Here is a 57,671-nt window from a genome sequence, read left to right as displayed (position 1 = left end):
AACTGGGAAGACATACGCATGTTTCGAACCGGCACTAGATTACATCGTATCTAAAATTCCACGCTGGCCGTTTGATAAATTTGAATCAGCTAACCGTAAACTAGGTACACAGATGAAGGCAACAGGGGAAGTAATGGCAATTGGCCGCACGTTCGAAGAGTCAATTTTAAAAGCCGTACGCTCACTTGAGTCAAACGTTCATCACTTAGAGCTGAAAGATGCGCATGAATTTGATGATGCCATTATTGAAAAACGTATTCGCAAGGCTGGCGATGAGCGATTATTCTACATCGCAGAAGCCATTCGCCGCGGCGTAACAATTCAGCAAATTCACGAGTGGAGCAAAATCGATCTTTTCTTCCTCGTAAAACTTGAAAAAGTGATTGCTTTTGAAAATGTGTTAAAAGAAGAGATTCATAACGTAGAAGTTTTACAGGAAGCAAAAGAAATGGGATTTGCAGACTGCACGATTGCTAAGCTATGGAAACAAACAGAGCGTGAAGTATATGACTTCCGCAAACAAAATGGCGTGATGCCAGTATACAAAACGGTAGATACATGTGCAGCAGAATTTGAATCTACAACACCATATTTCTACGGTACATTTGAAGATGAAAATGAATCGATTGTTACAGATCGTAAAAGCGTTGTAGTGTTAGGATCAGGTCCGATCCGCATCGGGCAAGGAATTGAGTTTGACTATGCAACGGTTCACTCGGTGTGGGCGATTAAAGAAGCTGGATACGAAGCGATTATTGTCAATAACAATCCAGAAACAGTATCAACTGACTTCAGTATTTCAGATAAATTATACTTCGAGCCGCTGACGATTGAAGATGTGATGCATATCATCGATTTAGAAAAACCAGAAGGTGTAGTTGTACAGTTCGGTGGTCAAACAGCAATCAACTTAGCGGATGAGCTAGAAGCAAGAGGGGTCAAGATCTTAGGTACGTCGCTTGAAAGCTTAGATGCAGCGGAAGACCGTAAAAAATTCGAAGCGACGCTAGCGCGTTTAGAAGTACCTCAGCCGCTTGGAAAGACGGTTACTTCAGTTGAAGAAGCAGTGGTTGTCGCAAAAGAAATTGGTTATCCGGTGCTTGTACGTCCTTCGTACGTACTGGGCGGACGCGCGATGGAAATTGTGTATAAAGAAGAAGAGCTGCTTCATTATATGAAACACGCGGTGAAAGTACACGCTGATCATCCTGTATTAATCGACCGCTACTTAACGGGAAAAGAAATTGAAGTCGATGCCATTTCAGACGGTGAAACAGTGGTTATTCCAGGGATCATGGAGCATGTAGAGCGCGCGGGTGTCCACTCAGGCGACTCCATCGCTGTATATCCACCGCAAACTCTGTCACAGGACGTAAAAGATACAATCATTGATTACACAACACGAATTGCAAAAGGCTTAAACATTATTGGACTGCTTAACATTCAGTTCGTCTTATCAAAAGGAGAAGTGTTTGTTCTTGAAGTAAATCCTCGTTCAAGCCGTACGGTGCCGTTCTTAAGTAAAATCACGCGTATTCCGATGGCGAATGTGGCAACAAAAGTCATTTTAGGAACAAGTTTAAAAGATCTTGGCTATGAATCAGGCATGCACCCTGAAGAAGAAGGCGTCTACGTAAAAGTGCCGGTCTTCTCATTTGCAAAGCTGCGCCGCGTAGATATTACGCTTGGACCTGAAATGAAATCTACTGGAGAAGTAATGGGGCAAGATTCAACGTACGAAAAAGCATTATATAAAGGACTAATTGCGTCAGGTATGTCCATTAAGCCGTACGGTTCAGTACTTATGACAGTAGCGGATAAAGATAAAGAAGAGGCAACAGCGTTAGCAAAGCGCTTTGCTAATATTGGCTACCAAGTGATTGCAACGGAAGGAACAGCTTCAACGTTTACAAAAGAAGACATTCGCGTAAAAATAGTAAATAAAATTCATCATGAAGATCACAATCTTTTAGATGTGATACGAAAAGGTGAAGCGCAGCTGGTCATCAACACGCTAACAAAAGGAAAACAGCCTGCGCGTGACGGATTTAAAATTCGCCGTGAAGCAGTTGAAAATGGCGTACCTTGCTTAACATCACTTGATACAGCAGAAGCAATTTTACGAGTGCTTGAAACGATCAGCTTCCATACAACGCCAATGAAAAAAGTTCGTCCAACCAAAGAGGTGACAACCGTATGATCAAACATGAAATGATGCAAGTCGTCAGTCAGCGACCGTTAACACACAATGTATATGAATTAACCCTTCAAGGCGAGCTTGTTCGTTTCATGAATGAGCCGGGGCAGTTTGTGCATATCCGCGTCAACAACGACTATTTGCCACTGCTTCGCAGACCAATCAGTATTGCAGAAATTGACCAAACGCACGAACAGTTTACGATGATTTACCGTGCAGAAGGGGCGGGAACATCGCTGCTCGCTGAAAAACAAGCCGGACAGTCGATTGACGTGTTAGGTCCCCTTGGCCACGGTTTTCCATTAGATGCGATAGAGTCGGGTCAAACGGCTTTATTAGTAGGGGGAGGCATTGGAGTGCCTCCGCTCTATGAGCTTTCAAAAAGACTTCGTGAAAAAGGCGTGCAGGTTATTCACGTCCTAGGTTTTCAATCAAAAGCAGACGTATTTTATGAACGAGAGTTTTTAGCTTTAGGAGAAACATATATTGCAACGGTAGACGGCTCTTACGGAACAAAAGGTTTTGTCACAACGGTGATTGACGAGCATCAATTTTCATATGACGTTATGTTTTCATGCGGTCCAACTCCGATGTTAAAAGCACTAGAAAATAATTATACAAACAAGCCGCTTTACATTTCTTTAGAAGAAAGAATGGGCTGTGGAATCGGCGCTTGCTTTGCATGTGTATGCAGGGAAAGTGAAGATTCTACGGCGTATAAAAAAATCTGCAGCGACGGTCCCGTCTTTCAAGCAGGGGAGGTGCTTCTATGAGTATGCTAAAAACGACATTGCCAGGGTTAGATTTGAAAAATCCAATTATGCCAGCATCCGGCTGCTTTGGATTTGGGCGTGAGTATGCTCAATTTTATTCACTTGATGCACTTGGAGCCATTATGATTAAAGCGACTACTGCTGAAACTCGTTTTGGCAATCCAACTCCTCGCGTAGCGGAAACATCTGCAGGAATGTTAAATGCGATTGGATTACAAAATCCTGGGCTAGAAAAAGTAATGAATGAAGAGCTCGTTTGGCTTCAGCAATATGATGTGCCGATTATCGCGAACGTAGCCGGCGCTTCAATTGAAGAATATGTGCACGTGGCAAAACAGATTTCAACCGTATCAAATGTGAAAGCACTTGAATTGAATATTTCATGTCCTAACGTAAAGGAAGGCGGAATTGCGTTTGGCGTAGATCCTGTCATCGCTGCTCGTTTAACAAAAGCAGTAAAAGATGTTTCAAATGTTCCAGTTTATGTTAAACTATCACCAAACGTATCCAATATTGTAGACATGGCAATGGCTGTTGAAGAAGCTGGAGCGGATGGCTTAACGATGATCAATACGCTTCTCGGGATGCGTCTGGATTTGAAAACAGCGCAGCCAGTTTTAGCGAACGGCACAGGCGGACTGTCAGGACCTTCAATTAAACCGGTAGCGATTCGAATGGTGTATGAAGTGAGCCAAAAAGTAAACATTCCAATTATCGGTATGGGCGGAGTGACGAATGCTGAAGATGCACTTGAATTCTTATATGCAGGTGCAAGTGCAGTAGCGGTTGGTACAGCAAACTTTGTTGATCCGTATGTATGCCCAACCATCATTGACGAACTGCCAAGGCTATTAGCATCATTAGGGTACGAGCATGTTTCAGAATGTATCGGAAGGAGCTGGAAAAAGCGTGAAGCAACCGTTAATCATTGCTCTTGATTTTTCATCAATTAACGATGTACAGCAGTTTTTAATGCCTTTTCAACAAGAGTCATTATTTGTGAAAGTAGGCATGGAACTGTTTTATAAAGAAGGGCTATCCATTATTTCTGCATTAAAAGAGCAAAACCACCAGATTTTCTTAGACTTAAAGCTTCATGATATTCCAAATACGGTAAAGCAAGGAATGAAGTCTTTGGCTTCTCTTGAAGTGGATTTGGTTAACGTTCACGCAGCCGGCGGAACGAATATGATGCAAGCAGCCGTTGAAGGACTTGACTTAGGAACCGCTGCTGGCAAAAAGCGTCCGGATTGTATTGCGGTTACTCAGCTAACGAGTACATCGGATGAAATGCTAAAAGAGCAGCAGCTCATTACCCACTCGATGCAAGAAGTGGTTACGCATTATGCAGCGCTTGCTAAAAAAAGCGGACTAGACGGCGTTGTATGTTCTACTCATGAAGTGCCTTCGATTCGAAAAGCAGCAGGAGAGGACTTTTTGACCGTAACGCCGGGTATTCGTATGGGCGCAGATTCAGTAGATGACCAAGTCCGCGTAGCAACGCCTCAGCTAGCGAGAGAATATGGCTCAAGTGCCATTGTGGTTGGACGTTCTATTACTAAAGCAAAAGACCCGCTTAAAGCATATTATGAGATGTTACAGCAGTGGAAAGGGGAGCGTATTACGCGATGACAAAACTACGAAAAGAAATTGCAAAACAATTAATTGATATTGAGGCAGTCAGCCTTCAACCGAACGATCCGTTTACGTGGGCCTCTGGAATTAAGTCGCCTATTTATTGTGACAACCGTCTAACGCTTAGCTACCCAAAAGTGCGAAAAGAAATTGCAAAAGGTCTGCAGCATTTAATTAAAACGTATTTTGCCAATGCAGAAGTGATTGCTGGTACAGCTACAGCTGGCATTCCTCATGCAGCATGGGTAAGTGAAGCGCTAGAGCTTCCAATGTGCTATGTGCGAAGCAAAGCAAAAGAACATGGTCAAGGAAACCAAATTGAAGGAAAAGTAACAAAAGGTCAAAAAGTAGTTGTGATTGAAGATTTGATTTCAACTGGCGGAAGTGTGTTTACCGCAGTCGACGCATTAAAAGCGCAGGGTTGTGAAGTACTGGGAGTTGTTTCTATCTTTACATATGAGCTGGAAAAAGCTCGTCAGCTGTTTAAAGAAAAAGAACTTCAAGTTTATTCTTTAACAGACTACTCTACGCTAGTAGAGGCGGCAAACGAAGCGGGATACATTGAAGAAGCAGCGATGGAAAAGCTATTTAAATGGCGTGAAAATCCTTCAGATCCTTCATGGATGAATTAAACTAAAAAAAACCCCTTTCTATATTTTATATAGAAAGGGGGTTTTTATTATGACTGACGCAGCTTCAGTACAAGTTCTTCGCTAGGCGTTACGTACACCGTTTGCTGATTATCGTACGTCACAAAACCAGGTTTAGCACCGCTTGGTTTTTTTACGTGGCGAATTTTTGTATAGTCCACTGGTACCGAACTTGAATTCTTGGCTTTACTAAAGTAAGCAGCAAGGTGAGCCGCTTCTAAAATTGTTTCTTCTGAAGGCTCTTGGCTGCGAATAACAACGTGAGAACCCGGTATATCTTTCGTATGAAACCAAACGTCATCACGAGCAGCAAGGCGATTTGTTAAATACTCATTTTGCTTATTGTTTTTTCCAACTAAAATCGTCGTGCCGTCGCTTGAAACATATTGTTCAAGTGAAGGAGTTGTGTTCTTTTGTTTTTTTGCTTGTTTTTGCTGACGGTTGCGCAAATATCCTTCTTCCACAAGCTCTTCGCGAATCTCTGCAATGTCTTTGTGAGAAGCGGTATCCATTTGCTGAATAAGCGATTCAAAATACTGTACTTCTTCGTTTGCTTTTTCAATTTGTTCGATTACAATCGAAACGGAATTTTTCGCTTTTTGATACTTTGTAAAATAGCTTTGAGCATTTTGAGACGGTGATTTTTGCGGATCTAATGAAATCGTAAGTGTACCGCTATTTTCATCATAATAATTAATAACATTCACTTTCGCATCTCCTTTTTTGACAAGGTGTAAATTTGCCGTAAGGAGTTCACCGGCTAGCTGATAATCAGATGCTTTTTCTGCATTTTGCAGCGTTTGCTCAAGTTTCTTTATTTTTTTCTCATTTTTCTTTTTCTCAGTGGAAATAAACTGTACTAAATCATGCGCTTGCTGCTTTACACGATCTCGTTCTGCTTTCCCGTAGTAATAGCGGTCAAGAAGCTCGCTGATGGTTGCATACGTTTTTTTCGTACCCTCTAAATGCGTTAATTCCAGTAAATAAAAATAGTCTTTTTGATTAACGGTTGTCAGAGTCGGTGTAAACTGACCTTCTTTGATCAGCGTCATGGTTTCGACAAATGATTTTGGAAGGGTAGAACGATTCGCTAAGCCAGAGCGAAACACCACTTCATTTGCAATTAAAGGAGAAAGCCCCGAGAAGGTCTGCACTAGCTGACTGGCTAACTTTCCGCTATTAAAATCGATTTTTTTAACCACCGTTTCTTCATCGGCTTCAAATGGATGAAGCTTATCTTGGCTAGGAGGCAGTACGTAAGGAGCTCCGGGTAGAAGCGTACGGTGCCTGTTCAAGGCCATTGGAACATGCTTAATACTGTCGATAATCGTTTGTTTTTCTTTATCTACCAGTACAACATTACTATGTCTTCCCATGATTTCAATAATAAGCTGCTTGTACGTCACGTCGCCGATTTCATTTCGTCCTTTTGTTTCAATGACTAAAATGCGGTCTAATCCAAGCTGATACACTTGTTCAATAATGCTTCCTTCTAAATGTTTGCGAAGAAGCATACAAAACATAGGAGGCTCAGATGGATTTTCATAGGGCTCATTTGTAAAATGAACGCGTGAATAGTTAGGGTGAGCTGAGATTAAAAGTTTGCGGTTTTCACCTTTAGCGCGTACTTGTAAAATCAACTCGTTTGGAAACGGCTGATATATTTTTGAAATTCGTCCTGAAACCAAGGTCTCAGATAATTCTTGTAAAATGCCATATGTAAAAATACCATCAAATGACATAGTGCTCACATCCTTAAGTAATTGAAAATTGTCCTATAGAAAAGTATAGCATTTTTTAGGACGAGTCTGAATAAGCATACGATATAAGATTGTAACAATCTAATAGGTGCATTTACAAATAAAAGGGTGTGAAAAGATGCAATGAAATGGTATGAATTAGGTGAAAAAGCAATAGTAGAAGTAACAAAAACAGACAGGCAGCATGGTCTTACACACAAAGAAGTAAAAGCACGTCAGCAGCAACAAGGGTTTAATGAATTGACTGAAGGAGAGAAAAAACCAGCCATTCTTGTGTTTCTAGAGCAGTTTAAAGATTTTATGGTACTGGTTTTACTAGCTGCCACGCTTATTTCAGGGCTTTTAGGAGAATACATCGATGCGATTGCTATTATTGCCATTGTGGTAATTAATGGATTTTTAGGGTTCTTCCAAGAAAGAAAAGCAGAGAAATCTCTTCATGCATTAAAAGAGCTTTCTGCTCCTCAAGTAGCAGCCATGCGTGAAGGGAAGTGGGTTAAGTTACCATCTAAAGAGCTGGTAGTAGGAGACATTGTAAAGTTTTCGAGCGGAGACCGTATCGGAGCTGACGTTCGGATTATGGAAGCCAAAAGTCTAGAAATTGAAGAATCAGCGCTTACGGGAGAGTCTTTGCCTGTTGCTAAGCAAATAAAAGCATTGTCAGGAGATGAAGTACCGCTTGGAGATCAGGACAATATGGCGTTCATGGGTACCCTTGTAACGCGAGGAAGCGGAACAGGTATCGTTGTAGGGATTGGAATGAAAACAGCAATGGGACAAATTGCTGATTTACTTCAAAATGCTGAAGCCATGATTACTCCTCTTCAACGGAAATTAGAGCAATTAGGCAAAATTTTAATCGTTGTAGCTCTTGCACTTACTGTATTAGTTGTCGGTATTGGTGTGCTGCAAGGCCATGATTTATACAGTATGTTCTTAGCGGGAGTGTCCTTAGCTGTTGCTGCCATACCCGAAGGTCTTCCTGCCATCGTAACCGTAGCGCTATCTCTTGGTGTACAGCGCATGATTAAGCAAAGATCCATTGTTCGCAAACTTCCTGCTGTTGAGACACTAGGGTGCGCGTCAGTCATTTGCTCAGACAAAACGGGCACATTAACGCAAAATAAAATGACGGTTACTCACCTCTGGTCGGGAGGGATGACGTGGAGAGTATCAGGGACAGGGTATGAACCTACTGGCATATTTTCACGAGAGGAAAGAGAAGTGGATACACGGAGTGAAAAACCGCTGCAGCAGCTTTTGGTGTTTGGTCTGCTTTGCAATCAAACGTCCATTTCGAGAAAAGATAAAGAATATGTTATCGACGGGGACCCTACTGAAGCGGCTTTGCTTGTTGCCGCGATGAAAGCAGGGCTGACAAAAGAAAACATTCAAAAACAGTTTACGATTATTGAAGAGTTTCCATTTGATTCAACGCGTAAAATGATGAGTGTAGTCATTGAAGACGCATCTCATAAGCGCTATGTTATAACAAAAGGTGCTCCGGATGTGCTGCTTATAAACAGCAAAAATGTTCTGTGGGAAAGCAGACAACAAACGCTGTCGGTAACGGTTCATAATGAAGTAAAAGGAGCGATTGATCAGTTAGCTAGCCAAGCGCTTCGAACCATTGCTATTGCTTATCGGCCGTTAGGAGACCATGAGAGTGTTCATACAGAGAAGGAAGCAGAAAAAGACCTGACTTTCCTCGGGCTTCAAGGAATGATTGATCCGCCAAGACCAGAGGTCAAGCAAGCGGTCAAAGAATGCCGAGACGCAGGCATCAAAACCGTTATGATTACAGGGGACCATGTTATTACAGCACAGGCGATTGCAAAACAGCTCGGAATTTTACCGAAAAACGGTCAAGTCTTGGAAGGAACGGATTTATCCAAAATGACGCAGGAAGAGCTAGAAGAAGTAGTAGATGATGTTTATGTATATGCGAGGGTATCACCTGAGCATAAGCTTAAAATTGTTAAAGCTCTTCAAGCAAAAGATCACATTGTAGCGATGACGGGCGACGGCGTAAATGACGCACCGGCTATTAAAGCAGCAGACATAGGCATTGCGATGGGCATCACCGGGACAGATGTAGCAAAAGAAGCGTCTTCGCTCGTTTTGCTTGATGATAATTTTGCCACTATTAAATCAGCGATCAAAGAAGGGCGAAATATCTATGAAAATATTCGGAAGTTTATCCGTTACTTGCTTGCATCAAATGTAGGAGAAATTTTAGTTATGCTCTTTGCGATGATTTTAGCACTTCCGCTTCCGCTAGTGCCGATTCAGATACTATGGGTAAACTTAGTAACAGACGGTTTGCCTGCGATGGCTCTTGGCTTAGACCAGCCAGAGGACAACGTGATGAAGCGCCATCCAAGGCATCCGCGCGAAGGTATCTTTGCAAGAGGATTAGGATGGAAAGTAGTCAGCCGTGGATTTTTAATTGGAGCTGCTACACTTGCTGCGTTCATGATTGTCTACGACAATGATCCAGATCGGCTGCAGTATGCTCAGACGATTGCATTTGCCACGCTTGTCATGGCACAGCTTATTCACGTATTTGACTGCCGAAGTGAAAAATCAATTTTTGATCGGAATCCATTTCAGAACTTATATCTTGTAGGAGCTGTTATTTCATCTATTATCCTTATGCTGGTGGCCATCTACTATCCGCCGCTGCAGCCTATTTTCCATACAATGGCCATTGCACCGCGGGAATGGCTCGTTATTTTAGGACTTGCAAGCCTTCCAACTTTTTTACTTGCTGGTTCACTTTTAACAAGAAAACCTTCATAAATTGTGCTATACTTTAATACAGGCTGTCCCAAATGAGAAAACTCATGAAGGCAGCCTTTACAGGTTGAATAAAGAAGAGAGATTTCTTTTTTTTGCTAACACTTTCTTTTATGATACTTTTTATGTAAGATGTACATAGTGGATGTGATGATAATGATAAAAAGTATGACTGGTTTTGGCCGCGGAAAAGCGGAAGTGGAAAATCGATCAGTAACAGTGGAAATGAAGTCTGTTAATCATCGTTTTTGTGAAATTGTTATCCGTATGCCAAGACAATTAATTGAAATTGAAGATAAAATAAAAAAAATCGTTCAAACATACATAAAACGTGGTAGAGTAGAAGTATTTGTTACTATTTCAGGTGAAGAAATGGCAAAAAAGAAACTGCAGACGGATTGGCAGCTGCTTGATGAATACATGAATGCATTGCAGCAAGTGAAAGAAAAGCACGGGCTATCACAATCTGTTCAAATTCGAGACATTTTACACATGCCTGAAGTGATGACAACTTATGAAGAAGAAGCTGATCAGACGAGTATTCATGGTGCAATCTTTGAAGCCGTTGAAGCTGCTGTTCATCAGTTAGTGGATATGCGGAAACGAGAGGGATCAGAGCTGTACCACGATTTAATGGGATACTTACAGGATATTCAAGACATTCGCGAAAAAATCACACAGCTTGCTCCTGAAGTTGCTGAACAATATCGCGAGCGTATTAAAAGAAAGCTGAGCGACTATTTAGAAGGTACTTTCGATGAGCAGCGAGTGCTGACTGAAGTAGCTATTTTTGCTGAAAAAGCAGATATTAGCGAAGAACTTACGCGAATTCAAAGTCATGTATCACAATTTATTCAAGCATTAAATACACCTGATTCAGTAGGACGCAAGCTGGATTTTCTTGTTCAAGAGCTGAATCGTGAAATGAATACAATCGGTGCGAAGGCAAACAATGGTACTATTGCTCAGTATGTTATTAGTATGAAAGCACAATTAGAACGCATAAAAGAGCAAGTTCAAAATATTGAATAGCCTTCGTGGAAGATAAAGATTATATTGGTATAGCAGGAGGCTTCTTATGAGCGGTAAATTAGTGAACGTTGGATTTGGGAATTTTATTTCTTCTAATCGTATAATCTCTGTCGTTCATCCTGAATCAGCTCCAATCAAACGCATTATTCAAGATGCAAAAGATCGAGGCTCTTTAATAGATGCAACGCAAGGACGCAAAACACGATCTGTTATTGTTATGGATAGCGATCATGTTATTTTAGCTCCTGTACAGCCAGAAACTGTGTCGCAGCGACTTATAAACAAAGAAGAATTATTAGAAGGGTAGGTCACTTGAACCGATGATTGAAAGAGGTTTATTAATTGTTCTTTCCGGACCATCAGGTGTTGGAAAAGGAACGGTACGAAAAGCATTGTTTGAGCAAGAAGACATTAAATTGCAGTATTCTATCTCTGCAACAACAAGAAAGCCCCGCGAAGGTGAAGTAGACGGCGTTGACTATTTCTTCAAACCACGCGAAGAGTTTGAGCGCATGATTGAAAACAAGAAATTATTAGAGTGGGCTGAATACGTAGGCAATTACTACGGTACCCCGGTTGATTATGTAGAACAAACGTTATCTGAAGGAAAAGACGTATTTCTAGAAATTGAAGTGCAAGGTGCTCTTCAAGTGAAAGAAGCATTTCCAGAAGGTTTGTTCATCTTCTTGGCACCGCCGAGTTTATCAGAGCTTAAAAGTCGTATCGTAAACCGCGGTACTGAAACAGAAGACTTAATCAATAACCGTATGCGCGTGGCAAAAGAAGAAATTGAACTTATGGACGCCTACGATTATGTTGTAGAAAATGACAAAGTAGAAAATGCTTGTGCTCGCATCCGTGCTATCGTAACGGCTGAACACTGCCGTCGTGATCGTATTTCTGCGCGCTATAAAAGAATGCTGGAGGTAGAATAAACATGCTTTATCCATCAATTGATTCTCTAATGGAAAAATTAGATTCTAAGTACACGCTTGTGACAGTAGCTGCAAAACGTGCTCGTCAATTACAGCTTCACAATGATACGCCGATTGAAAAGCCGGTTTCTTATAAGTTTGTAGGCTGTGCTTTAGAAGAAATTAATGCTGAACAATTAAGCTATAAGCAAGGTGTAGCAGAAGAAGACTCTAAACATCAGTAAGTGAAAAAATAACAACCTACTTTATAGGTTGTTATTTTTTTGATGCTTTTGTTTGTATTCAAGCAGGATAGTGAATGTCTCACTACAAAAATGGTATAATAATTGAATTGAAAAGCTTTAGATAGTTACCCGAGTAAACAAGCGGATGCTGGTTGAGCGGGATAAATAGATGGGGGCATAATGATGAAGGGAAAACGAATTTTATTATGTGTTAGCGGCGGAATCGCCGTATATAAAGCCGCAGCTTTAACAAGTAAATTAGTACAAGCAGGAGCGGAAGTTAAAGTAATGATGACTGCTTCAGCACGCGAGTTCGTAACGCCGCTTACGTTTCAAGCTCTGTCTCGAAACCCAGTTTATACAGATACGTTTGATGAAAAAGATCCATCTGTAATTGCACATATTGATTTAGCAGATTGGCCCGATTTAATTTTAGTGGCTCCTGCTACGGCTAATATGATAGGGAAAATAGCAAATGGTCTTGCAGATGATATGATTTCCACAACGCTGCTGGCCGCTACTGCACCTGTGTGGATTGCGCCTGCAATGAATGTTCATATGTACGATCATCCCGCTGTTAAAAAAAATATGAGCACTCTTTCATCATTTGGTTACTCTTTTGTAGAACCAGGAGAAGGGTATTTGGCATGCGGTTATGTAGGAAAAGGTCGCCTTGAAGAGCCAGAAACAATTGTTTTACTAATCGGCTCTTATTTTTCCAAAGTATCAGATACACAAAAAATCCTTGAAGGTATTAATGTATTGGTTACAGCAGGACCTACAGTAGAACGCATTGATCCCGTCCGATTTTTCACCAATCGCTCTACCGGGAAAATGGGCTATGCCCTTGCAGAACAAGCTGCTAAGTTAGGTGCATCGGTAACACTTGTAACGGGACCGACGAATTTAGAGTATCCAAAAGGGGTCCAGGTTGTTCAAATTGAAAGTGCGCAGCAGATGCTTGAAGCTGTTATGCAGCGCTATCATGAAGCAGATGTTGTCATTAAATCAGCCGCAGTGGCAGATTACCGGCCAAAGCATGTGTTTGATCAAAAGATGAAAAAGCAGCCTGGTGAAGCAGTATTAGAGCTAGAGAGAACAACAGATATTTTACGCACGCTTGGAGAGCGAAAAGAACACCAGCTTTTAGTCGGCTTTGCAGCAGAAACAGAACAAGTGGATGAATATGCACAAAAGAAACTTGCATCTAAAAACTTGGATATGATTGTAGCCAATAACGTGACGACAGAAGGAGCAGGTTTTGGGACGGACACAAATATTGTGACGCTCTATAAGCGAAGCGGAGAGTCTAAAGAACTTCCCATTCTTTCAAAACACGATGTAGCTACCGAGGTGTTAAAAGAAGTGAAGGAAATGTTAGAAGGGCTGAGAAAATGAGTGTAGCTAGTGTAATTGTGGACGTGGCTGCTAAACAAACAGATCGTGCTTTTGACTACGCTATTCCTGACAAATGGAAAGGGATTATTGTTCCGGGTATGCGAGTTGTCGTTCCGTTTGGTCCTAGAAAAGTTCAAGGGTTTGTGGTGGCCCTTAAAGAAGAGGCCGAAGTCAAGCGTGTTAAACCAATTGCTGACCTGCTTGATTTAACGCCGGTTCTGACTCCTGAACTGTTAGAGATTGGGCACTGGCTAACCGAAAAAACGCTTTGTTTTATGATATCAGCTTTTCAAGTCATGCTGCCTGCGGCGATGAAAGCAAAATATGATAAAGAACTGTCACTCCTTTCAAAAGAGGCATACGAACAGCTTCATGAGCAAGTCAAGCCGTTTTTTCAGTCAAGATCCTCGCTGAAGTGGAGTGAAGTAGAAAAAACAGCTGCTGCTCCTGCTTTTCACCGTGATATTCAAAAAGGTCTAATTGAAGTCGTCTATGTCGTGAAAAACAAAGGAAACAAAAAAACGGCAAAAGGCGTAAAACTGAATCAAGGCCTTGAAGACATTCAGCAGTTTATGAGCGAGTTAAATAAGCAGGCAGAAAAGCAAAAACAAGTGCTGTCTTTTATGCTCGATCGAAATGAAGAAGTAGCCATAAAAGAACTAGCGGAAGGTTTGCAGATTACCTCGGCTCCTATAAAAGCGCTGATTACCAAAGGACTCTTAGCGGAAACGGAAATTGAAATATACCGTGATCCTTATCAAGACCGATACTTTACACCATCAAAGCCTTTTCAATTGACGGATGAACAAGCTGAGGCAATCGCACCAATTCTGCATGACATCGAAGAAAATCTTCACGATGTGTTTTTAATGTACGGAGTAACCGGGAGCGGAAAAACGGAAGTGTATCTCCAATCAATTGATCAAGTGTTAAAAAAAGGGAAAGAAGCGATTATGCTTGTTCCGGAGATTTCACTTACTCCTCAGATGGTCAAGCGTTTTAAAGAGCGATTCGGCTCAAAAGTTGCTGTGCTTCATAGCGGCTTGTCTACTGGAGAAAAATACGATGAATGGCGAAAAATTCAGCGAAAAGAAGTATCCGTTGTGGTAGGGGCCCGCTCTGCTGTATTTGCTCCATTTGAAAACTTGGGCCTTCTTATTATCGATGAAGAACATGAGACGAGTTATAAACAAGAAGAAAACCCCCGCTATCATGCAAGAGATGTAGCCATTTACCGAGGGCAGCATCATCAGTGTCCCGTCATTTTAGGAAGTGCAACGCCAACGCTTGAGTCCTTTGCAAGAGCGCAAAAAGGTGTGTATAAGCTGCTGACGTTAAAGCAAAGAATGAATAAGTCATCAATGCCGTCGGTGGATATTGTTGATATGAGAGAAGAGCTTCGCGGCGGCAATCGCTCTATGTTTTCGACTATGCTGTTTGAAAAGATGAAAGACCGTTTGGAAAAAGGAGAGCAAATCGTTTTATTTTTAAATAAAAGAGGTCATTCTTCTTTTGTTATGTGCAGGGACTGCGGTTACGTTCCGACATGTGAGCACTGTGAAATTTCACTAACGTATCACCGCTATCAAAATAAATTAAAATGCCATTACTGCGGACACGAAGAGCATGTGCACACTGAGTGCCCAGAATGCCACAGCGAACATATCCGCTTTTTTGGATCTGGTACACAAAAAGTGGAAGAAGAATTAACAAAAGTGCTGCCTGAGGCTAGAGTCGTTCGAATGGATGTTGATACGACAAGCCGAAAAGGCGCGCATGAAAAGCTCCTGAACAAGTTTGCAAGTGGAGAAGCGCAAATTTTACTAGGGACGCAGATGATTGCGAAAGGACTAGACTTTCCAAACGTCACGCTTGTAGGAGTTTTAACAGCAGATACGATGCTGAATTTACCTGACTTTCGTGCATCTGAAAAAACGTTTCAGCTTTTAACTCAAGTAAGCGGGAGAGCAGGACGCCACAAGCTTCCAGGAGAAGTAGTGATTCAAACGTACACGCCTGAGCACTACAGTATTCAACTTGCGAGTCAGCATGATTACGATGCGTTTTATAAGCAGGAGATGGAAATTCGTAAAATGCATAAATATCCGCCTTTCTTTTACTTGGCGCTTGTAACGGTATCTCATGAAAATATTGCAAAAGTGGTGTCTGTTACAGACAAAATTTCGCAGTATCTGCGTCAGAAACTTTCGCCGCAAACAACGATCTTAGGGCCAGTCGCATCTCCGATTGCTAAGATAAAAGATAGATATCGCTATCAATGCATGTTAAAATACAAGCTGGAACCAAGCCTGATTCCGCTGTTGAAATATATATTAGAACGTTATCAAGCGGAAATGCAGAAAGAAAATTTAACGATTACCATTGATTTGAATCCATACTCGATGATGTAACTAGTCGTCTTGATGGCGTTAAAGAAGAAGCTTTTTGGATATAAATAGAAAGAATAAAGGAGGTGCCTATTTGGCTAAGCTTAAGCTTGTTTACCATCCTAATGAAGTACTTGAACAAGAGTGTGAAGTCGTTAAAAACTTTGATAATAAATTAGCGAAATTACTAAACGGCATGTATGATTTAATGCTTGAAGCAGACGGTGTGGGTCTAGCTGCTCCTCAAGTAGGAGTGCTGCAGCAAGTGGCAGTGGTAGACGTGGACGACCGACACGGTAAAATTGAGTTAATTAATCCGGTAATTATTGAGCAACGAGGCGAACAAATCGGTCCAGAAGGCTGCCTAAGTTTTCCGGGCCTTTTTGGTGACGTGGCTCGAGCTGATTATGTGAAAGTGCGTGCGCAAAACCGTAAAGGAAAACCTTATTTTATAGAAGCAAAAGGTTTTTTAGCACGAGCAATTCAACATGAAATTGATCATTTACACGGCGTATTGTTCACGGAAAAAGTAACAAAGTATTACGAAGAGGATGAACTAGAAGGGTAGGTTTTACACGATGAAAGTCGTATTTATGGGAACGCCGGATTTTTCAGTGCCGGTTTTACAAACATTACTTAAAGATGGATATGAAGTGGTCGCAGTGGTTACACAGCCGGACCGACCAAAAGGACGCAAGCGCGTATTAACACCTCCTCCTGTAAAAGTGGAGGCGTTAAAACATGAAATACCTGTACTGCAGCCAGAAAAGATTCGTTTAGAAGAAGAATATCAGCAAGTGTTAGCGTATGAGCCTGACCTAATTGTAACAGCGGCTTTTGGTCAAATTTTACCAACTCCTATTTTAGAAGCGCCTAAATACGGCTGTATTAACGTGCATGCTTCTCTGTTACCTGAACTGCGCGGAGGCGCGCCGATTCACTATTCAATTCTACAAGGTAAGCCGAAAACTGGTGTTACAATTATGTATATGGTAGAAAAATTAGATGCAGGTGATATCTTAACACAGGTAGAAGTTCCGATTGAAGAACGTGATCACGTGGGCACACTTCATGATAAACTCAGCGCGGCTGGTGCAAAATTGCTTTCAGAAACCATTCCTTCTCTTGTGAAAGGTGAAATTACGCCGGTTAAACAAAACGATGATGAAGCGACATTTGCTTCTAATATTAAGCGTGAACAAGAGAAAATTGATTGGGCCCGTACAGGAGAAGAAATTTATAACCATATCCGCGGACTTCATCCTTGGCCCGTTGCTTATACAACAGCAGACGGTCAAGTCATGAAAATTTGGTGGGGAGAGAAAGTATCCGCATCAGGCAAACCGGGTACCGTTTTATCACTTGAAGAGGACGGATTTGTAGTAGCAACTGGAAATGAAACAGCTATTAAAGTGACGGAACTTCAGCCGGCTGGAAAAAAACGTATGGATGCAGCGCAGTATTTACGAGGTACATCTGTTGAAGTCGGAACAGTATTAGGGGATGTCAATGAGTAAGTACAACGTTCGAGACATAGCTTTAGATATTTTACTAGCTATTGAAAAAAATCAAGCATTCAGCAATTTATTGTTAAATAACAGTATACAAAAACGTGGTATTCAAGGGAAAGATGCAGGGCTGTTAACGGAAATTGTGTATGGAACGATTCAAAGACGCGATACGTTAGATTACGGGTTAGCCCCTTTCTTGAAAAATCCCAAAAAACTTCAGCCTTGGGTGCGAGTGCTGCTTCGTTTATCTCTTTATCAGATGATGTATTTAGACCGGGTACCTGACCGGGCAATCCTTCATGAAGCAGTAGAAATTGCTAAAAAACGAGGTCACAAAGGAATTGCCTCGATGGTAAACGGCGTTTTACGAAATATTCAGCGCAGCGGCACGCCTTCTTTAGACGAAATACAAAATCCTGTGGAACGCTTGGCAATCGAAACGAGTCATCCAGTATGGCTTGTAAAACGCTGGGTGGAACAATATGGATTGGACAAAACACGCGGAATCTGTTTAGCTAATTTAATGGCCCCTAAACAAACAATCCGAGTAAACAGTGCACGCTTTACGCAAAATGAAGTAAAAGAAGCGCTTGAAAAAGAAGGTATTGTTGTAGAACCAGGCCATTTTGTAGAAGAAGCGCTAGAAGTTCAAAAAGGAAATGCAGCTCATACACAAGCATTTCGTGAAGGAATGTTTACCGTTCAAGATGAAAGCTCTATGTTAGTAGCTCATGCGCTAGGTACAGAGGCAGAAGAGCTGATTTTAGACAGCTGTGCTGCACCGGGAGGAAAATCAACTCATATTGCAGAGCAGCTTAAAAACAGTGGTAAAGTTATTTCCTTGGACATTCATGACCATAAAGTAAAGCTGATTGCCCAGCAGGCAGAGCGTCTGCATCTTACCAATATTGAGCCGACTGTTCAAGACAGCCGCAAAGCCGGCGAACAGTTTGATAAAGAAATGTTTGACCGCATTTTAGTAGATGCTCCGTGCTCAGGTTTTGGTGTGATGAGACGTAAACCTGATTTGAAATATACAAAAACTGAGCAGGATGTAAAGCAGCTGGCGCGTATTCAACAAGATATTTTAAATGCGGTTGCGCCTTTATTAAAAAAAGGTGGGACCCTTGTATATAGTACATGTACAATTGACCGGGATGAAAATGGGGATGTTGTAGCAGCATTTTTAGCAGATCATGCTGATTTTCAAAAAGACGAAACGCTTGCTGCACGCATGCCGCAAAAGCTTAAACAAAACGTAGAACATGGTGAAATTCAATTGCTGCCAGATGCACAAAGCGATGGATTTTATATTGCATGTTTACAGAAGAAGGTGTAAAACATGTTTACAGAAGAAGGTGTAAAAATGGAAGAAGTAGCTAAAAGAAAAGCAAAAGCAGAAGAAAAAACGCAAAAACCATCTATTTATTCATTAGAAATGCACGACCTAGAAAATTGGTTAGTGGAACATGGTGATAAGAAGTTCCGTGCTAAACAAATTTTTGACTGGTTATATGTTAAACGCGTAACGGACTTTGACGATATGTCAAACTTATCTAAAGGGTTACGTGAACAATTAAAAGACAAATTTGCACTAACGACATTAAAAACAGTCGTTCAGCAAACGTCTGGAGACGGCACGATGAAGTTTTTATTCGAACTTCATGACGGTTATACGATTGAAACAGTGCTTATGCGTCATGAATACGGAAATTCTGTCTGCGTAACGACTCAAGTTGGATGTCGCATCGGCTGTACGTTCTGTGCGTCTACTCTTGGAGGTTTAAAGCGTAACTTAGAAGCTGGAGAAATCGTAGCGCAAGTAGTAAAAGTACAAAAAGCGCTAGATGAACAAGGAGAACGCGTGAGCTCTGTCGTAATTATGGGTATTGGGGAGCCGTTTGATAACTATGATGAAATGATTCGCTTCTTAAAAACAATTAACAGTGATGATGGATTAAATATTGGTGCACGTCATATCACGGTATCGACAAGTGGAATCATTCCGAAAATCTATAAGTTTGCTGATGAAAAAATGCAAATCAATTTTGCGATTTCACTTCACGCTCCAAACAATGACATCCGCTCACGCTTAATGCCGATTAACCGTGCGTATAAACTTCCTGATTTGATGGAAGCCATTAAATATTATACGGATAAAACGGGAAGACGTATTAGCTTTGAGTATGGTCTATTCGGAGGAGTAAACGATCAAGTAGAGCATGCGGAGGAATTAGCGGATTTGATTAAAGACGTTAAATGTCACGTGAACTTGATTCCGGTAAACTATGTGCCTGAGCGTGATTATGTTCGTACACCGCGTGAACAGATTTTTGCATTTGAACGTACGCTTAAAAAGCGTGGCGTTAACGTGACTATTCGACGTGAGCAAGGTCATGATATCGATGCAGCTTGTGGCCAATTACGTGCGAAGGAGCGTAAAGAAGAGACGAGGTGATTGTATGGCAACTGTCTTCATGACAGACCGAGGGAGAGTTAGACAACACAATGAAGATAACGGAGGGGTATTTTTGAACCAACACAATCAGCTGCTTGCAATTGTGGCTGATGGTATGGGAGGTCATCGAGCTGGCGACATCGCCAGTGAGATGGCGGTTCAAAAATTGCAAATAGCGTGGGAAGAAGCGGACAAAGTAACGTCTCCTGATGAGGCGACCCAGTGGATTCGTACGCATGTTTCACAAATTAATCAAGATATTTATCAGTATGCTCAGGAGCATGAAGAGTGTAAAGGCATGGGTACGACAGTTGTACTTGCTTTATGCGCCGATACGTTTTGTGCGATTGGGAATATAGGAGACAGCAGGTGCTATATTTCCAATGAATATGGATTTCAACAAGTAACAGAAGATCATTCTCTTGTGAATGAATTGGTAAAAAATGGTCAAATCACAAAAGAAGATGCTGAGCATCATCCACGAAAAAATATCTTATTGCGAGCACTAGGTACCGAAGAAAATGTTAGTTTAGATGTAAAAACAATTGAAGTGGAAAAAGAAGATCGATTATTATTATGTTCAGATGGACTGACAAATAAGGTAACGGAACAAAAGCTGAACGAAACGTTATCAACAAGTTCATCACTTCACGAAAAGGGTACGAGCCTGATTCAATTAGCAAATGAGCTTGGTGGAGAAGACAATATTACACTTGCAATTGTGGACTTTACATCTGAAAGTGGGTGAGAGTGTTGCTAATAGGTAGACGGCTAAACGACCGTTATAAGGTATTGCAAGTAATTGGTGGAGGCGGAATGGCAAACGTCTATTTAGGTCGCGACATGATTTTGGATCGTGATGTGGCAATTAAAGTGCTTCGCTTAGACTTTGCAAGTGACGATGCGTTTATAAAGCGTTTCCATCGAGAAGCACAATCTGCTACGAGTATTGCTCATCCTAATATTGTCAGCATTTATGATGTTGGAGAAGAAGAAGATATTTACTATATCATCATGGAATATGTACCGGGTATGACATTAAAGCAATACATTCTGCAAGAATCACCATTATCTCTTGATAAAGCCATACATATTATGACGCAGATTACATCAGCTATTGCCCATGCTCATCAGTACGGAATTATTCACCGGGATATTAAGCCTCAAAATATTTTAATTGATCATGATGATACCATTAAAGTTACTGACTTCGGCATTGCCGTAGCACTAAGTTCTACAACCATTACGCATACTAATTCTGTTTTGGGCTCTGTTCATTATTTATCTCCTGAACAGGCAAGGGGAGGGCTTGCGAATAAGCGTTCTGATATTTATTCGCTTGGCATCGTCCTATTTGAATTGCTAACGGGTCGAGTCCCTTTTTCTGGGGAATCGGCTGTGTCAATTGCATTAAAACATTTACAGACAGAAACACCTTCTCCAAAAAGGTGGAATCCATCTATCCCTCAAAGCGTGGAGAATGTTGTATTAAAAGCAACAACTAAAGATCCATTTTACCGATACAGTTCCGTCGAAGAACTCGAAGCGGATTTACAGTCTGCTGTTCATCCAAATCGTTATAATGAACAAAGGTTTACGGTGCCTGATGATGAAGAAGTGACAAAAGCCATTCCAGTTATTAAGGAGGATTTTGTTGAATCTGAAGAAACGCATGTACCTGTGAGAAAACCACCTCACTTAGAGCGTGAAGAACAAGAGGAAGAAGAATTAAAGCCTAAGAAAAAAAAGAAGAAAAAGAAAAAAGGCAAAAGCAAGCTGATTGTAACGCTTGTTTTAATTTTTTTGCTGCTGGCAGCTGCTAGCGTAGCCGCCGTTACATTTATTCCGGCTTTATTACTGCCAAAAGACGTAAAGGTTCCTGATTTACATAATCAAGATTATGAATCAGCAGTAACCGATTTAGTTTCTTTAGGCTTTAAAGTGAAGAATCCTAAAGATATATCCGATAATGAAGTGGAAGAAGGCGACGTGGTTAAAACGATGCCAGAAGCGGGAGACGTTATCAAAGAAGGATCTAACGTCATTATTTATCGAAGTACAGGAAAGAAAAAAGAAGCATTTAACCGGTACATTGGAAGAAGCTTTACGGAAGTAAAGAGTCTGTTAGAAAAGCAGAATTATAAAGATATCCAATCCATCGAAGTTGAAAGCACAGAGCCAAAAGGCAATATTACAGATCAGACGCCTAAAGAAACCGAACAAGTCGTGCCCGAAGATACAACGGTTACGCTATGGGTAAGTAAAGGTCCGCCGAAGATTACATTAAAGGATTTCTCGGGCTGGACGGAAAAAAGCGTAAAAGATTATGCATCAGATGAAGATATTGAAGTGGATGTAAAAACAGCGTATTCCGACACTGTTGAAAAAGGTCTTGTGATGTCTCAAAAGCCTGCAGCGGAGCAGAGTATCGAGCAAGGTGATAAGCTCAGCATTACGGTCTCAATGGGCAAAGAGCCAAAAGCTCCTCAAACGGTGTCAGTGGATGTGACTATTCCGTATAAAGAAGAGGCTGACACCGAAGCAAGTACGGAAGAAGGCGACGCAACGGAAACAGGCGATGTCACCGAAACACAAGAGGAAAAGCCGAAGCCGCAAAAAGTACAAATTTATATCGAAGATGCAGATAACGATATGTCGGTTCCTGCTAAAGAACTAACGATTACTGAAACAACAAAAGAATCATTCGATGTTTTAGTTGATGAAAATGAAAAAGCGTCTTATAAAATTGTCCGAGACGGGGAAGTTATTGAAGAAAAAGACGTTGAATATCCAGAGTGATAGGAGTGAGGTTATGCCAGAAGGAAGAATTATTAAATCCCTTAGCGGATTTTATTATGTTCTTCATGACGGACAAGTAACGCAATGTCGAGGACGAGGTGTTTTTCGTAAAAAGAAGGTAACGCCTTTAGTCGGTGACAATGTAGTATTTCAGGCGGAAAATAAGCTTGAAGGATATATACTTGAAATTAAAGAACGTAAAAATGAATTAGTTCGTCCCCCTATTTCAAATGTTGATCAGGCGCTGCTTGTTTTTTCAGCGATTGAACCTGATTTTAGCACAATGCTTCTTGACCGATTTTTAGTGTTAGTGGAGTCTAATCATATTGAACCTATTATTTGTATTTCAAAAGTAGATCTTTTATCACAGCAGCAAAAGCAAGAAATCGAGCAATATGCCGAAGAATATCGTAAAATAGGATATGAGGTCATTTTAACGTCGACAGTCACAGAAAAAGGCATGGAACAAATTCAGCCGTTATTTGAAGATCGCGTAACGGTTATTGCCGGACAGTCAGGTGTAGGTAAATCTTCACTGTTAAATACACTTAAACCAGAGCTTGAGTTAAAGACAAATGATATTTCAATGTCACTTGGAAGAGGAAAGCATACAACACGTCACGTAGAACTGATTTCGTTTGGTGAAGGGTTAGTAGCCGATACGCCAGGCTTTAGCTCACTGGAATTTTTAACGTTAGAAGTAGAAGAGTTAACCGATTGTTTTCCTGAAATGTCGCGTTTGAGTGAACAGTGTAAATTTCGAGGTTGTTTGCATGTGAAAGAACCAAAATGTGCGGTGAAAGAAGCATACGAACAAAAAGAAATTCCGAGTTATCGCTACGAACATTACTTGCAATTTGTTGAGGAAATTAAGCAAAGAAAGCCGAGGTATTAAAAATGACAAAAATCGCACCTTCCATTTTATCTGCCAATTTTTCAAAGCTTGCTGAAGAAATTCGTGAAGTTGAAGCAGGTGGAGCAGACTACATCCATATAGACGTTATGGATGGCCACTTTGTTCCTAATATTACAATTGGACCGCTTATCGTTGAGGCTGTACGCCCTGTCACAACACTGCCATTAGATGTACATTTAATGATTGAAAACCCAGATCAATACGTTCCAATGTTTGCAAAGGCAGGTGCTGATATTTTAACGGTACATGCTGAAGCGTGTACTCATTTGCACCGCACCATTCAATTAATTAAAGAGCACGGCATGAAAGCAGGTGTTGCTTTAAATCCTGCAACGCCAATTGACGTGGTGAAGCATATCTTAGAAGATATCGATCTTATTTTATTAATGACGGTGAACCCAGGCTTTGGAGGACAAAACTTCATTCCAAGTGTACTGCCGAAAATTGAGCAAATCTCTCAGCTTATTGAAATTCGTCACCTTTCTATTGAAGTAGAGGTTGATGGAGGAATTAATGAAGAAACAGCAAGAAAATGTGTGGAAGCAGGAGCAAATGTTTTAGTGGCTGGCTCAGCTATTTACAATCAAGAAGATCGAGCTGGCGCAATCAGTCAAATTCGCACAACTGTCCAAGCGTAAGTAATAAAAGCTGCTGTGTACAACGGGTAGAACTTGTACACAGCAGCTTTTTCTTTTAGGATAAAGAAAACATATTGATTTCGTTCATTTTTTAATAGAAAAGGAGCATATACATAATGAAAATTCATATTCTAGCAGGGGGACCGGATGAACATATGCCACTCCTGCACCAATCAAATGATGTAAAGTGGGTAGGAGTAGACCGCGGCGTATTCCTTCTTCTTCAACAAGACATTTTGCCTGTAAAAGCATTCGGAGATTTTGATTCCATTACAGATGAGCAGCTTAAGCTAGTGAGAGAAGCATTACAAGATGTTGAATTGTATCCTGCGGAAAAAGATGCAACGGATTTGGAACTTGCTTTTGAGTGGGCAATAGAGCAAAAACCGGACAGTATTTGTATCTTTGGAGCAACAGGTGGAAGGCTTGACCACATGTTTGGAAGCATTCAGCTCCTGTACAAAGGGTTAAAAAAGAAAGCGAATGTACAAATGATTGACAATCAAAACGTCATTCAATTGTTTGAACCAGGCACTTATCACGTTGATCGTTTAAAGGAGTTTCACTATATTTCATTCGTTCCTTTTGCAGGCGGTGTAAAAGAGCTTACGCTAGAAGGTTTCAAATATCCGCTCAATAAGCATGAAGTAGAACTCGGCTCAACTTTATGTATTAGCAATGAACTTATTCAACAAAGAGGTACTTTTTCATTTACAAAAGGCATATTAATGATGGTAAGAAGCAATGATAAACGTTGCTTGTGATGAAGTATGGAAAATGAGAGCAGGACATAGGGCTTTCTTTAAAAGGAGATAAAGTGTGGAGACGGTTAGGAGGGACAGTATGAAATTCTATACAATCAAACTTCCAAAGTTTTTAGGTGGCATCGTAAAGGTCATGCTTAATTCGTTTAAAAAAGATTAACAGCGCCGGAATAATAAAAGAAGCACCATAAAATATGGTGCTTTTTCATTATAAAGATTAAACGCGTTGAACTTTACCAGACTTAAGGGCTCTAGCTGAAACGTACACACGTTTTGGTTTACCGTTCACTAAGATACGTACTTTTTGAACGTTAGCACCCCATTTACGCTTAGTAGCGTTCATTGCGTGAGAACGTGCGTTACCTGAACGAGCTTTTCTACCAGTTACTACACATTTGCGTGCCATGATTTTCCCTCCTAACACCAAAAAAACTACTCAATTCTGTTTTGAGAAATACTATATTAATTTATCACAGCCTTAAAGAGAATGCAATAGTTCTGGAGAAAAGCTTTCAAGAAATTTTCCTTGACATATAAAATGAATCTATGTTCAATAATATAGAGAGTAGAAATAGGTATAACTTGGCTATTACTTAATTTTAAGACAAGTTGATACCTGATACTGTCATCTTTAAAAGGGACAAGCTGGACGCCTCTTTTAAAACGAGATTGATTATAGTAGAATATTTATAACCTATGAAAGTAGAAAGGGGAACGAGTATGTCCATCGAAATGAAAACGAAGTATGGTCAAATTGATATCTCTACAGATGTAATTGCAACAATTGCTGGAGGAGCAGCTGTTGATTGTTACGGGATTGTCGGAATGGCTTCAAAGAATCAGCTTAAAGATGGTCTTACAGAAATTCTTCGCAAAGAAAACTTTACACGAGGTATTGTGGTAAGACAAGAAGAGGATGACGTACATATCGACATGTACATTATCGTAAGCTATGGAACAAAAATTTCTGAAATTGCTCATAATGTGCAAACAAAAGTAAAATACACACTGGAACAAACGGTTGGTCTAACGGTTGATTCAGTAAATATTTATGTGCAGGGTGTTCGTGTAACGAACGTTTAATTAAGGAGGAAGATTCGTGTCAATGACAACGTTGGACGGAAAGCGGTTTAGAGAAATGGTGCTTCAAGGAGCCCAGCATCTATCTAACAATGCAGATTATGTAGATGCGCTGAACGTTTTTCCTGTACCAGATGGTGATACTGGAACAAATATGAACTTATCGATTACGTCTGGTGCTAAAGAAGTAAAAAATAAACTATCTGATCATATCGGCCAAGTGAGTCAAGCTTTGTCTAAGGGCTTATTGATGGGGGCGCGCGGTAATTCAGGAGTTATTTTATCTCAATTATTCCGCGGTTTTGCGAAATCGGTTGAGCAAAAGTCAATGATTACAACAGTTGAGTTTGCTGAAGCTCTTGAGCTTGGTGTAGAAACTGCTTATAAAGCTGTTATGAAACCAATCGAAGGAACCATTTTAACAGTAGCTAAGGATACTGCTAAAAAAGCAGCGGCTGTTGCTAAAAAGCAATCTGATATGATTCTGTTCATGGAAGAAGTACTTAAGGAAGCTAATGCTTCGTTAAATCGCACGCCAGATCTTTTACCCGTGTTAAAAGAAGTAGGCGTAGTGGATAGCGGAGGTCAAGGGCTTGTTTTAATTTATGAAGGGTTTTTAGCTGAATTAAAAGGTGAAAAACTTCCGGGTGTACCCATGTCAGCTCCTTCGATGAATGAACTTGTAAATGCTGAGCATCATAAGCATGCGCAAAGCCATATGAATACAGAAGATATTGAATTTGGCTATTGTACAGAATTTATGGTAAGGCTGGAAGAGGATAAGCCCGCGGCTAAAACATTTTCTGAAGAAACGTTTCGCCAAGATTTAAGTAAATGGGGCGACTCATTGCTTGTCGTATCTGATGATGAAATTGTGAAAGTTCATATTCACGCCGAGCATCCTGGAGAAGTGTTAAACTACGGGCAGCAATATGGAAGTTTAATTAAAATGAAGATTGAAAACATGAGAGAACAGCATAGCAGCATCGTTTCAGATGAAGAAAAGCCTGCAGTAAAAAAGGCTGAGAAACAGCCCTTTGGCATTGTTACTGTATCAATGGGAAAAGGAATTGCTGAATTGTTCAAGAGCCTTGGGGCAACGGTTGTCATTGAAGGCGGACAAACAATGAATCCAAGTACAGAGGATATTGTCAAAGCGATTGAAGAAACCAATGCTGAACAGGTACTGATTTTACCTAATAACGGAAATATTGTGATGGCTGCTAACCAAGCTGCTGCTGTTGCCGGCAGTCACGTTTCGGTTGTCCCGTCTAAAACGGTTCCTCAAGGAATGACAGCGCTGCTATCATTTAATCCTCAGCAAAGCTTAAAAGAAAACGAGGAAGTAATGACAGAAGCTCTGCAGCACGTAAAAACAGGACAAGTAACGTATGCAGTTCGCGATACAAATATTGATGGTCTTGAATTAGCTAAAGGCGATTTTATGGGTATTGCCGAAAAGAAAATCGTCGTAAAAGATTCAGAGAAATTAGAAGCAGCGAAAAAGCTATTGACTTATATGATTGATGACGAAGCGGAAATCCTTACGATTCTTCAAGGAGAGGATGTCTCAGACGATGAAGCTGAAGCGCTAACATCGTTTGTAGAAGAAATGTTTGAAGAAGTTGAGGTAGAGCTTCATAAAGGAGATCAACCTTTATATTCTTACATTTTTGCAATTGAATAACAAAAAAAGAAGCACTCCTCTCAAGGGGCGCTTCTTTTTTGTGTTTTTTAAGTTAAATACGAACTATTTTATTTTTATATGTTGTAATCGTTCGTCATATTAGGTATATTAGTTGAAAAGAACCCGTTTGTATGGTAGTTTTGAAAACTGATTGAGTCAAATGTGAAAGAAAACAGCATGAGAGGAGAGGCAACAGTGGATATTTTAAAAGGAACAGGTTTATTATTATTAGTTTTATTTTTATTTTGGTTGTTTAGCAACAAGGCACCTTATGGCATGAAAGCAATGGGGGCTCTGGCAAGCGGAGCGGTAGCTGCGTTTCTCGTAGAAGCCTTTCAGTCATATGTAGGAGGAGATTTACTAGGTATTTCATTCTTAGGTGAAGTTGGAAAGGCTGCAGGAGGAATGGGAGGAGTTGCAGCAGCTGCACTAGTTGCTTTGGCGTTAGGAGTATCCCCAGTATATGCTCTTATGATGGGGGTGGTGTGTTCAGGGCTAGGCTTGCTCCCTGGATTTTTTGCGGGATACCTCATGGCATTTGTAGTGAAATTTATTGAGAAAAAGGCACCTGCTGGTCTAGACTTATTAGGCAACATCTTAATTGCAGCACCTTTAACAAGATTAATTGGTAATGCATTCTCACCTATTGTAGATGCGACTCTTTTAAATATTGGAGGAATTATTAAAGATACAACAAGTGCTAGCCCTATTTTGATGGGAATTATTTTAGGGGGAGTTATTACAGTAGTAGCAACGGCTCCGCTTAGCTCAATGGCTTTAACGGCTATGCTAGGGTTAACGGGATTGCCTATGGCGATTGGAGCTCTTGCTGTGTTTGGTTCTTCTTTCATGAACTATGTGCTGTTTGATCGATTAAAAATTGGGGATCGCCGTACAACCATTTCAGTTGCAGTTGAACCTTTAACACAAGCGAATATTATTTCAGCAAATCCGATTCCTATCTACATTACAAACTTTGTTGGAGGTGCACTAGCCGGTGTGGTTGTGGCTCTGTTCGGATTGGTAAATGATGCTGCAGGCACGGCAACGCCAATCGCAGGACTTGCAGTGATGTTTGGGTTTAATGACCCTGTGAAGGTCACAATTTGTGCAGTACTTTGTGCACTAGCGGGAGCATTAGCTGGGTTTATAGGTTCAGTTGTTTTTAAAAACTTTAAAATTAAAACAGTAGACGATGTAGCTTCCGAGCAAGAAGCAGCTTAAACAATTCATCTTTTCCTGTATAATATAGCAAAAAACGCGGTGTGCTTATCCTATTTTTATGGATAAATACACCGCTATTTTTTTGCGTGAATCTCTAATAAAAATGAGAATTTTTAAATTTTTTAAGAGCGTGAAACAAAGCTTCCAAAAAGTCAAAAGCTCAAGTAACATATAAGTAATAACAATGTCTAAATAGCAGGGGGAAAATCCTTATGAAATATAAATCTGTCTTTGATATTATTGGTCCGGTCATGATTGGACCATCTAGCTCACATACGGCTGGTGCAGCGCGTATTGGACGCGTTGCCCGAACACTTTTTGGCAAGCAGCCGACAAAAGTTGTGGTTTCATTATACGGTTCTTTTGCTCAAACGTATAAAGGGCACGGAACAGACGTAGCGTTGATTGGCGGTATTTTAGATTTTGATACATTCGATCAGCGTATTCCGGAGTCTTTGGACTTGGCTAAAAAAGAAGGAATCGACGTCACATTTGTTGAGGAAGCGGCAATCACCGATCATCCGAATACTGCTCGCATCAAAATGAGCGACGGATTAAAGGAAATTGAAGTTGTTGGAATTTCAATTGGCGGAGGAAAAATTCAAATTACGGAGCTGAACGGATTTGAATTAAATTTATCAGGCATGAATCCAGCTATTCTCGTTGTGCATAATGACCGGTTTGGTGCCATTGCGACCGTTACAAATATTTTGATGAAACATTCAATTAATATCGGACATATGGAAGTATCTCGCAAAGAGCGCGGCGAAGTAGCGCTTATGGCAATTGAAATGGATACGAATATTGAAGATGATGTAATTGAAGAGTTAAAAACATTGCCTCATATTATCCAAGTAACAAGAATGGTTGAGTAGGATAGAGCGAATAGGAACGGCTTGAGAGAATAACTGGAGCCGAGTGGTTATAGATGATTCTAAAGTGAAAATAAGACAGAATAATAGCGGAGGTTACTATGTTTCGAAACGTAGCAGAACTAGTAGAATTAGCAGAAAGTCAAAATGTAAAAATTGCAGAGATTATGATTCAACAGGAAATAGATATCACGGGAGTTACTCGTGAAGAAATCATGGAAAAAATGGATCGGAACTTAACGGTTATGGAAGAAGCGGTTGAACGCGGTTTAAAAGGGGTACAGTCTGTTACAGGTTTAACAGGCGGAGATGCAGTGCTGCTTCAAAACTATATTCAAAGTGGAAAATCTTTATCTGGAAATTTAATTTTAGATGCAGTCAGCAAAGCTGTAGCGACAAACGAAGTAAATGCGGCAATGGGGACAATCTGTGCAACGCCTACTGCTGGATCTGCGGGGGTAGTGCCAGGAACGCTGTTTGCAGTGCAAAATAAGCTAAACCCAACTCGTAAAGAAATGATTGAATTTTTATTTACATCAGGTGCTTTTGGGTTTGTTGTAGCCAATAATGCGTCTATTTCAGGAGCAGCAGGCGGATGTCAAGCAGAAGTTGGTTCAGCTTCAGGAATGGCAGCTGCAGCGATTGTTGAAATGGCAGGAGGTACACCGAGTCAGGCAGCTGAAGCAATGGCAATTACTCTCAAAAATATGCTAGGATTAGTATGTGACCCAGTAGCGGGGCTAGTAGAAGTTCCATGTGTGAAACGAAACGCAATGGGAGCGGCGAATGCAATGATTGCAGCAGATATGGCCTTAGCAGGCATTACGAGTCGTATTCCATGTGATGAAGTCATTGATGCTATGTATAAAATTGGTCAAACGATGCCGGTTGCATTACGAGAAACTGCACAAGGAGGCTTAGCGGCAACACCAACAGGTCGCGAGCTTGAAGCGAAGATCTTTGGTATTGCATTAAATAAAAGTGAATGAACTAACAACTATTTCAATTAAAACCATTAAAGGTATTGGAGATGAAACAGCACAAGCATTAGAGGATATGCATATTCACAGTGTGCATGACTTGTTAGAACATTTCCCATACCGCTATGAAGATTATGAGTTAAAAGATTTGGCTGAAGCAAAGCACGACGAAAAGGTCACCGTAGAAGGAAAGGTTCACAGCGTCCCCTCGCTTACGTATTACGGAAAAAAACGTTCGCGCCTTACGTTTCGGCTGCTAGTAAACCGCTATTTGATTACGGTTACTTGTTTTAATCGCCCTTACTATAAATCAAAGTTAGAAATCGATCAAACTGTTACGGTTACGGGGAAATGGGATCAGCATCGGCAAACGATTAACTTGCAGGAGCTTCAATTTTCTCCGTTTGTTAAAAATCAAACGATTGAGCCTGTTTACTCAGTTAAAGGCAGCTTAACGGTCAAAGGAATGCGGAAGTTCGTCTCTCTTGCGTTGAAGAATTATGGCAGCAGCATTCAGGATATGCTCCCGGCCTCTATTCGTTCTAGGTACAAACTAGTAACGCGTGAAGAAGCGGTTAGAAGTATTCACTTACCTCGTGATCATGAAGATTTAAAACAAGCAAGACGTCGATTTGTCTATGAAGAATTTCTACTTTTTCAATTAAAAATGCAGGCGCTGAGAAAGCGCGAAAGAGAAGAAACGCCTGGAATGAAGCAAGCTTTTGATTCAACTGAGCTGGTAAACTTCACGAACTTGCTGCCTTTTCCGTTAACAAGCGCTCAAAAACGTGTAGTAAACGAAATTACGCACGATATGAAATCGCCTTATCGCATGAATCGTTTGCTGCAAGGTGATGTAGGGTCAGGTAAAACAGTCGTAGCAGCGGTTGCTTTATACGCTACTGTTTTAGCGGGACATCAAGGTGCTTTAATGGTACCGACTGAAATTTTAGCTGAACAGCATGCTGAGTCATTAACTGCGATGCTTGAAAAGGTAGGCATCAGCGTAGGCCTGCTAACAGGATCTGTTAAAGGAAAAGCAAGAAGAGAGCTGCTTCAGCGAGTGAAAGACGGAGATGTTCATGTATTAGTAGGTACACATGCCATAATTCAAGATGAAGTTATATATAATAGTTTAGGGCTCGTCATTACGGATGAACAGCACCGCTTTGGAGTTGGACAGCGTCGGGTTTTACGTGAAAAAGGAGAGAGTCCGGATGTACTGTTTATGACGGCCACTCCTATTCCAAGAACCCTTGCTATTACGGTGTTTGGAGAAATGGATGTGTCCATTATTGATGAAATGCCAGCAGGGCGTAAGGCCATTGAAACGTACTGGGTAAAACATGACATGCTGGAACGTATTTTACATTTTGTTGAAAAAGAAATACACGACGGCAGACAAGCTTACGTTATTTGTCCATTGATTGAAGAATCGGACAAGCTGGATGTTCAAAATGCAATTGATGTGCATGCAACACTCACTCACTACTTTAATGGAAAAGCAAGCGTTGGTCTCATGCACGGAAGATTGTCACCTGATGAAAAAGAAGAAGTGATGAAACAGTTTAGCGTAAATGACGTGCAGATTTTAGTATCGACAACGGTTGTAGAAGTAGGAGTGAACGTACCGAATGCAACTGTGATGGTCATTTACGATGCAGAGCGCTTTGGGTTATCACAGCTTCATCAGCTAAGAGGGCGCGTAGGGCGAGGAGATGCACAGTCGTATTGTATTCTGCTCGCGGATCCGAAATCAGAAGTTGGAAAAGAACGAATGACCATTATGACGGAAACAAACGATGGATTTGTATTATCAGAAAGAGACTTAGAGCTTCGTGGGCCTGGTGATTTCTTTGGTAGAAAACAAAGCGGAATGCCTGAGTTTAAAGTAGCTGATATGGTGCACGATTACCGTGCGCTTGAAGTAGCTCGAGAAGATGCTGCTAAGCTTGTAAATTCCGACAGCTTTTGGACAGAAGATCAGTTTGCGCTGCTGAGAATACAATTAGAAGCAACGGGCGTATTAACTGGAGAAAAGTTTGATTAATAAAAGAGACCGGAACAAATTGTTTTAGTTGAAGGGAAATCCGAACGATCAATCGTTCGGATTTTTTTCCTTGTGATGATGAACGTAGATTTCATGTAGGTGATAGATATGTAGGTGCTTCTAACTGTCGAGTAAAGGGCAAGGCACTCCTGCGGGGAAAGTGGAATAGATGAGACCCGGCAGAAGCGTAAGGGACGAGGAGGATCACCGGCCGCCCGAGGAAAGCGAAATCTTGCACGAAAATTATAACAGCGGTGTAACAAGCAATCTATACAAGCTTCTTTATCCCATTTGTTCATCTTTAGATTGAAGTGATCTATTTATGTCTCAATCTCTTTTCGTCTATAAAGATAAAAAGCGGCTTAGAGTGAAAGAGTTAGTGGCTGGTGGCCATTAATACGACGTCAATGCACAGAATACAGCATGTGAAAAATGTTGCAATTAGAAGGTAATGATTATATACTGCTATTAGTACCTAGTATTAAAAGTTCGGATGGTGGACAATGAAGCGCAGTAAAAAAGAAAGACAGCAGCTATTAAAAACGACAATTGAAGAAAACCCATTTATTACGGATGAAGAACTAGCAGACCGTTTTTCAGTGAGCGTTCAAACAATTCGATTAGACCGCCTAGAGTTGTCGATTCCTGAACTGCGAGAACGTATTAAGCATGTAGCTTCAAAACAACTAGACGAGGAAGTGCGTTCGCTTCCGATTGAAGAAGTAATTGGAGAAGTTATCGACATTGAACTAGATCAATCAGCGATATCTATTTTTGATGTGAAAACAGAGCATGTGTTTCAGCGTAATCAAATTGCTCGTGGTCACCACCTTTTTGCGCAAGCTAATTCGTTAGCTGTCGCTGTTATTAACAATGAACTAGCGCTCACAGCAGATGCGTCGATCCGTTATCATCGCCCTGTTAAGCTTCATGAACGAGTGATAGCAAAAGCGAAAGTTCTGTCAACTAGTGAAGTGCGAACCACCGTTGAGGTAAACAGCTATGTAGGACAAGAGCAAGTGTTCTCTGGCACTTTTAAAATGTATCGTTCTACAAAGGATAAATAATAAAAAGGATGAGACGCAACATGAAACTAGCTATTGATGCAATGGGCGGAGATCATGCACCGAAAGCCATTATTGAAGGTGTAGAAAAAGCTACTGCTCAATTTAAAGAATTACATATTACGTTAATTGGAAACGAATCAGAAATAAAAAAGTATTTAACGAATTCAGATCGTATTTCGATTATTCATACAGAAGAAACCATTGATGCAACTGATGAGCCAGTGCGAGCTGTGCGCCGTAAAAAACAAGCATCTATGGTATTAATGGCAAATGAAGTAGCCGAAGGTCGTGCTGATGCTTGTATTTCAGCAGGGAATACAGGTGCGTTAATGACAGCGGGACTTTTTATTGTAGGTCGCATCAAAGGCATTGAACGTCCAGCACTTGCTCCGACGCTTCCGACACTAGATGGAAAAGGCTTTTTAATGCTAGACGTTGGTGCAAACGTTGATGCCAAGCCTGAACATTTGCTCCAGTACGCTGTGATGGGGTCTGTGTATGCCGAAAAAGTACGCGGCATTCAAGCTCCTAGAGTGGGGCTGTTGAACATTGGAACTGAGGATAAAAAAGGAAATGATTTAACAAAACAAGCTTTTCAGCTACTAAAAAACGCTGATCTCAATTTTGTAGGCAACGTGGAATCCCGTGATTTGCTAAACGGCGTAGCGGATGTGGTTGTAACAGATGGTTTTACAGGGAATATGACTCTTAAGAGCATTGAGGGAACGGCGCTTTCTTTGTTTTCAATGATTAAACAAGAATTAATGAGCACGTTAAAAAGCAAGTTAGCCGCAGCGGTGCTAAAGCCTCAGCTGCAGGGTTTAAAAGCGAAAATGGATTACAGTGAATATGGAGGAGCAGGGCTGTTTGGATTGCATGCGCCTGTTATCAAAGCGCACGGTTCGTCGGATGCGAATGCAGTATTTAGTGCGATTAAGCAAGCTGTGAATATGGTGGAAAACAATGTGTCCTCCACTATTCAAAAAGCAATCGAACAAACTGCGAATGAAGAAAAGGAGAGATAAGAAATGGGGAAAATTGCTTTTATCTTTCCAGGCCAAGGGTCACAAACTGTTGGTATGGGAAAAGATTTATATGATGGAACAGAGGAAGCGAAAAAGCTGATTCATACAGCGGACGAAGCTTTAGGATTCAGTCTTTCAAACATTATTTTTGAAGGCCCTCAAGAAGAATTGACTTTAACTTATTACGCTCAACCTGCTCTTTTAACAACGAGTACAATGCTTCTTGAAGCATTTAAAACGAGCGGAATTACACCCGATTTTGTTGCGGGTCACAGTCTAGGAGAATACAGTGCGCTTGTGGCTGCTGAGGCTTTATCGTTTAAAGATGCTGTTGTTGCTGTCCACAAAAGAGGTCGCTATATGGATGAAGCTGTGCCAGCAGGTCAAGGTACAATGGCAGCAGTGCTTGGCATGTCAGCGGAAGATTTAGAAGCTGTTACCGCTCAAATTACAAGCGAAGGCGACGCTGTTCAGCTTGCAAATATTAACTGTCCGGGTCAAATTGTTATTTCAGGTACGGTAAATGGCGTAGAAAAAGCTGGAGCTCTTGCCAAAGAAAAAGGTGCAAAACGCGTGATTCCTCTAGTGGTAAGCGGTCCGTTCCACTCTAGTTTAATGAAGCCAGCTGCCGAAAAATTACGTGATACGCTAGAAACAGTGGGCTTTAGCGATGCGAAAGTTCCAGTCATAGCAAATGTAACAGCAAAGCCGGTTACTGACAGTCAAGATATTCAAAACAAGCTAGTGGAACAACTGTATTCTCCAGTGAGATGGGAAGAAACAGTTGAGACGCTTCTTGCAGAAGGTGTAGATACATTTGTTGAAATTGGACCAGGAAAAGTATTATCAGGTCTTGTGAAAAAAGTAAATCGCCGTGCGGCTGTTTATGCTGTTAATGATCTTACATCATTAAAATCAACGATTGACGCACTAAAAGGGGGAGAATAACATGTTACAAGGGAAAGTTGCGGTTGTAACAGGCGCTTCTCGCGGAATTGGTCGTGCCGTTGCAGTTGAGCTGGGAAAGCTTGGTGCTAAAGTAGTTGTAAACTATTCTGGCAGCGAAGCGAAAGCTCTTGAAGTTGTGGACGAAATTAAAGGATTAGGAACGGATGCAATTGCTGTACAAGCAAATGTAGCAGAAAGTGATTCTGTACAAGCAATGATAAAAGAAGCGATTTCTACATTTGGTTCAGTAGATATTTTAGTGAACAATGCGGGCATCACACGTGATAATCTTCTTATGCGTATGAAAGAAGACGAATGGGATGATGTTATTAATACAAACTTAAAAGGCGTATTTTTGTGTACAAAAGCCGTTACTCGTCAAATGATGAAGCAGCGCGCAGGACGCATCATTAATATTTCATCAATTGTCGGCGTCAGCGGTAATGCTGGACAAGCAAATTATGTAGCAGCAAAATCAGGCGTGATTGGTTTAACAAAAACAACTGCCAAAGAATTAGCAAGCCGCAATATTACAGTGAATGCAGTTGCTCCTGGTTTCATTGCAACAGACATGACGGATAAATTGAATGAAGAAGTGCAGGCGGAAATGTTAAAGCAAATTCCTCTTGCAAGCTTCGGCCAGCCAGAGGATGTTGCGAACGCAGTTGCGTTTTTAGCATCAGATGCAAGCCGTTATATTACGGGTCAAACGATTCACGTTGACGGCGGAATGGTGATGTAAAAAATGCACTTTACGAAAAGTGTATTTTGGTGATAAAGTACAAAGGGACGTTTACTAGGCGACCGATAAACTTTATTATTCAACCATAGTATTTTAGATGGAAATCATCTATAATGACTTGAGGGGAGGTGAAGAACAATGGCAGAGGTACTAGAACGCGTAACAACAATCATTGTTGATCGTCTTGGTGTAGACAAAAGTGAAGTGAAACTAGAATCTAGTTTCAAAGAAGACTTAGGTGCTGACTCTCTAGACGTAGTTGAATTTGTAATGGAGCTTGAAGAGGAATTCGATATCGAAATTTCTGACGAAGAAGCTGAAAAAATTTCAACTGTAGGAGATGCAGTTAATTACATACAGAGCCAAATTTAATCTGTAGTATATGTATGAAAAGCCCCGTTAAACAGCGGGGCTTTCTCTTCTTTTTAAGAATTTCAAAAAAAGACCTCTTTTTTTTGAAAAGGTAGTGTATCTTTTAGGATACCTCGTTTTATAATGAGAGATGTTAGGAAAAAACTACGAAACAATTGAAGCAGGTAAGCGGAGGTATTTTATGCCTAAACAATATTCAAATCGAGATCGAAAGATGAACGTGAAATTCAAGCAAAATTTTGCAGAGTTTCAAAAGGAAATTGGTATTCAGTTTACAAATGAAGCGCTTCTTTTTCAAGCATTTACACATTCATCCTATGTGAATGAGCATCGCAGAAGACCGTATGAGGACAACGAGCGTCTTGAGTTTTTAGGAGATGCCGTATTAGAGCTAACCGTATCACAATTTTTATTTAAAAAGTATCCAACGATGAGTGAAGGTGAGTTAACGAAGCTTCGCGCAGCAGTTGTGTGTGAACCGTCGCTTGTTACTTTTGCAAATGAAATGGATTTTGGTAAACTAGTGTTACTTGGAAAAGGTGAAGAGATGACAGGCGGCCGATCTAGACCGGCTTTACTGGCCGATGTGTTTGAAGCATTTATCGGAGCTCTTTATTTAGACCAAGGGCTTGATACGGTAGTGACGATTCTAAAAAAAGTTGTCTTTCCAAAAATTAATGAAGGTGCTTTTTCTCATGTGATGGATTTCAAAAGCCAGCTTCAAGAAGTGATTCAGCGTGATGGAGTTGGACAATTAGAATACAAAGTTTTGCAAGAAAAAGGTCCAGCGCATAATCGCGAATTCTTATCTCGCGTATCGTTAAATGGTGAAGAGCTCGGCATTGGTGTAGGCCGTTCGAAAAAAGAAGCAGAGCAAAAAGCAGCTCAAGTAGCTATTACGAAAATTAGAGCAAGTCAAACGAAATAAAATGATCCCCCTCTTAACGCATTCGTTATAAAGGGGGATTTGCTATGAAAAGATTACATGTGTGAGGGGGGATTTCTATGTTCCTCAAACGATTAGATATTGCAGGGTTCAAATCGTTTGCAGAAAAAGTATCGATAGATTTTGTGCCAGGTGTAACGGCGGTAGTAGGACCGAATGGAAGCGGAAAAAGCAACATTACGGATGCTATACGCTGGGTGCTTGGAGAACAGTCAGCCAAATCGCTTCGCGGAGGGAAAATGGAGGACATTATTTTTGCAGGAAGCGAATCACGCCGTGCGGTAAACGTGGCTGACGTAACGCTGACTTTGGAAAATGATGACCAGTTTCTTCCGCTTGATTATCATGAAGTTAGTATTACAAGGCGCGTGTACCGCTCAGGAGACAGTGAATTTTTTATTAACAACCAGCCGTGCCGTTTAAAAGATATTGTCGATTTATTTATGGACTCAGGACTTGGAAGAGAAGCTTTTTCTATTATCAGTCAAGGAAAAGTAGAAGAAGTGCTGAGCAGTAAATCTGACGAGCGCCGTAAAATTTTTGAAGAAGCAGCAGGGGTATTAAAATATAAAACGCGTAAACGAAAAGCGGAGCTTCGACTTCTCGAAACGCAAGAAAATTTAAATCGAGTGGTAGATATTCTGCATGAAATTGAAGGTCAGTTAGAGCCTTTACAGATTCAATCGTCGATTGCAAAAGATTATTTGCAGAAAAAAGAAGAATTAGAGCACATTGATGTGGCTGTTACGGTATTTGAAGTTGAAGATCTTCATCAGAAATGGGAAAAGTTAAAAGCTGAAATGGCTCAGCACGAGCAGCTTGAAGAGTCTCTCGCGACGAATATTCGCACGCGTGAAGGAGAAATCCAGACTCTTCGTTTGCATATTCAGCAAATCGATGAACAGCTAGACTCTTTACATAAAAAACTACTATATGTAAGTGAAGAAGTGGAAAAGCTAGAAGGCAAAAAAGAAGTATTAAAAGAGCGCAAGAAAAATGCTTTTCAAAATAAAGAGCAGCTGGAACGTTTAGTAAAAGAGTATACTCATAAGCATCAAGAATTAAGTAAAGCAAAAGATAATGAAGGAAAAGATCTTGAGCAGTCTCAAAAAGAAGTGCAAGAGATACGTATGAAGCTTACTGAGCAGGAGCAGTTGTTCAGGCAGTACAGTGAGAATTTAGAAGAAAAACTTGAACAGATGAAAAGCGAGTATTTTGAATTAGCGAACGCTCAAACATCCGCTCGAAATGAAATATCATTTTTAGAGCAGCAAAAAATGCAAACGTTTGAAAAAGAGCAGCGCTTAACAAAATCCAACGAGCAATACGTCGAACAGCGCCGTGAATTAACGCAGCGAAAAGAAGCGGCGATCAAAAGGCTCGCTCAGTTTCGTCAAGAGCTTCAGCAGGCTGTACAAGTGTATAAACAGCAAGGAGAGAAGCTTGAGTCCTTAAGACAAGCCTACCGTAAACAAGAGTCTACGCTTTATCAAGCTTATCAGTACGTTCAGCAGACAAAATCGCGTAAAGAAATGCTTGAAGAAATGCAAGAAGACTATGAAGGTTATTTTCACGGTGTAAAAGAAGTGCTAAAAGCGCGTGATGAGAAGCTTGCAGGTATTAAAGGTGCCATTGCGGAGCTAATCAATGTCCCAAAAGAGTATGAAACAGCGCTTGAAATTGCGCTTGGAGGAGCAGCTCAGCATATTGTCGTTCAAGACGAACAAAGTGCACGTCAGGCAATTGGTTTTTTGAAACAACACGGTTACGGAAGAGCTACGTTTTTGCCACTGACGTCTGTCAAAGACCGTTATATTCCGGCTCAAACTATCTCTATGCTAGAGAGTCACGACTCTTATGTGGGAATTGCTTCATCTCTTGTTAAATATGAAGCTACCTACGACCGAGTTATTAAAAATTTGCTTGGAACCGTTATTGTTGTCAATGATTTAAAAGGTGCAAATGAACTTGCCCGTCTTGTGCAGCATCGCTATCGTTTTGTGACCGTTAAAGGAGATGTCGTCAACCCCGGTGGTTCGATGACAGGCGGTTCAATGAAGCAAAAGTCCAACTCTTTGTTAGGCCGCCAGCGTGAAGTGGAAGCCATTACGGCAAAAATAGAAGAGATGGAACAAAAGACGCTTGTGCTCGAGCAAGATGTAAAAGACAAAAAGTCACAGATCGAAGAGCTTCAACAGGAAATTAATAAACAGCAGGCATTTGTGGAACGCTTGAAAGACAAAGAGCAGGAATCTGACCGAGAAGTAAAGCAGATTGACATCGAAGAAAAAGCAGTGAATGACCGCTTAACGATGTACGATCATGATATTGCTAGCTTTAGACAAGACCAAACGAGCTTGTCCGCTCGAATTGATGAGCTGCATACGAGTTTGCAGGGAAATCAGCAGCAGGCAAATGTATTAGAGAAAAACATTGAAGAGTTAGCTGCACGCAAGCATACGCAGCAAACGTCTAAAGAAACGGTTCAACATGAGCTTACAGAAGTAAAAGTGCTTCTTGCCAAAAAAGAACAGTTCCTCACAAATCAGCAAGAAAAATATGAAAGAGTGTGCTTTGAGCTTGATCAAACCATTCAGCGTTTGTCCGAAGCTACAGATGATCTTTCTCTTTTAACGAGTGAAATCACGAGCAACGACTCGGGTGAACTTCAGCTCGAAGAAGCGGCGCATGAGCGAATAAAAGAAAAGACAGAAACGTTACAATTAATGGATGACTGCAGATCAGAGCGGTTGAAAGCCCAGAATAAACTTGAAGACGAAGAGAGAATTGTAAAAGAGCTGCAGCGCCAGTACAAACAAATTACGGATGCTTTAAAAGATGAAGAAGTCAAAATCAATCGAATTGACGTAGAGCTAGACAGCCGTCTGCAGCAGCTGACAGAAGAGTACGAAATTAGCTTTGAAGCAGCAAAAGAAAAGTATCCTTTAACATTGGATATTCAAGAAGCGAGAAAAAAAATCAAGCTCATTAAGCTGGCAATTGATGAATTAGGAACCGTAAACATAGGTTCCATTGAACAATATGAACGCGTTTCAGAGCGCTATGAATTTTTAAATACACAGCGAGCGGACCTCGACGAAGCGAAAAATACCCTGTATCAAGTGATTGAAGAAATGGACGAGGAAATGAAGAAACGTTTTTCTGATACGTTCTCTCGTATCCGCAATGAATTTGGTACAGTGTTCTCTTCACTATTCGGAGGAGGGAAAGCGGATTTGAAATTAACAGATCCGAAAGATTTATTAAATACAGGGGTGGAAATTGTTGCCCAGCCTCCTGGGAAAAAACTTCAGAATCTAGGGTTGCTGTCAGGCGGCGAGCGTTCGTTAACAGCTATTGCCCTCCTGTTTTCTATTTTGAAAGTACGTCCAGTGCCATTTTGTGTGCTAGATGAGGTGGAAGCGGCGCTTGATGAAGCAAACGTTCATCGCTTCGCTACGTATTTACGCAAATTTAGTAATCAAACACAGTTCATTGTTATTACTCACCGAAAAGGTACAATGGAAGAAGCTGATGTACTGTACGGTGTGACGATGCAGGAATCTGGCGTATCGAAATTAGTCTCTGTTCGTTTAGAAGAATCAAAGCAATATGTTTAACTCATAGAATGAAAGGGTGGTACGAATGAGCTTTTTTAAGAAACTAAAAGAAAAAATTACAATGCAAACCGATTCTGTTACACAAAAATTTAAAGATGGACTATCAAAAACGCGCAATTCTTTTTCAGAACGCGTGAATGATCTAGTGTCTCGCTATCGTCAAGTAGACGAAGAGTTTTTTGAGGAATTAGAAGAAATTTTAATTAGTGCTGATGTCGGTGTTGCTACCGTGTTGGATTTAATTGATGACTTAAAATCGGAAGTGAAACGCCGTAATATTAAGGATCCTCAAGATGTACAGGCAGTCATCTCTGAGAAATTAATTGATATTTATGAATCTGGTGAAGAGCAGATTGGTGAACTGAATATGCAGCAAAATGATTTAACGGTGATTTTGTTTGTAGGGGTAAACGGCGTTGGGAAAACAACAACAATTGGGAAAATTGCGCATAAATTCAAGCAAGAAGGCAAAAAAGTCGTAATGGCGGCAGGAGATACGTTCCGTGCCGGTGCGATTGAGCAGTTAGAAGTATGGGGAGAACGCGTTGGTGTTGATGTTATTAAGCAATCTGCAGGCTCTGATCCTGCCGCTGTCATGTATGACGCCGTTCAGTCAGCCAAGGCTCGAAAAGCAGATGTTTTATTATGTGATACAGCAGGGCGCCTTCAAAACAAAGTGAATTTAATGAAAGAATTAGAGAAAGTAAAGCGTGTTATTGAGCGAGAAATTCCTGGTGCTCCTCATGAAGTACTCCTGGTGCTTGATGCGACGACGGGTCAAAACGCTTTAAGTCAGGCTAAAACATTCTCAGAAGCAACGAACGTGACTGGAATTGTGTTAACAAAACTAGATGGTACGGCTAAAGGCGGAATTGTTCTTGCCATTCGAAACGAACTGAAGCTTCCTGTTAAATTCGTTGGACTTGGAGAAAAAGTAGACGACCTTCAGCCGTTTGACACAGAGCAATATATCTATGGATTATTTGCCAATGCTGTAGAAGAAGAAACAGAAAAAGAGGCATAAGCTCAAAAGAGGCTGGGATAAAAGTATCTAAGTTGAAGGAAGATCCGAACGATGAGTCGTTCGGATTTTTTCATTGGTAGGGTGGACGCAGGTTTCATATTTATTCGTCTTTAAACTGAAGTAATTTAGTTATGTTTCCATCTCTTTTAAGTGGAAAAATGTGAGGTGTTAAGGAAAAAACTTGACATTCAAACCTAGCCTAGTTAAACTAATAACATGTAAAGGCTTTTCACTTAACAAGGGGGCGGTCAGATGGTTGAAAAGAGCGTGCATATGCTCGAGAAAACAACAAGAATGAATTACTTATTTGACTTCTATCAGGCGCTGTTGACGCCCAAACAAAGAAGTTATATGTCACTTTATTACTTGGATGATTATTCCCTCGGTGAAATAGCGGAAGAATTTGATGTGAGTCGTCAAGCAGTTTATGATAATATAAAACGTACAGAGCAAATGCTTGAACAATATGAGGAAAAGCTATTGTTATTTCAACGGTTTCAAGAGCGTCAATCAATTGTTCAACAACTGAAAGACGAACTTGCAGCCGATTTAAACAAGAACAGTAAGCTTTCTTCTCTTCTTGATTCGCTCGAGAAATTAGATTAGGGGGCGGCGCATATGGCATTTGAAGGATTAGCCGACCGTTTGCAAAGCACACTGCAAAAGTTAAAAGGAAAAGGAAAAGTTAACGAAGCTGATGTTAAAGAAATGATGCGTGAAGTTAGACTTGCCCTTTTAGAAGCCGATGTAAACTTTAAAGTAGTAAAAGACTTTGTTAAGCGCGTAAGCGAACGTGCTGTAGGTCAAGACGTTCTTAAGAGCTTAACGCCTGGACAGCAAGTTATTAAGGTTGTACAAGAAGAATTAACTGCACTTATGGGCGGAGAGCAAAGCAAGATTGCAGTAGCTCCAAAAGCTCCAACTGTAATTATGATGGTTGGGCTTCAAGGTGCAGGTAAAACAACAACAACTGGTAAACTTGCTAATTTATTACGTAAAAAATATAACCGTAATCCATTGCTTGTAGCAGCAGATATTTATCGTCCGGCAGCTATTAAACAGCTTGAAACACTAGGGAAACAGCTTAGCATGTCTGTTTTTTCATTAGGTGATCAAGTAAGTCCTGTGGAGATTGCGAAACAAGCTATTGCTCATGCGAAAGAAGAGCATCACGATTATGTATTAATTGATACAGCGGGACGTTTGCATGTTGATGAAAATCTAATGGAGGAGTTAGAACAGATCAAAGAGCTTTCTAACCCAGACGAAATTTTCCTTGTTGTCGATGCGATGACGGGTCAAGATGCAGTAAACGTTGCGGATAGCTTTAATAAGCAATTAGGATTAACTGGAGTTGTATTAACGAAACTAGACGGCGATACGCGCGGTGGTGCAGCGCTTTCTATTCGTGCAGTAACTGATACACCAATTAAGTTTGTCGGTCTTGGAGAAAAGATGGATGCTATTGAAGCATTCCACCCAGAGCGTATGGCTTCCCGTATCTTAGGTATGGGTGATGTGCTGACGCTTATCGAAAAGGCTCAGGCAAATGTAGATGCTGAAAAAGCAAAAGAGCTTGAAGCTAAGCTGCGCACGCAGTCATTTACATTTGATGACTTTTTAGATCAACTTGCTCAGGTGCGTCAAATGGGACCGCTTGATGAGTTAATTGGTATGCTTCCGGGCGCCAATAAAGTAAAGGGGCTCAAAAACCTGCAGGTTGATGAAAAGCAAATTAATCATGTAGAAGCAATTATTCGTTCGATGACGAAAGCGGAAAAAACAAACCCTGAAATCATTAATGCAAGTCGAAGAAAGCGTATTGCAAAAGGAAGCGGACGTTCTGTACAAGAAGTCAACCGTTTGCTTAAACAATTTGAAGACATGAAAAAAATGATGAAACAAATGACAAATATGTCAAAAGGCAAGAAAAAGGGTATGAAACTTCCATTCTTTTCATGATAAAATGCTTGATTTGGACTGAAAAACCAAAGAAAATAAAATATTTTTCTAGTGTTAAGAAAAAAACCTTTACAAACATTTTACCTATTTGATATTATATTATCTTGTTGAAACATATTCGGAGGTGCTTTATAAAATGGCAGTAAAAATTCGTTTAAAACGTATGGGAGCTAAAAAATCTCCTTTCTATCGTATCGTAGCAGCAGACTCTCGTTCACCACGTGATGGACGTTACATCGAAGTAGTTGGAACTTACAATCCTGTAGTTCAACCAGCTGAAGTTAAAATCGATGAAGAGCTAGCTCTTAAATGGTTACAAAATGGTGCTAAACCATCTGATACAGTTCGTAACCTTTTCTCTAACGAAGGCATCATGGAAAAATTCCATAATGCTAAATTAGGAAAATAATTTCACTCGAGATGACATCACTAATCGAAACAATTGTAAAGCCGCTTGTGGATTATCCAGCTGATGTTAAAGTGGAGGAACAAGAAGATGAACGTCAAGTGACATACATCCTCACCGTTCACCAAGAAGATGTCGGCAAAGTAATCGGCAAACAAGGCCGCGTTGCAAAAGCGATTCGAACTGTTGTGAATGCAGCAGCATCACAGCAAGGTAAAAAAGTGTATGTGAAAATTCAAGAGTAATCAAAAAGGGAGAGGGATAACCTCGCCCTTTTTTTATGTTATGATAAGATGAACGTTTTGATCACAGTAAGTCTTTTGCGAGCAAGAAGCAGCTATTTCAATATGCATGTAAAAAGCACAAGGTCACTATCTTGAGGGCGGAGGGAACGTTTTGAACATTATTCAAAAAGTGGTTGTGAAACAAGTGTTAACTGAAGCAAGCAAACAAGATCTTGAAAATCGTTTTATAAACCGCAAGCAGGCGCTTGAAAAAGAAATGGAACAGCTGAAATTTCAGTTAAAGCACATGGAAAAAGCCAATAAAGGTTCTTCTTTATTACATAGTCAATTTGAAAAAGAAAAATCCGCTCGCCTTGAAAAAATTGAAGTGTTGAACTTTCAGCTGACGCAATTAGAAAAGCTTCCTTTAGGGAGCGAACTCGTTGAAACGGAACTGGATGCCTTAGTAGAGGTAAAAATCGGCGACGATTGGGAAAAGATAAAAGAAAGTAAAACAATTATTATAAAAGATAGCAAAGTTGTTGAGATTAGATAGAGGTGAAGAAGCATGAAATGGTTTAAGGTTGGAAAAATTGTGAATACCCATGGTGTAAAAGGAGAAGTTCGTATTGTATCAACTACGGATTTTGCGGATGAGCGCTATGAAAAAGGAAATAAACTTTATATCTTCAAAGAAAAGCAAAGCGAGCCGGTGGAAGTAACGGTAGCAAGCCATCGCAGGCATAAAAATTTTGATCTGCTTACATTCGAAGGCTATCACAACGTAAATGATGTTGAGCAGTACAAAAACTGCGAAGTGAAAATTCCTGAGGAGCAGCTAACGGATTTAGAAGACGGTGAATTCTATTTCCATGAAATTATTGGCTGTACAGTAAAAACAGAAGACGGAGTAGAGGTAGGAACGGTCAAAGAAATTTTAACGCCGGGAGCTAATGATGTATGGGTTGTTAAAAAAGGCGGAAAAGAAGTTCTTATTCCTTATATCGACGACGTGGTACAATCTATTGATATAGATGAAAAAGAGATCGTTATTACAGTAATGGAAGGATTATTGGACTAATGAAAATTGATGTACTGTCGTTATTTCCTTCTATGTTTGACGGTGTTTTTGGCGAATCAATTTTGAAAAAAGCACAGGAAAAAAATGCGGTTGAACTGAATGTGGTTAATTTCCGAGAATATTCTACGAACAAACATCAAAATGTGGATGATTATCCTTACGGCGGAGGTGCTGGAATGGTATTGACGCCGCAGCCTATTTTTGACGCCGTAGAAAAGCTCACTGAAACAGCAAAAAAGCCCCGGGTGATTTTGCTTTGTCCGCAAGGAGAACGCTATACGCAGGCAAAAGCAGAAGAGCTAGCAGCAGAAGAGCATCTAATTTTCATTTGCGGCCATTATGAAGGGTATGATGAACGAATTCGTGAGCAGCTGGTAACCGATGAAATTTCAATTGGTGACTATGTATTAACCGGAGGCGAGCTTGGTGCAATGGTTGTGATCGATAGCGTTGTTCGCCTGCTTCCTGATGTGCTTGGCAATAATTACTCAGCTGTACAAGACTCACACAGCACCGGTTTATTAGAGCACCCGCACTATACGCGTCCTGCTGATTTTAGAGGCTTAACAGTTCCTGAAGTACTTATGTCAGGAAATCATAAAAAAATTGAACAGTGGCGCCAAAAAGAGTCTTTAAAGCGCACGTTGCTTCGAAGACCGGATATGCTTGAAAAAATGGAGCTAACAGAAGAGCAAAAGAAACTAGTAGCTCAATTAAAAGAAGAAAATCAGCTTTCATAAATCCATAAAATTTATGCATAAACTCTGTTGCATACGGTATAAGAGTGTGCTAAGATAGATTTTGTGGCTTGGGCAGATGTCTGGTCACCTATAACGATGTTCCGCTGCAATGATTGAAAAGCATTGGTATGAGCGTCTGTTGGAAGGAGTTGAAACACGCGATGCAAAAATTAATCGAAGAGATTACAAAAGAACAATTAAAAACAGATCTTCCTACGTTCCGTCCTGGTGATACTGTACGTGTACACGTAAATATCGTTGAGGGTACTCGTGAACGTGTTCAGGTATTTGAAGGTGTTGTTATTAAGCGTCGTGGCGGTGGTATCAGCGAAACATTTACAGTACGTAAGATTTCTTACGGTGTAGGTGTAGAGCGTACATTCCCACTTCATACGCCAAAAATTGCAAAAATCGAAGTAATGCGCCGCGGTAAAGTACGCCGTGCGAAACTTTATTACCTACGTGAATTACGTGGTAAAGCTGCGCGTATTAAAGAAATTCGATAATAGTAAAGGGGAGCTTGTTCATACAAGCTCCTTTTTTCAAATGTTTTTTTAGAACGATTCGTTCTCTGACAGGAAAAAATAGACGTACAAGTCATCATTTTTTTATTCTATTTATTTATTAGGCGTTTCAAACATTATCGTTTAAAATAAAGGTATGACATAAGAGTTGGAGGACTGAAGATGGCTCGAAAGAAAAATGAACTGTGGGAATGGATAAAAGCAATCGCCATTGCCGTACTGTTAGCTGTTGTAATTCGCTATTTTTTGTTTGCCCCGATTGTAGTAGATGGACTTTCTATGATGCCTACGCTGCATGATCAAAATCGAATGATTGTAAATAAGTTCTCCTATAAGATTGGTGATCCTGATCGCTTTGATATTATTGTTTTTCATGCTACAGCGGAAAAAGATTACATAAAACGTATTATCGGACTGCCGGGTGATCATATTGAGTATCGAAATGATACGCTGTATGTAAATGGAAAAGCTTATAAAGAGCCCTATTTAGATCAGTATAAAAAAGAAGTGATTGACGGTAATTTAACCGAAGATTTTAAACTAGAAGACGTAACGGGTAAAAAGACCGTGCCAGAAGGCTATTTGTTCGTGATGGGAGACAATCGACGCTACAGTAAAGACAGCCGTCAGATTGGCTTTGTGAGCATGGACAAGGTGCTTGGTAAAACGAGCGCTGTATACTGGCCGATTAAAGAAGCGCGTTTTGCAAAGTAAAATATAAAAGGTGAGTAAAATATGACAATTCAATGGTTTCCTGGTCATATGGCCAAGGCCAGAAGACAAGTAACTGAAAAGCTAAAATTGATTGATATTGTATACGAACTGGTTGATGCACGCATTCCGCAATCATCGCGAAATCCGATGATTGATGAGATTATTGTGAACAAGCCGAGAATCGTATTGCTGAATAAAGTGGACAAAGCGGATCCGCGTGTTACTCAGCAATGGTTAGATTATTATAAAGAACAAGGTATTTATGCCTTAGCTATTGACGCACAAGCAGGTAAAGGAATGAAACAAATTGTTTCGTCTTCCAAAGAACTTCTTCAAGAGAAGTTTGACCGCATGCGCGCAAAAGGAGTTAAAAAACCCCGTGCTATTCGTGCGATGATTGTAGGGATTCCTAACGTCGGTAAATCAACGCTGATTAATCGCCTTGCCAGCAAAAAAATCGCCAAGACCGGAGATCGTCCAGGCGTGACGCAGGCACAGCAGTGGATTAAGGTAGGAAATGAGCTGGAGCTGCTTGATACGCCAGGTATTTTGTGGCCTAAGTTTGAAGATGAAACAGTTGGATATAAGCTTGCGACAACGGGTGCTATCAAAGATACCATTTTAAATATGCAAGATGTCGCTGTTTATGCTCTGCGCTTCTTATCTAGCCATTATCCGGAACAGTTAAAGCAGCGTTATGATTTAAACGAAATCCCTGAAGATATCGTGGAACTGTTTGATGCAATTGGAGCGCGCCGCGGCTGTTTAATGGGTGGCGGCATGGTGGATTATGATAAAACAGCTGAGCTTGTTCTTCGAGAAATTCGAACGGATAAAATTGGCACTTTTACATTTGATAACCCAAATGAAGCTGAACAACAGCTGTAAGCAACACATTGCGAACTGAAGCAAAAAAACGCCTCTGCCTTTTCAGCATGAGGCGTTTTTTATGTGAAAAGGCCGTGTGAAAAAGTTGAGATAAAGAAGGTGGAGCTAATGAAAAAGAGTATTAAGGAAATAAAAGAGGAACTAAAGCAAGTGAGAAGCCCGGAAGATGCTTTATTTAAGGCATATGCGCAAGATGAGCGTAAAGGTGTGCAACAGGTTATTATTCAAAAACAAAGGCAATTTGAAGCTGCTGAGCGCTTGAAGCAACAGTTTGATGAAATGATGACATATGAAAATGAATTATACAGTCAAGGAGCAACTTATATTGCCGGAGTAGACGAAGTAGGAAGAGGACCGTTAGCAGGGCCTGTAGTAGCGGCTGCTGTTATTTTACCTTCTGATTTTTTTCTCCCTGGTCTGACGGATTCAAAGAAGTTATCAGAAGCAAAGCGAGAAGCGTTTTATGAAGAAATTTGTAAAAAAGCTGTCGCTATCGGTATAGGGATTATAGGCGCAGAGGTCATTGATTCTATTAATATTTATGAAGCAACAAAAAAGGCAATGATTGAAGCAATTGAACTGCTGGCTGTTCAGCCTGATGAACTGCTTATTGATGCGATGAAGCTGCCGGTGCCTATTTCGCAGCAGTCAATCATTAAAGGCGATGCTACAAGCATTTCGATTGCTGCAAGCTCTGTTATTGCAAAAGTGACGCGAGATCGAATGATGAAAGAACTTGGTGAACGCTATCCTGCATACGGATTCGAAAAACATATGGGGTATGGAACAAAACAACATTTAGAAGCAATCGAACAACATGGAATTTTGCCAGAACATCGCCGATCTTTTGCACCGATAAAAAACCAAGTAAACTAGAACATGATACCCGAGCATATCTCTGCTTTTTAGCGCATGTTTCAATGCGGGATTCTAGGCTTAAAAAGAATATAGCCTATGTAAGCGGAGATATTGCAGCGGGAAAAGTTCGTAAATTCTTTTCCTCTCAGCTTGCTTTAGTTATGAGAGTTGATTTACATGATCAACCCCACGTTTAACGTCTCCGGAGTCTCACCATCTTCATAAGGTATGGTTAAGTACTATCTCCATAAAAATATCAATTTTCTTATTATTTCAATATTTTTCACTAGAATAGTAGACAATTAGACAATTATTTTTATACAATGAAAGCGCAGTCTATTTTGTGCAGTATAGTTTTGTGGTTGATTATGTTAGGAGGATGGGAAATGAATATCCATGAGTATCAAGGAAAAGAACTACTCAGAAAATATGGGGTTGCAGTACCAAACGGTCGAGTAGCTTTTACTGTTGAAGAAGCAGTTGAAGCAGCAAAGGAATTAGGTTCACAAGTATCAGTGGTGAAAGCACAAATCCATGCTGGTGGACGCGGTAAAGCGGGCGGTGTCAAAGTAGCAAAAAACTTAGATGAAGTTCGTACATATGCACAAGATATTTTAGGAAAGACCCTCGTAACGCACCAAACAGGTCCTGAAGGAAAAGAAGTTAAGCGCTTGTTAGTTGAAGAGGGATGCGATATTAAGAAAGAATACTACATCGGTTTAGTTCTTGATCGTGCAACATCTCAAGTTGTATTGATGGGTTCTGAAGAAGGTGGAACTGAAATTGAAGAAGTGGCGGAAAAAACGCCTGAAAAAATCTTTAAAGAATATGTAGATCCTGCGATTGGTTTACAAGCATTCCAAGCTCGCAGACTTGCATTTAATATTAATATTCCAAAAGAATTAGTTGGAAAAGCAGTTAAATTCATGACAGGTTTATATACAGTATTTGTTGAAAAAGACTGCTCAATTGCAGAGATTAACCCTCTAGTTGTAACAGGTGACGGAGACGTTATGGCATTGGATGCGAAGTTAAACTTTGATTCAAATGCGCTGTATCGCCAAAAAGATATTCTTGAATATCGTGACCTTGAAGAGGAAGATGCTAAAGAAATTGAAGCATCTAAATACGACTTAAGCTACATTTCACTAGACGGTAATATCGGTTGTATGGTAAACGGTGCAGGTTTAGCGATGGCAACGATGGATATTATTAAGCATTACGGAGGCGACCCTGCTAACTTCCTGGATGTTGGGGGCGGCGCAACTGCTGAAAAAGTAACAGAAGCATTCAAAATTATTTTATCTGACCAAAATGTAAAAGGTATTTTCGTTAATATTTTCGGTGGAATTATGAAATGTGATGTTATTGCAACAGGTGTTGTTGAAGCAACAAAACAAGTTGGATTAAGCCTTCCATTAGTTGTTCGCTTAGAAGGAACAAACGTTGAACTTGGAAAAGAAATTTTACAAAAATCAGGCTTAAATATCACAGCTGCTGAATCTATGGCAGACGGCGCACAAAAAATCGTTTCACTAGTGAAATAGAAAGGCTGGGGGATAGGAATGAGCGTATTTATTAATCAAGATACAAAAGTAATTGTACAAGGAATTACAGGCGGAGTTGGCCTTTTTCATACACAGCAAATGTTAGAATATGGAACAAAAATTGTTGGTGGCGTAACGCCAGGTAAAGGCGGCTTAGAAGTAGAAGGTGTTCCGGTATTTAATACGGTTGCCGAGGCAAAAGAAAAAACAGGCGCAACGGCTTCTGTTGTATATGTTCCACCAGCATTCGCAGCTGACTCCATTATTGAAGCAGTTGACGCAGATTTAGATTTAGTTATTTGTATTACGGAAGGTATTCCAGTATTAGACATGGTAAAAGTAAAGCGTTATATGGAAGGAAAACGTACGCGCCTTGTAGGACCTAACTGCCCAGGTGTTATTACACCGGAAGAATGTAAAATTGGAATTATGCCAGGGTACATTCACAAAAAAGGTCATGTAGGTGTAGTTTCACGTTCTGGTACATTAACATATGAAGCTGTTCACCAACTTTCTGAAGCTGGCATTGGCCAATCAACAGCTGTTGGTATCGGCGGTGACCCGGTGAATGGCACGAACTTTATCGATGTATTAAAAGCGTTTAATGAAGATGAAGATACGTATGCAGTAATTATGATTGGGGAAATCGGCGGTACGGCAGAAGAAGAAGCGGCAGAATGGGTAAAAGCAAACATGACAAAACCTGTTGTCGGCTTCATTGGCGGTCAAACAGCGCCTCCAGGAAAACGTATGGGCCATGCTGGTGCGATTATTTCAGGTGGTAAAGGGACAGCGTCTGAAAAAATTAAAACAATGAATGAGTGCGGTATCCAAGTAGCTGAAACACCATCTGTTATGGGAGAAACACTTATTAAAGTGTTAAAAGAACAAGGCATTTACGAGCAGTGTAAGACTCATTAATAGAAGACATATAGCCTCCTTTGACCGGGGGCTATTTTGTCCATTTAAAAAGGAGATTGTAGAATGTCTGGTTTACGGGAAAAATTAATTCATTTAGCACATTGTCCATCTGTTAATTGGAAACAAATTTTTACGCTACTTCAACAGAATTCTTCATTACAAAATCTCTACGAGTACTCTCCATCACAGCTTCAAAAACTATTGACTCTCTCGATTGAACGTGCTAATCAAATAAAAAAAGATTTGCAAACTATTCCAATACGAGATATTCTAGATAAATATGACGCTGAGAATATTCAATGTGTCACCATCCTAGATGATGAATATCCTGAACTTTTGCGCCATATTTATGATCCGCCTTGGGTATTATTTGCAAGAGGAAACTTGTCTCTTCTACACGCTTCGGCAAGCTTGAGCGTTGTAGGAACAAGGAATCCCACTTCATATGGAACTGCAGCTCTGACTCATATTGTAAAGCCGATGCTGCATGAAGAATTTGTTGTTGTAAGTGGACTAGCCTTAGGAATTGACCAGGCTGCTCATGAACTGGCTATCGCTGAAAAAGCTAAAACGATTGCAGTTTTAGGCGGAGGGTTTTATAATATTTACCCAAGAGGAAACCAAAATTTAGCAAGAGAAATTGCGCAGCATCATTTGCTGCTTTCTGAATATGCCCCGTTTATGAAGCCGACGAAATGGTTTTTCCCTCGCAGAAACAGAATCATTAGCGGATTAACAGGAGGCACGTTGGTGGTGCAAGCAAAAGAAAGAAGTGGATCTTTTATTACCGCCGACCAGGCGCTTCAGCAAGGAAGAGAAGTATTTGCCATACCGGGTTCTATTTTTGAAGAAACATCATGTGGAACGAATAAGTTAATCCAATTAGGGGCAAAACTTGTGCAAAGCGCTGCTGATATTACAGATGAAATGATGTATATAAGATGAATGTTTCAAAGTAGTCATATTCTTGCATGGTATGAAATACTAGTGAGATACGTAGGGAAATCGTATGACTTATCTTTTTGACATTTGACAAACAAGAACCAAATATTTAATAATAATGAAGATTTTATTCTACCTCTTGAGGAGGAACAAATAGATGTCTGACTACCTAGTAATTGTAGAATCGCCTGCAAAGGCTAAAACAATTGAACGTTATTTAGGAAAGAAATATAAAGTAAAAGCATCGATGGGACATGTTCGCGATTTACCTAAAAGTCAAATGGGAATTGATATTGAACAAGATTACAATCCGAAATATATTACAATTCGCGGGAAAGGCCCGGTTTTAAAAGAATTAAAAACAGCGGCTAAAAAAGCAAAAAAGATTTACCTAGCAGCCGATCCAGACCGTGAAGGAGAAGCGATTGCATGGCATTTGGCGCACAGTTTGGATGTAGACATTGCATCGGACTGTCGCGTAGTATTTAACGAGATTACAAAAGAAGCGATTAAAGAATCTTTTAAACATCCACGAGCAATTAATATGGATTTAGTAGATGCTCAACAAGCACGCCGTATTCTTGACAGGCTGGTTGGCTACAATATCAGTCCATTGCTGTGGAAAAAAGTGAAAAAAGGATTAAGTGCCGGAAGGGTTCAATCAATTGCAGTGCGGTTAATTATTGATCGTGAAAAAGAAATTGCAAAGTTTATCCCAGAAGAATACTGGACGGTAAAAGCAACCTTTCAAAAAGGAAACGACCAATTTGAAGGCCAGTTAATCGAATATCAAGGAAAAAAAGTAGAGCTATCAAATGAAGATGATGTAACCAACATTGTCAAACAATTAGATGGAAACGAATTTTCAATTTCTAAAGTAACAAAACGTGAGCGAAAGCGTAATGCGGCTCCCTCTTTTACCACGTCTTCATTACAGCAAGAGGCAGCGCGGAAACTGAACTTCCGAGCGAAAAAAACGATGATGATTGCGCAGCAATTATATGAAGGAATTGATTTAGGAAAAGAAGGTACAGTAGGTCTTATCACGTATATGCGTACCGATTCTACTCGTATTTCAGAAACAGCTCAAACAGAAGCTAGAGATTACATTACGAACGCGTACGGAAATCAGTTTGTGGCAACGGAAAAGCGTAAAGAAAAGAAGAATTCAAATGCGCAAGATGCCCACGAAGCGATTCGTCCAACTTCAGCTCTTCGTAAACCAGGAGAGGTAAAAGAGTTCTTATCGCGTGATCAGTATCGACTGTATAAGTTAGTATGGGAGCGCTTCGTTGCTAGTCAAATGGCACCTGCAATTATGGATACAATGGCTGTAGATTTGAAAAATGGAGACGTAACATTTAGAGCGAACGGCTCAAAAGTTAAATTTCCAGGCTTTATGAAAGTGTATGTTGAAGGCAATGATGATCAAGTGGAGGAAAAAGAAAATCTTCTTCCAGACTTAGAAGAAGGAGAAGTAGCTTATTCTAAGGACATCGATGAAAAGCAGCACTTCACACAGCCGCCGCCAAGATATACAGAAGCTCGTTTAGTCAAGACATTAGAAGAGCTAGGCATTGGCCGACCGTCTACATATGCTCCAACACTTGATACGATTCAAAAGCGCGGATACGTAGCGCTCGATAACAAGCGTTTTGTTCCAACAGAACTTGGAGAAATTGTACTAGAGCTTGTATTGGAGTTTTTCCCAGAAATTTTAGATGTAGAGTTTACAGCTAAAATGGAAAACGATTTGGATGAAGTGGAAGATGGTAATGTTCAATGGGTGCGTGTTATTGACGAATTTTACAGTGATTTTGAAAAACGCTTAGAACATGCTGAAAAAGAAATGCGCGAAGTTGAGATTAAAGATGAACCTGCCGGAGAAGATTGTGAAGAATGCGGTTCACCTATGGTATACAAAATGGGACGCTATGGAAAATTTATGGCATGCTCTAATTTCCCTGACTGCCGCAACACAAAGCCAATTGTAAAAGAGATTGGCGTAAAGTGTCCGAAATGTGAAGAAGGAAATATCGTTGAGCGAAAATCGAAGAAAAAGCGTACATTTTATGGCTGTGATCGATTCCCGGGCTGTGACTTTGTATCTTGGGATAAGCCGATTGCAAGAAAATGTCCGAAATGTGAAAATCTGCTTGTGGAGAAGAAACAGAAAAAAGGAACTCAAGTCGTCTGTACAAGTTGTGATTATAAAGAGGAAGCTCAGCAGTAAAAGAGAATGGGATGAATTCCCACACTTTAAATTTAAAAATAGCAGTTATATAAGATGCGGCGACATTGCTTCATGTGCTAAAATGGAAACGTTATTAGCGACATTGAGTAATGTCGCATTTTCTTTGTCCCGTTAAAAAAGGAAAAGACAAGTGAATGTATAAGGAAAATGATAGAAAAGATAGAAATGAAGTTGGAGGATTTACAATGAATGAACAAGTAATTAATGTTATCGGAGCAGGTCTTGCTGGAAGTGAAGCAGCTTGGCAAATCGCAAAGCGCGGTTTGAAAGTCCGTCTTTATGAGATGAGACCAGTGAAGCAAACACCTGCTCATCATACGGACAAATTTGCTGAATTAGTATGTAGTAATTCACTGCGTGCGAATACACTAACAAATGCAGTTGGCGTTTTAAAAGAAGAAATGCGATTATTAGACTCTGTAATTATTCGTTCAGCAGACGAGTGTGCGGTTCCAGCAGGTGGAGCATTGGCTGTTGACCGTCACGAATTTGCCGCTCGTGTGACGGAAAGTGTTAAAAACCATCCAAACGTAACGGTTGTTAATGAAGAGATTACGGAAATTCCACAGGGACCAACTGTTATTGCAACAGGTCCGCTAACATCAAAAGATTTATCGGAAAAGCTGCGCGCGTTAACAAGTGAAGATTATTTATATTTTTACGATGCGGCTGCACCTATTATTGAAAAAGACAGCATTGATATGGATAAAGTATATCTTAAATCTCGCTATGATAAAGGGGAAGCTGCCTATTTAAACTGTCCGATGACAAAAGAAGAATTCCAGCGTTTTCATGAAGCATTAATCAATGCAGAGACAGTTCCTTTAAAAGAATTTGAGAAAGAAATTTATTTTGAGGGATGTATGCCAATTGAAGTAATGGCTTCACGCGGAGAAAAAACAATGCTCTTTGGACCAATGAAACCAGTTGGGTTAGAAGATCCGAAAACAGGAAAGCGACCTTATGCAGTTGTTCAGCTTCGTCAAGATGATGCAGCAGGTACACTATATAATATCGTAGGTTTCCAGACACATTTAAAATGGGGAGCACAAAAAGAAGTATTAAGCTTAATCCCAGGTTTAGAAAATGCAGAAGTAGTGCGCTACGGAGTTATGCATAGAAATACGTTTATTAATTCTCCTAAATTGTTAAAGCCTACGTATCAATATCGTGAGCGTGATGACTTATTCTTTGCTGGACAAATGACGGGAGTAGAAGGATATGTAGAATCAGCTGCGAGCGGATTAATGGCAGGAATGAACGCAGCTCGACTTGTGCTTGGTGAAGAATTGGTTGTATTGCCGCAGGAAACGGCGATTGGCAGTATGGCTCACTATATCACTCATACAAGCGCTAAAAACTTCCAGCCGATGAATGCCAACTTTGGCTTATTCAAAGAATTGGAAGTGCGAATCAAAAACAAACAAGAACGAAATGAAACGCTTGCTAAACGAGCATTGGAAACTATTCAGAATTTTACAACAAAATAATCAAAATTGTTTGCAAGGGCTACTTAATTGTGATAATATTTAGTAGCCCTTGTGAGGTGATAACATTGGAATTTGTTAAAGATGTATTAAATTCCTTTCTAGAATATTTACAAATTGAGAAAAATTATTCAAAATATACAGTTGACTGCTATGAAAAAGACATAGGTATCTTCATGTCTTTTATGCAGGAAGAGCAAATACAAAACCTACAAAGTGTTACATATGCTGATGCAAGGCTGTTTTTAACACGCCTATATGAAAAGCAGTATTCAAAAAGATCGATGTCACGCAAAATTTCTTGTTTGAGAACGTTTTATCGGTACTTAAATAGAGAAGAATTAGTAGAAGATAATCCATTTGCGCTCGTTACCCTTCCTAAAAAGGAAGAGCGAAATCCTCGCTTCCTGTATGAAGAGGAGATTGTGAAATTATTTCAAATGAATGACTTAACAACTCCGTTAGGGCAGCGTAATCAGTCTCTATTAGAATTGCTGTATGCCACCGGAATACGAGTGAGTGAATGTGCATCTATTAAGCTTAGCGATATAGATTTTTCACTTCAAACTTTGCTCGTATATGGCAAAGGGAAAAAACAACGGTACGTGCC

55 protein-coding genes (2 of these 55 running past the window's edge) are annotated in these 57,671 nt (G+C 40.4%); 53 read left to right on the top strand and 2 right to left on the bottom strand.

The features are described from left to right. The 5 genes in view from carB to pyrE are tightly spaced (each overlapping or abutting the next) and all read left to right on the top strand, a layout consistent with a single transcriptional unit that may run on beyond the window. Nucleotides 1–2,200: the 3' portion of a carbamoyl-phosphate synthase large subunit gene (gene carB, locus N178_RS02480; protein WP_045290203.1), read on the top strand. Its footprint begins 1,013 nt before the window's first position; the window shows 2,200 of its 3,213 coding nt (coding positions 1,014–3,213); its start codon lies beyond the left edge, outside the window; it ends in the stop codon at nucleotides 2,198–2,200. Then, a complete protein-coding gene (locus N178_RS02475) occupies nucleotides 2,197–2,970 on the top strand; it encodes a dihydroorotate dehydrogenase electron transfer subunit (protein WP_034265289.1) in 774 nt (257 codons plus the stop codon). Before carB ends, N178_RS02475 begins: the two co-directional genes overlap by 4 nt. Beyond that, nucleotides 2,967–3,908, top strand: a complete 942-nt coding sequence (locus tag N178_RS02470; protein WP_045290200.1) for a dihydroorotate dehydrogenase — start codon at nucleotides 2,967–2,969, stop codon at nucleotides 3,906–3,908. Before N178_RS02475 ends, N178_RS02470 begins: the two co-directional genes overlap by 4 nt. Further along, nucleotides 3,880–4,602: an orotidine-5'-phosphate decarboxylase gene (gene pyrF / locus N178_RS02465; protein WP_028411462.1), complete on the top strand. Its 723-nt coding sequence runs from the start codon at nucleotides 3,880–3,882 to the stop codon at nucleotides 4,600–4,602. Before N178_RS02470 ends, pyrF begins: the two co-directional genes overlap by 29 nt. Continuing rightward, complete coding sequence (pyrE, locus tag N178_RS02460; RefSeq protein WP_045290198.1) at nucleotides 4,599–5,237, top strand: orotate phosphoribosyltransferase; 639 nt, start codon at nucleotides 4,599–4,601, stop codon at nucleotides 5,235–5,237. Before pyrF ends, pyrE begins: the two co-directional genes overlap by 4 nt. A gap of 47 nt (nucleotides 5,238–5,284) precedes the next feature. Here the strand turns inward: pyrE and N178_RS02455 are convergent, their stop codons facing one another. Further along, nucleotides 5,285–6,997, bottom strand: coding sequence for an Rqc2 family fibronectin-binding protein (locus tag N178_RS02455; RefSeq protein ID WP_045290197.1), 1,713 nt, complete (start codon nucleotides 6,995–6,997; stop codon nucleotides 5,285–5,287). 141 nt (nucleotides 6,998–7,138) lie between these two features. On the opposite strand from N178_RS02455, the gene N178_RS02450 reads away from it, so the two are divergent. The 17 genes from N178_RS02450 to spoVM all read left to right on the top strand — a co-directional run bounded on the left by N178_RS02450 (nucleotide 7,139) and on the right by spoVM (nucleotide 25,036). Further along, nucleotides 7,139–9,817 (top strand): cation-translocating P-type ATPase, encoded by a 2,679-nt coding sequence (locus tag N178_RS02450; RefSeq protein ID WP_045290195.1) that lies wholly within the window; start codon nucleotides 7,139–7,141, stop codon nucleotides 9,815–9,817. Between the two features lie 153 nt (nucleotides 9,818–9,970). Beyond that, nucleotides 9,971–10,846 carry a YicC/YloC family endoribonuclease gene (locus N178_RS02445; RefSeq protein WP_045290193.1) on the top strand — a complete coding sequence of 292 codons (876 nt, stop codon included), beginning with the start codon at nucleotides 9,971–9,973 and terminating at the stop codon, nucleotides 10,844–10,846. 46 nt (nucleotides 10,847–10,892) lie between these two features. Beyond that, nucleotides 10,893–11,153, top strand: a complete 261-nt coding sequence (locus tag N178_RS02440) for a DUF370 domain-containing protein (protein WP_013084831.1) — start codon at nucleotides 10,893–10,895, stop codon at nucleotides 11,151–11,153. Between the two features lie 13 nt (nucleotides 11,154–11,166). Next, nucleotides 11,167–11,781: a guanylate kinase gene (gene gmk, locus N178_RS02435; RefSeq protein WP_013058927.1), complete on the top strand. Its 615-nt coding sequence runs from the start codon at nucleotides 11,167–11,169 to the stop codon at nucleotides 11,779–11,781. 2 nt (nucleotides 11,782–11,783) lie between these two features. Continuing rightward, complete coding sequence (gene rpoZ / locus N178_RS02430) at nucleotides 11,784–12,005, top strand: DNA-directed RNA polymerase subunit omega (RefSeq protein WP_013058926.1); 222 nt, start codon at nucleotides 11,784–11,786, stop codon at nucleotides 12,003–12,005. 180 nt (nucleotides 12,006–12,185) lie between these two features. After that, complete coding sequence (gene coaBC, locus N178_RS02425; RefSeq protein ID WP_045290190.1) at nucleotides 12,186–13,403, top strand: bifunctional phosphopantothenoylcysteine decarboxylase/phosphopantothenate--cysteine ligase CoaBC; 1,218 nt, start codon at nucleotides 12,186–12,188, stop codon at nucleotides 13,401–13,403. Next, entirely contained in the window at nucleotides 13,400–15,814 is a 2,415-nt protein-coding gene (priA, locus tag N178_RS02420; protein WP_045290183.1) for a primosomal protein N', read from the top strand. The genes coaBC and priA overlap by 4 nt, the downstream gene beginning before the upstream one ends. A 70-nt stretch (nucleotides 15,815–15,884) precedes the next feature. Beyond that, nucleotides 15,885–16,358 (top strand): peptide deformylase, encoded by a 474-nt coding sequence (gene def / locus N178_RS02415; RefSeq protein ID WP_013084828.1) that lies wholly within the window; start codon nucleotides 15,885–15,887, stop codon nucleotides 16,356–16,358. Nucleotides 16,359–16,368: 10 nt separating this feature from the next. Further along, nucleotides 16,369–17,307: a methionyl-tRNA formyltransferase gene (fmt, locus tag N178_RS02410; protein ID WP_045290181.1), complete on the top strand. Its 939-nt coding sequence runs from the start codon at nucleotides 16,369–16,371 to the stop codon at nucleotides 17,305–17,307. Next, complete coding sequence (rsmB, locus tag N178_RS02405; RefSeq protein WP_045290179.1) at nucleotides 17,300–18,640, top strand: 16S rRNA (cytosine(967)-C(5))-methyltransferase RsmB; 1,341 nt, start codon at nucleotides 17,300–17,302, stop codon at nucleotides 18,638–18,640. The genes fmt and rsmB overlap by 8 nt, the downstream gene beginning before the upstream one ends. A gap of 27 nt (nucleotides 18,641–18,667) precedes the next feature. Continuing rightward, nucleotides 18,668–19,759, top strand: a complete 1,092-nt coding sequence (gene rlmN / locus N178_RS02400; RefSeq protein WP_045290252.1) for a dual-specificity RNA methyltransferase RlmN — start codon at nucleotides 18,668–18,670, stop codon at nucleotides 19,757–19,759. 4 nt (nucleotides 19,760–19,763) lie between these two features. Further along, a complete protein-coding gene (locus N178_RS02395; RefSeq protein ID WP_045290177.1) occupies nucleotides 19,764–20,507 on the top strand; it encodes a Stp1/IreP family PP2C-type Ser/Thr phosphatase in 744 nt (247 codons plus the stop codon). Nucleotides 20,508–20,512: 5 nt separating this feature from the next. Then, entirely contained in the window at nucleotides 20,513–22,558 is a 2,046-nt protein-coding gene (pknB, locus tag N178_RS02390) for a Stk1 family PASTA domain-containing Ser/Thr kinase (protein WP_045290251.1), read from the top strand. A gap of 13 nt (nucleotides 22,559–22,571) precedes the next feature. Further along, nucleotides 22,572–23,453: a ribosome small subunit-dependent GTPase A gene (gene rsgA / locus N178_RS02385; protein ID WP_045290176.1), complete on the top strand. Its 882-nt coding sequence runs from the start codon at nucleotides 22,572–22,574 to the stop codon at nucleotides 23,451–23,453. A 2-nt stretch (nucleotides 23,454–23,455) separates the two neighbouring features. Continuing rightward, complete coding sequence (gene rpe / locus N178_RS02380; protein WP_013058916.1) at nucleotides 23,456–24,112, top strand: ribulose-phosphate 3-epimerase; 657 nt, start codon at nucleotides 23,456–23,458, stop codon at nucleotides 24,110–24,112. A gap of 116 nt (nucleotides 24,113–24,228) precedes the next feature. Further along, nucleotides 24,229–24,876, top strand: coding sequence for a thiamine diphosphokinase (locus tag N178_RS02375; protein WP_045290175.1), 648 nt, complete (start codon nucleotides 24,229–24,231; stop codon nucleotides 24,874–24,876). A 79-nt stretch (nucleotides 24,877–24,955) separates the two neighbouring features. After that, on the top strand, nucleotides 24,956–25,036 hold the full coding sequence (spoVM, locus tag N178_RS02370; RefSeq protein WP_016765421.1) for a stage V sporulation protein SpoVM: 81 nt from the start codon (nucleotides 24,956–24,958) through the stop codon (nucleotides 25,034–25,036). A gap of 57 nt (nucleotides 25,037–25,093) precedes the next feature. Here the strand turns inward: spoVM and rpmB are convergent, their stop codons facing one another. After that, nucleotides 25,094–25,282 (bottom strand): 50S ribosomal protein L28, encoded by a 189-nt coding sequence (rpmB, locus tag N178_RS02365; protein WP_013058914.1) that lies wholly within the window; start codon nucleotides 25,280–25,282, stop codon nucleotides 25,094–25,096. Between the two features lie 314 nt (nucleotides 25,283–25,596). Here rpmB and N178_RS02360 point away from each other — a divergent pair, with 314 nt between their 5' ends. From N178_RS02360 to xerC, 31 genes are all read left to right on the top strand, one after another. After that, nucleotides 25,597–25,959, top strand: coding sequence for an Asp23/Gls24 family envelope stress response protein (locus N178_RS02360; protein ID WP_013058913.1), 363 nt, complete (start codon nucleotides 25,597–25,599; stop codon nucleotides 25,957–25,959). Nucleotides 25,960–25,975: 16 nt separating this feature from the next. Next, nucleotides 25,976–27,643 (top strand): DAK2 domain-containing protein, encoded by a 1,668-nt coding sequence (locus N178_RS02355; RefSeq protein ID WP_045290173.1) that lies wholly within the window; start codon nucleotides 25,976–25,978, stop codon nucleotides 27,641–27,643. A 195-nt stretch (nucleotides 27,644–27,838) separates the two neighbouring features. Beyond that, on the top strand, nucleotides 27,839–28,867 hold the full coding sequence (locus N178_RS02350; protein WP_045290172.1) for a PTS sugar transporter subunit IIC: 1,029 nt from the start codon (nucleotides 27,839–27,841) through the stop codon (nucleotides 28,865–28,867). 212 nt (nucleotides 28,868–29,079) lie between these two features. Continuing rightward, on the top strand, nucleotides 29,080–29,742 hold the full coding sequence (gene sdaAB / locus N178_RS02345; RefSeq protein ID WP_028411448.1) for an L-serine ammonia-lyase, iron-sulfur-dependent subunit beta: 663 nt from the start codon (nucleotides 29,080–29,082) through the stop codon (nucleotides 29,740–29,742). Nucleotides 29,743–29,840: 98 nt separating this feature from the next. After that, nucleotides 29,841–30,728, top strand: a complete 888-nt coding sequence (gene sdaAA / locus N178_RS02340) for an L-serine ammonia-lyase, iron-sulfur-dependent, subunit alpha (protein ID WP_014458410.1) — start codon at nucleotides 29,841–29,843, stop codon at nucleotides 30,726–30,728. After that, complete coding sequence (gene recG, locus N178_RS02335; RefSeq protein ID WP_045290171.1) at nucleotides 30,721–32,769, top strand: ATP-dependent DNA helicase RecG; 2,049 nt, start codon at nucleotides 30,721–30,723, stop codon at nucleotides 32,767–32,769. The genes sdaAA and recG overlap by 8 nt, the downstream gene beginning before the upstream one ends. A gap of 503 nt (nucleotides 32,770–33,272) precedes the next feature. Continuing rightward, nucleotides 33,273–33,836: a transcription factor FapR gene (gene fapR, locus N178_RS02330; protein WP_013058909.1), complete on the top strand. Its 564-nt coding sequence runs from the start codon at nucleotides 33,273–33,275 to the stop codon at nucleotides 33,834–33,836. A 20-nt stretch (nucleotides 33,837–33,856) separates the two neighbouring features. Then, nucleotides 33,857–34,861: a phosphate acyltransferase PlsX gene (plsX, locus tag N178_RS02325; RefSeq protein ID WP_028410795.1), complete on the top strand. Its 1,005-nt coding sequence runs from the start codon at nucleotides 33,857–33,859 to the stop codon at nucleotides 34,859–34,861. A gap of 3 nt (nucleotides 34,862–34,864) precedes the next feature. After that, nucleotides 34,865–35,809 carry an ACP S-malonyltransferase gene (gene fabD / locus N178_RS02320; RefSeq protein ID WP_045290170.1) on the top strand — a complete coding sequence of 315 codons (945 nt, stop codon included), beginning with the start codon at nucleotides 34,865–34,867 and terminating at the stop codon, nucleotides 35,807–35,809. A 1-nt stretch (nucleotide 35,810) separates the two neighbouring features. Next, the gene (gene fabG / locus N178_RS02315) at nucleotides 35,811–36,551 is read left to right on the top strand and encodes a 3-oxoacyl-[acyl-carrier-protein] reductase (RefSeq protein ID WP_045290168.1); all 741 of its coding nucleotides are present in this window, start codon (nucleotides 35,811–35,813) and stop codon (nucleotides 36,549–36,551) included. A 138-nt stretch (nucleotides 36,552–36,689) separates the two neighbouring features. Further along, nucleotides 36,690–36,923: an acyl carrier protein gene (gene acpP / locus N178_RS02310; protein ID WP_013058905.1), complete on the top strand. Its 234-nt coding sequence runs from the start codon at nucleotides 36,690–36,692 to the stop codon at nucleotides 36,921–36,923. Nucleotides 36,924–37,104: 181 nt separating this feature from the next. Further along, complete coding sequence (gene rnc, locus N178_RS02305; protein WP_045290166.1) at nucleotides 37,105–37,851, top strand: ribonuclease III; 747 nt, start codon at nucleotides 37,105–37,107, stop codon at nucleotides 37,849–37,851. A 77-nt stretch (nucleotides 37,852–37,928) separates the two neighbouring features. After that, entirely contained in the window at nucleotides 37,929–41,489 is a 3,561-nt protein-coding gene (gene smc, locus N178_RS02300) for a chromosome segregation protein SMC (RefSeq protein ID WP_045290165.1), read from the top strand. Nucleotides 41,490–41,514: 25 nt separating this feature from the next. Further along, on the top strand, nucleotides 41,515–42,513 hold the full coding sequence (gene ftsY / locus N178_RS02295; protein ID WP_013058902.1) for a signal recognition particle-docking protein FtsY: 999 nt from the start codon (nucleotides 41,515–41,517) through the stop codon (nucleotides 42,511–42,513). A 273-nt stretch (nucleotides 42,514–42,786) separates the two neighbouring features. Next, nucleotides 42,787–43,119: a putative DNA-binding protein gene (locus tag N178_RS02290; protein ID WP_013058901.1), complete on the top strand. Its 333-nt coding sequence runs from the start codon at nucleotides 42,787–42,789 to the stop codon at nucleotides 43,117–43,119. A gap of 12 nt (nucleotides 43,120–43,131) precedes the next feature. Next, on the top strand, nucleotides 43,132–44,475 hold the full coding sequence (gene ffh / locus N178_RS02285; RefSeq protein ID WP_013058900.1) for a signal recognition particle protein: 1,344 nt from the start codon (nucleotides 43,132–43,134) through the stop codon (nucleotides 44,473–44,475). Between the two features lie 136 nt (nucleotides 44,476–44,611). After that, entirely contained in the window at nucleotides 44,612–44,884 is a 273-nt protein-coding gene (rpsP, locus tag N178_RS02280) for a 30S ribosomal protein S16 (RefSeq protein WP_013058899.1), read from the top strand. Nucleotides 44,885–44,895: 11 nt separating this feature from the next. Then, entirely contained in the window at nucleotides 44,896–45,126 is a 231-nt protein-coding gene (locus N178_RS02275; protein ID WP_013058898.1) for a KH domain-containing protein, read from the top strand. A gap of 151 nt (nucleotides 45,127–45,277) precedes the next feature. Then, nucleotides 45,278–45,661, top strand: coding sequence for a YlqD family protein (locus N178_RS02270; protein ID WP_013058897.1), 384 nt, complete (start codon nucleotides 45,278–45,280; stop codon nucleotides 45,659–45,661). Nucleotides 45,662–45,673: 12 nt separating this feature from the next. After that, nucleotides 45,674–46,186: a ribosome maturation factor RimM gene (gene rimM / locus N178_RS02265; protein WP_045290162.1), complete on the top strand. Its 513-nt coding sequence runs from the start codon at nucleotides 45,674–45,676 to the stop codon at nucleotides 46,184–46,186. Beyond that, nucleotides 46,186–46,926: a tRNA (guanosine(37)-N1)-methyltransferase TrmD gene (trmD, locus tag N178_RS02260; protein WP_045290160.1), complete on the top strand. Its 741-nt coding sequence runs from the start codon at nucleotides 46,186–46,188 to the stop codon at nucleotides 46,924–46,926. The genes rimM and trmD overlap by 1 nt, the downstream gene beginning before the upstream one ends. A gap of 161 nt (nucleotides 46,927–47,087) precedes the next feature. Beyond that, nucleotides 47,088–47,432, top strand: coding sequence for a 50S ribosomal protein L19 (gene rplS, locus N178_RS02255; RefSeq protein WP_013084808.1), 345 nt, complete (start codon nucleotides 47,088–47,090; stop codon nucleotides 47,430–47,432). Between the two features lie 180 nt (nucleotides 47,433–47,612). After that, complete coding sequence (gene lepB, locus N178_RS02250; protein ID WP_013058893.1) at nucleotides 47,613–48,164, top strand: signal peptidase I; 552 nt, start codon at nucleotides 47,613–47,615, stop codon at nucleotides 48,162–48,164. 21 nt (nucleotides 48,165–48,185) lie between these two features. After that, a complete protein-coding gene (ylqF, locus tag N178_RS02245) occupies nucleotides 48,186–49,052 on the top strand; it encodes a ribosome biogenesis GTPase YlqF (protein ID WP_045290158.1) in 867 nt (288 codons plus the stop codon). Between the two features lie 108 nt (nucleotides 49,053–49,160). Continuing rightward, entirely contained in the window at nucleotides 49,161–49,928 is a 768-nt protein-coding gene (locus N178_RS02240) for a ribonuclease HII (protein WP_045290156.1), read from the top strand. 368 nt (nucleotides 49,929–50,296) lie between these two features. Beyond that, the gene (gene sucC, locus N178_RS02235) at nucleotides 50,297–51,457 is read left to right on the top strand and encodes an ADP-forming succinate--CoA ligase subunit beta (protein WP_013058890.1); all 1,161 of its coding nucleotides are present in this window, start codon (nucleotides 50,297–50,299) and stop codon (nucleotides 51,455–51,457) included. A gap of 18 nt (nucleotides 51,458–51,475) precedes the next feature. Beyond that, complete coding sequence (sucD, locus tag N178_RS02230; protein WP_013058889.1) at nucleotides 51,476–52,378, top strand: succinate--CoA ligase subunit alpha; 903 nt, start codon at nucleotides 51,476–51,478, stop codon at nucleotides 52,376–52,378. A gap of 63 nt (nucleotides 52,379–52,441) precedes the next feature. Then, a complete protein-coding gene (gene dprA / locus N178_RS02225) occupies nucleotides 52,442–53,323 on the top strand; it encodes a DNA-processing protein DprA (RefSeq protein ID WP_045290154.1) in 882 nt (293 codons plus the stop codon). A gap of 154 nt (nucleotides 53,324–53,477) precedes the next feature. Then, a complete protein-coding gene (gene topA / locus N178_RS02220) occupies nucleotides 53,478–55,553 on the top strand; it encodes a type I DNA topoisomerase (RefSeq protein WP_028411437.1) in 2,076 nt (691 codons plus the stop codon). A 206-nt stretch (nucleotides 55,554–55,759) separates the two neighbouring features. Beyond that, a complete protein-coding gene (trmFO, locus tag N178_RS02215; protein ID WP_013058886.1) occupies nucleotides 55,760–57,064 on the top strand; it encodes an FADH(2)-oxidizing methylenetetrahydrofolate--tRNA-(uracil(54)-C(5))-methyltransferase TrmFO in 1,305 nt (434 codons plus the stop codon). Nucleotides 57,065–57,129: 65 nt separating this feature from the next. After that, nucleotides 57,130–57,671, top strand: partial view of a tyrosine recombinase XerC gene (xerC, locus tag N178_RS02210; protein WP_014458427.1) — the 5' portion only. The gene runs 361 nt beyond the window's last position; the window shows 542 of its 903 coding nt (coding positions 1–542); it begins with the start codon at nucleotides 57,130–57,132; the stop codon falls past the right edge of the window.

Origin of the sequence: Priestia aryabhattai B8W22 (assembly GCF_000956595.1) — a bacterium.
Classification (GTDB): domain Bacteria; phylum Bacillota; class Bacilli; order Bacillales; family Bacillaceae_H; genus Priestia; species Priestia aryabhattai.
The sequence above is the reverse complement of the archived record's forward strand: the minus strand, read 5'-3'. Positions and strand labels throughout refer to the sequence as shown.

Coding starts and splice junctions, on each gene's coding strand:
- N178_RS02475 (WP_034265289.1), top strand. CDS start 2,197: ATGATCAAACATGAAATGATGCAAGTCGTCAGTCAGCGACCGTTAACA.
- N178_RS02470 (WP_045290200.1), top strand. CDS start 2,967: ATGAGTATGCTAAAAACGACATTGCCAGGGTTAGATTTGAAAAATCCA.
- pyrE (WP_045290198.1), top strand. CDS start 4,599: ATGACAAAACTACGAAAAGAAATTGCAAAACAATTAATTGATATTGAG.
- N178_RS02455 (WP_045290197.1), bottom strand. CDS start 6,997: ATGTCATTTGATGGTATTTTTACATATGGCATTTTACAAGAATTATCT.
- N178_RS02450 (WP_045290195.1), top strand. CDS start 7,139: ATGAAATGGTATGAATTAGGTGAAAAAGCAATAGTAGAAGTAACAAAA.
- N178_RS02445 (WP_045290193.1), top strand. CDS start 9,971: ATGATAAAAAGTATGACTGGTTTTGGCCGCGGAAAAGCGGAAGTGGAA.
- N178_RS02440 (WP_013084831.1), top strand. CDS start 10,893: ATGAGCGGTAAATTAGTGAACGTTGGATTTGGGAATTTTATTTCTTCT.
- gmk (WP_013058927.1), top strand. CDS start 11,167: ATGATTGAAAGAGGTTTATTAATTGTTCTTTCCGGACCATCAGGTGTT.
- rpoZ (WP_013058926.1), top strand. CDS start 11,784: ATGCTTTATCCATCAATTGATTCTCTAATGGAAAAATTAGATTCTAAG.
- coaBC (WP_045290190.1), top strand. CDS start 12,186: ATGATGAAGGGAAAACGAATTTTATTATGTGTTAGCGGCGGAATCGCC.
- priA (WP_045290183.1), top strand. CDS start 13,400: ATGAGTGTAGCTAGTGTAATTGTGGACGTGGCTGCTAAACAAACAGAT.
- fmt (WP_045290181.1), top strand. CDS start 16,369: ATGAAAGTCGTATTTATGGGAACGCCGGATTTTTCAGTGCCGGTTTTA.
- rsmB (WP_045290179.1), top strand. CDS start 17,300: ATGAGTAAGTACAACGTTCGAGACATAGCTTTAGATATTTTACTAGCT.
- rlmN (WP_045290252.1), top strand. CDS start 18,668: ATGGAAGAAGTAGCTAAAAGAAAAGCAAAAGCAGAAGAAAAAACGCAA.
- N178_RS02395 (WP_045290177.1), top strand. CDS start 19,764: ATGGCAACTGTCTTCATGACAGACCGAGGGAGAGTTAGACAACACAAT.
- rsgA (WP_045290176.1), top strand. CDS start 22,572: ATGCCAGAAGGAAGAATTATTAAATCCCTTAGCGGATTTTATTATGTT.
- rpe (WP_013058916.1), top strand. CDS start 23,456: ATGACAAAAATCGCACCTTCCATTTTATCTGCCAATTTTTCAAAGCTT.
- N178_RS02375 (WP_045290175.1), top strand. CDS start 24,229: ATGAAAATTCATATTCTAGCAGGGGGACCGGATGAACATATGCCACTC.
- spoVM (WP_016765421.1), top strand. CDS start 24,956: ATGAAATTCTATACAATCAAACTTCCAAAGTTTTTAGGTGGCATCGTA.
- rpmB (WP_013058914.1), bottom strand. CDS start 25,282: ATGGCACGCAAATGTGTAGTAACTGGTAGAAAAGCTCGTTCAGGTAAC.
- N178_RS02360 (WP_013058913.1), top strand. CDS start 25,597: ATGTCCATCGAAATGAAAACGAAGTATGGTCAAATTGATATCTCTACA.
- sdaAB (WP_028411448.1), top strand. CDS start 29,080: ATGAAATATAAATCTGTCTTTGATATTATTGGTCCGGTCATGATTGGA.
- sdaAA (WP_014458410.1), top strand. CDS start 29,841: ATGTTTCGAAACGTAGCAGAACTAGTAGAATTAGCAGAAAGTCAAAAT.
- fapR (WP_013058909.1), top strand. CDS start 33,273: ATGAAGCGCAGTAAAAAAGAAAGACAGCAGCTATTAAAAACGACAATT.
- plsX (WP_028410795.1), top strand. CDS start 33,857: ATGAAACTAGCTATTGATGCAATGGGCGGAGATCATGCACCGAAAGCC.
- fabD (WP_045290170.1), top strand. CDS start 34,865: ATGGGGAAAATTGCTTTTATCTTTCCAGGCCAAGGGTCACAAACTGTT.
- fabG (WP_045290168.1), top strand. CDS start 35,811: ATGTTACAAGGGAAAGTTGCGGTTGTAACAGGCGCTTCTCGCGGAATT.
- acpP (WP_013058905.1), top strand. CDS start 36,690: ATGGCAGAGGTACTAGAACGCGTAACAACAATCATTGTTGATCGTCTT.
- rnc (WP_045290166.1), top strand. CDS start 37,105: ATGCCTAAACAATATTCAAATCGAGATCGAAAGATGAACGTGAAATTC.
- smc (WP_045290165.1), top strand. CDS start 37,929: ATGTTCCTCAAACGATTAGATATTGCAGGGTTCAAATCGTTTGCAGAA.
- ftsY (WP_013058902.1), top strand. CDS start 41,515: ATGAGCTTTTTTAAGAAACTAAAAGAAAAAATTACAATGCAAACCGAT.
- N178_RS02290 (WP_013058901.1), top strand. CDS start 42,787: ATGCTCGAGAAAACAACAAGAATGAATTACTTATTTGACTTCTATCAG.
- ffh (WP_013058900.1), top strand. CDS start 43,132: ATGGCATTTGAAGGATTAGCCGACCGTTTGCAAAGCACACTGCAAAAG.
- rpsP (WP_013058899.1), top strand. CDS start 44,612: ATGGCAGTAAAAATTCGTTTAAAACGTATGGGAGCTAAAAAATCTCCT.
- N178_RS02275 (WP_013058898.1), top strand. CDS start 44,896: ATGACATCACTAATCGAAACAATTGTAAAGCCGCTTGTGGATTATCCA.
- rimM (WP_045290162.1), top strand. CDS start 45,674: ATGAAATGGTTTAAGGTTGGAAAAATTGTGAATACCCATGGTGTAAAA.
- trmD (WP_045290160.1), top strand. CDS start 46,186: ATGAAAATTGATGTACTGTCGTTATTTCCTTCTATGTTTGACGGTGTT.
- rplS (WP_013084808.1), top strand. CDS start 47,088: ATGCAAAAATTAATCGAAGAGATTACAAAAGAACAATTAAAAACAGAT.
- lepB (WP_013058893.1), top strand. CDS start 47,613: ATGGCTCGAAAGAAAAATGAACTGTGGGAATGGATAAAAGCAATCGCC.
- ylqF (WP_045290158.1), top strand. CDS start 48,186: ATGACAATTCAATGGTTTCCTGGTCATATGGCCAAGGCCAGAAGACAA.
- N178_RS02240 (WP_045290156.1), top strand. CDS start 49,161: ATGAAAAAGAGTATTAAGGAAATAAAAGAGGAACTAAAGCAAGTGAGA.
- sucC (WP_013058890.1), top strand. CDS start 50,297: ATGAATATCCATGAGTATCAAGGAAAAGAACTACTCAGAAAATATGGG.
- sucD (WP_013058889.1), top strand. CDS start 51,476: ATGAGCGTATTTATTAATCAAGATACAAAAGTAATTGTACAAGGAATT.
- dprA (WP_045290154.1), top strand. CDS start 52,442: ATGTCTGGTTTACGGGAAAAATTAATTCATTTAGCACATTGTCCATCT.
- topA (WP_028411437.1), top strand. CDS start 53,478: ATGTCTGACTACCTAGTAATTGTAGAATCGCCTGCAAAGGCTAAAACA.
- trmFO (WP_013058886.1), top strand. CDS start 55,760: ATGAATGAACAAGTAATTAATGTTATCGGAGCAGGTCTTGCTGGAAGT.